Origin of the sequence: Microbulbifer agarilyticus (assembly GCF_019800665.1) — a bacterium.
GTDB classification, from domain to species: Bacteria; Pseudomonadota; Gammaproteobacteria; order Pseudomonadales; family Cellvibrionaceae; genus Microbulbifer; species Microbulbifer agarilyticus_C.
This window is the reverse complement of record NZ_JAHVKO010000002.1, coordinates 230,687-288,357: the sequence shown is the minus strand read 5'-3', so window position 1 is coordinate 288,357 and position 57,671 is coordinate 230,687. Positions and strand designations below refer to the sequence as shown.

Below are 57,671 nucleotides of genomic sequence, written 5' to 3'. Positions count from 1 at the left end.
GGTGTGGAAAAGCAACCGCGACGCATGTATCGGATGGAACTCGATACCAAGACCCGAAGTGTCACGAATGAACAATTCTCTGATGTCTTTTGTGAGTTCTCCCGGGTAGACGAGCGTCGTATGGGTAAGTCATATCGCTATGGGTTTGCCGCATCCAGCAATCGAAGTTGGGGGGATGCGCACGGCTACAACTGTACAGGGCGTTACGACTTCAACACTGGTGAGACGGTTCTGCATGAATACGGCTCCGAGGCGAATGCGGGAGAGCCAGTGTATGTCGCCAACCCCGACTCTGAAAACGAAAGAGATGGGTGGCTGATGTGCTTTGTCTACAACCCCGGAGAGGGGCAGTTCCTCTCTATTCTGCCGGCTGGAGATTTTTCCTCCGGTCCAGTGGCCAAGATTTACATACCTAGTCGAGTCCCCAATGGCTTTCACGCGAACTGGATGCAGGGATTAACGCTGTAGAACCAGGGTCTTTAACCAATCTCCAGAACTGTTGTTACCGGTACCAATAAATCGAGGCAGAAAATGTCCATAGATACTCAAGAAATCACAAAACCCAAGGCATCCACAAAAGGGATGAGTAAGCAGCAGTTCCTGAAGGCCTATCGGACCATGCGCACCATTCGCGATTTTGAAGACAAAATCAGCGAACAGTTTATGAAAGGCAATATCCCCGGGTTTCTTCACCTGTATTCCGGCCAGGAAGCTGTTGCCGCGGGGCTGTGCCTCTTACTTGACGATGATGACTACGTAATCAGTACGCATCGCGGCCATGGTCATTGCATTGCCAAGGGTGGCGACGTGGGCGGAATGATGAAAGAGATTATGGCCAAGCAGGGTGGTTTGTGTGACGGCAAGGGGGGGTCTATGCACATAGCCGACTTTGACAAAGGCATGCTGGGTGCAAATGCGATTGTTGGCGGAGGCCCCCCCATTATTGTCGGCGCGGCGCTGTCCGCCAAGACACTGGGTACCGATAGGGTAGGTGTTGCGTTTGGTGGTGATGGTTCCTCGAACCAGGGAACAACCTTTGAAGCAATGAACCTCGCAGTTGTTTTGAAATTGCCGGCCATTTTTCTGTTTGAAAATAACGGATACGGCGAAGGCACTCATGCGAGCTACGCGGTCGGCTCAAAAGATATCGCCAGTCGCGCTCAGGGCTTTGGTATGCCCGCCTACAAGGTAGATGGGACTGATTTGTTTGCCGTCTATGAGCTTTGCAAGCAGGTCGTGGAGCACTGTCGACAGGGTAAGGGCCCGGTGACCATCGAGGCAAGTGTGCCGCGATTTAAGGGCCACTTCGAGGGGGACCCACAGGCGTATCGGGGCGATGGGGAAATTGAGCGCCTGATGAAAGAGGAAGATTGTCTCGAAATCGCCCGCAAGGCCGCGGTCAAGAAGAAATTGGCCAATGCGAAAGAGCTGGATGCCATTGATGAGGAAATCGCTAGCTACATCAACGAAGTAACGGAGGCAGCCCTCGCGGCTCCAGCGCCGGGCGACGACGAATTGCTCACCAATGTCTACAGCTCGGCGTACTAATGAATCAAAAGGCACTTTGATAAAAGTCCCTTCACAAGAATAAATTTGGAGTTCTCATGCCCGTTAAAACATATAGAGAAGCAATCAACGAAGCATTGCATCAGGCCATGGCCGAAGATTCCAGCGTAATTGTACTGGGTGAGGAAGTTTCAGGCGGCGCGGGGTGTGATGGATCACGGGACGCCTACGGCGGTGTGATGGGGGTAACCAAAGGTTTGCTGCCCACTTATGGTGAGTCACGGGTAATCGATACCCCGATTACCGAGTCCGCAATTATCGGCGCTGCAGCGGGGGCTGCGCAGACTGGCTTGCGCCCCGTCGCTGAATTGATGTTTATGGATTTTTTCGGTGTCTGCTTCGATCAAATTTATAACCAGGCTGCCAAATTCCATTATATGTTTGGCGGCAAGGCCAAGTGCCCAATGGTGATTCGTTGTACCACTGGTGCAGGCTGGCGAGCCGGTGCACAACACTCCCAGAACCTCACCCAGATGGTGACCATGGTGCCCGGGTTGAAGGTTGTGTGCCCTACCAATGCATATGATGCCAAAGGCTTGATGCTTCAGGCGATTCAGGATGATGACTGCGTAATCTTCGTCGAGGACAAAATCCTCTACGACACCAGCTGCGAAGTGCCCGACGAGATGTACACCGTGCCCTTCGGCGAGGCTAAGTACTACCGCGAAGGTAGTGACCTGACCATCGTGGCAATTTCCAATCCAATGCACAAAGTCCTTGCGGTGGCGGATCGGCTCGAGGCGGAAGGTATTACCTGTGATGTGATTGACCCACGTACCACGTCACCGCTGGATGAGGAAGCGATCCTCGAAAGTGTGGAAATGACCGGCCGACTGGTTGTTGTGGACGAGATGACGCCACGTTGCGGGATGGCCTCCGATATTTCCAGCATCGTTGCCGAGAAAGCATTTGGCAGTTTGCGTGCCCCGATCAAGAAAGTCACCGCCGCACATTCTCCGGTTCCGTTTGCGCCCAACCTCGAAGATGCCTGGATTCCACAGGAAGCTGACATTGAGGCGGCCGTTCGGCAAGTGCTGGAGTATGCGTCATGAGCAATTTAAAGGCCCTGACAGTCCCCAAGTGGGGGATGTCTATGGAAGAAGGCGAGATTACCGAGTGGCGTGTTGATGTGGGAGATGAGGTCGCTGTCGGCGATGAAGTTGTCGACATCGAAACATCAAAAATCATCAATACCGCGGAAAGTACCTGTAATGGCACGCTGGTGCGTATCGTTGCGCAACCCGGTGAAATTCACCGCGTGGCAATGCTATTGGGCGTTGTTGCACAGGGGGAAGTTACGGATGCGGAAATCGATGCATTTGTTGCGAACTTTGAGCCGGATGCAGCCGCACTGGTCCCATCGCTAGTTTCTGGCGACGACAGTAAGCCGCAAGTTCCACAAGCTGTGTCTACCGAAAATGCAGCTTCGCCGACAACCACGGTGCCCCCTGTCGTCGAAAAGAGTGAGAAGGCACTGTCTGACGGGCCGGATGACAAAGCCGTGAACGCATCTTCTGTGGCGCGGCGAATTGCCAAGGCACACAACATCAATCTACACAATGTGAATCCTACCGGAAGAAACGGCCGTGTTTCCAAGTGGGATGTGGAGAAGGCTGCAGGGATCAGTGTTACGGCACCCGTCAAAAGGGCTTTCGAGACTTCACAGAAAGTGGTCTCTTCACTGGACGATTCCCGTATTGCAGCGACGCCGGTGGCTCGCAGGCTTGCGAAAAAGCTGGCCCTCAACCTGAATGACATCGTACCGACCGGGCGCAGGAATCGCGTTACCAAGGATGATGTAGAAAACGCTGCGCGTTTACTAAGCGGAGCATCTGACTTCAGCGTGCAGAAAGTCAGCAGGATGCGCAAGGTAATCGCGGCGCGACTGAGTGAGGCGAAGCAAACCATTCCTCACTACCGTGTGAATGTCGAGATTGATATTGACAGCTTACTGGCACAGCGAAAGTACATGAACGGCGAGCTCGGCCATCACATTTCGGTGAATGATTTTGTGATCAAGGCCTGTGCCAGTGCACTCAAGCGGGTGCCTGAAGTTAATGTTCAGTATGCCGGTGACACCGTCCGTGCTTTCGAACGTGCTGATATTTCAGTCGCTGTTGCGTTTGACGGTGGGTTGGTGACGCCTGTGATTCGCAATGCGTGCACCAAGTCCCTGCTCCAAATTTCTGAAGAGTCGCGTGATCTGGCACATCGCGCACATTCTGGAGCGCTGGCTATCGATGAGTTGCAAGGGGGTACATTCAGTGTGTCCAACCTGGGGATGTTTGGTGTCGATCAGTTCGACGCAATCATTAATGCACCTCAGGCGGCAATTCTTGCGGTAGGCGCAGGTAAAGAAAAAGCCGTAGCGCGCGATGGAAAGCTGGCCTCCGCCACGATGATGACGGTCTCGCTCTCGTGCGATCATCGTGTGATCGATGGCGCGTTGGCTGCGAAGTTCCTTCAGTCGGTTAAAGGGTTTTTAGAAAACCCCGCTTCCATGCTGGTTTAAGGGTGCAACTGTGGCAGAGATAAAAATCGATAAGCAATCATTCGATCTGGTTGTGGTGGGGGCCGGGCCGGGTGGGTATGTAGCCGCAATTCGTGCTGCGCAACTAGGCATGCGGGTGGCTCTGGTGGAGAGCCAGCACCTCGGTGGTACCTGCTTGAATTGGGGATGTATTCCTACCAAGAGCCTGCTGAAAAGTGCCGAAGTCTATCAGCAGATGAAAAATGCAGATGACTACGGGTTGACGGTAAAGGAACCCGGCTTTGATATCGAAAAAATTGTGCAGAGAAGTCGCAGTACCGCCGATCGTCTTAGTCAGGGTATTGGCTATCTCATGGATAAGAATGGTGTCCATGTCTTTGAAGGCTTTGCCAGTCTGACGGCGTGTGATGCTATCAGCGTTAGCGCTCATGGCGCTACTGTTGCCACGATTACTGCGCCCCATATTATTCTGGCAACCGGAGCCAGTCCCAAGATGATTCCGGGAGTGGCAACGGATAGCGAGCTAATCTGGACCGCCCGCGAGGCGATGACGCCTGAAGTGGTACCGGAAACCTTGCTAATCATCGGTGCAGGAGCAATCGGCATTGAATTTGCCAGCTTCTATAACACTTTTGGCAGCGACGTCACGCTGCTTGAGGTGGCTGATCGAATCTTGCCTCAGGAAGATGAAGACATTTCCCGCCTAGCGATGCGCTCGTTCAAAAGGCGCGGTGTGCAATTTTCTCTCGGCGCACGCGTTCAGAGTGTTGAGGTTAAAGACGGACGCGCGCACGCAACCTGGCAAGATGGTGCAGGCAACGCGCACAACGCGGTGTTTGACCGGGTAATTATGGCGGCTGGCATTGTCGCAAATACCCGCGGTCTTGGATTGGAAGCGCAAGGCGTGGCCATGCAAAACGGGCAGGTCGTGGTTGATGAGTGGTCGCAAACCACGGTCGAAGGTATTTATGCCATCGGAGATATGACAGCACCGCCGCTTTTGGCGCACAAGGCGAGTCATGAAGCCGTTACCTGTGTGGAGAAGATTGCGCGCACAGACAATCTGGAACCTCTCGATCCTCTATCCGTACCCTCGTGCATATACAGCTCGCCACAGATCGCGAGTGTCGGTTTGACGGAATCTCAGGCACAAGCGCAGGGGATTTCCGTACGCGTCGGAAAATTTGACCTCGGTAATCTTGGAAAGGCCCAGGCCATGGGCGATATGGAAGGTTTTGTTAAAACCGTATTCGACGCCGACACCGGCGAGCTAGTCGGTGCCCATATGATCGGCGCTGATGTTACTGAACTGATACAGGGTTATGTCATAGCCCGAAAAATGGAAACGACGGAAGAAGAACTGATGGAAACGGTATTCGCCCATCCGACCATGTCGGAGGCCATGCATGAAGCCGTCCTCGATGCCTATGACCGTGCGATTCATCACTAGGGAGGCGGTAATGTACAAGAATACTCCAATTGCCGAAGGGCTTTTTACCTGGCCTTCGAAAGAGCCTGCACTGCTGGGCAGTCGTTGCCAGCAATGCAACATCGCTGAGTTTCCACAAAAGCCCAGTTGTCCTGCGTGTGGCAGTATGGATGTCCAAGTCGAAGAGTTACCTCGAAGAGGAACCCTCTGGACCTGGACTATTCAGGGATTTATGCCAAAAAAGCCCTATCTTTCTGACGAAACTCCCGAGACGTTTACACCTTACGGTGTCGGTTACATCGAATTACCTGGCGCGGTCTGCGTAGAGAGCCGGCTTCTCGAAAATAGCCCCGAGAAACTCAAGATCGGGATGGAAATGGAGCTCGTGGTGGAAACGTTCCGACACGATGAGTCGGGAAACCCAGTTATGAGCTTTGCGTTTAAGGCTGTTGAATGACCGCCATTTGGCTGCGAATAGGCCGTTATCAGTCAGGTGAATGTATTTCTGGGTAGCGCTTGAAATGACGTTAGCGACTCAGGAATACCCGGAATAGGGGGAAGTGATGGACGTTGCAATTGTTGGAATCGGGATACACCCGTTTGGTCGGACTGCGGGCTTAAGTGGCCTGCAGCAGGGGGCGTATGCCGCGCGTTTGGCCTTGAAGGATGCTGGTGTCGAATGGAAAGACATGCAGTTTGGTTTTGGTGGCAGCGCCAGCGCCGGCAGCGCCGATGCGTTGGTGAATGAACTTGGTTTAACCGGCTTGCCATTTATCAATGTTGCCAACGGTTGTGCCACCGGCGGCAGCGCGTTGATCTCTGCTTTCAATGCGATCAAATCTGGCGAATATGACATCGGTATGGTGACTGGGTTCGACAAGCATGAGCGCGGTGCCTTCAACGCGGACCCGAAACAAATGGGTATCGGGGAATGGTATGGCGAAGTGGGTTTGATGATGACAACCCAGTTTTTCGCCATGAAAATCCAACGGTATATGGATGCCTATGGGATCAGCAGTAATACCCTGGCAAAGGTTGCACAAAAAGCATTTTCCAATGGTGCAAAGAACCCAAATGCCTGGCGTCGCGAAGAGATCCCGCTGGATGTTATTAGTGACTCACCGATGATTAGCCACCCCCTTACCAAATTTATGTTTTGCGCCCCCGGAGAGGGTGGCGTTGCACTCATTCTGTGCCGGGCTGATATCGCCCGTCGTTACACCGATAAACCCATATATCTCAAATCGGCGGCGGTGCGGTCGCGACGCTATGGCTCATTTGAAGTGTTTGCACCTTCTCAGGCCCTTAAGCAGGTGGATGGGCCGACCGTTGATGCATCGCGGGCTGCGTTCGAAGCTGCCGGGGTGGGTCCGCAAGATATTGATGTGCTACAGCTACAGGATACCGAATCTGGTGCGGAAGTGATGCACATGGCGGAGAACGGCTTCTGTGAACACGGCGAGCAAGAGGCACTGATTCAAGCGGGTGAAACCGGCATCGAAGGAAAGCTCCCCACCAATACCGATGGTGGCTGCCTGGCGAATGGCGAGCCTATCGGTGCAACTGGTTTGCGTCAGGTCTATGAGACTTGTGTACAGCTCCGCGGAGAGGCGGGTGAACGTCAGGTTCCCAATACCCCCAAGGTCGGTTACACACATGTATACGGGGCCCCGGGTATTAGTGCAGTAACGATTTTGCAACGCTAGGTAGCAACAACAAGAAGAAGAGGCATAGCCATGTCAGAACAAGTGGAACTGAGCCCAGAAGATATTATTGCCCGCAGTCCTTCCGAGTCCTTCCAGGACTTACTGAAGCGTGAAACGGTTAATGTGCCGGATGCACTATTGGAAAGTACCGAGACCTACTTGGGATCGGAAGATCTTGCTGTCGAACGCTATACCTCTAAAGACTTCTTTGATCTCGAAGTGGAGAAAGTCTGGCGCAAGACCTGGCAGATCGCATGTCGGGAGAACCGTTTGCGCAAACCTGGGGACTATTTTGTCTACGACATTGTTAATGACTCCATTCTGCTGACACGTACTGAGTCTGGTGCACTAAAAGCGTTCCACAACTCCTGCCTGCATCGCGGTAGGGTGCTGAAGCGTGGCGCTGGAAATAGCGACAATCTTCGTTGCCCCTACCATGGCTGGTCCTGGGATCTCGAAGGTGAGTTTCTTGGGGCACCCTGTCAGTGGGATTTCCCACATGTCACCAAGGAGAATAGCAAGCTCCATGAGGTGAAGGTCGACACCTGGGGTGGATGGGTGTTTATCAATATGGACGAAGATGCTCCATCGCTTAAGGAGTATATGGAAGTCCTTCCTAACCATATGGATCAGTGGAGGCACGAACAGCGTTTTGTTTCACTGCATATCGAAAAGGTGATTGCCTGTAATTGGAAAGTTGCGCTTGAAGCGTTTATCGAATCCTACCATGCGATCGCAACACATCCGCAACTGATGCCATTCCAGGGTATTGATAATTCCCAGTACGACATCTGGGGAGACCATGTCAGCAGAACCATCAGTGCGTATGGTGTAGCCAACCCCAGTCATGCAGAGCAATTCACCGAGCAGCAGTCGCTGGACGCAATGATGGAGCTGATCGGCGTACCCGACCGCCCACAACTCGCACCGGGACAGACTGCGCGCGAGATGTACGCGGCACTCAACCTTCCGGTAGCAAACGAGCAGGCCGGAGAGGACTTTGCTGGTCGCACTACCATGTCAGAGCTGATGGACTCGACGCTCTACCTGCTATTCCCGAACTTTGCGCCATGGGCTGGAAACGGCACCGTTATTACTTATCGCCATCGACCGAATGGTGACGATGTCGACAGCTGTATCATGGAAATTTTCCTGTTGACTCGCTATCCGCAAGGAACCGATTCACCTCCGGATGCGCCGACATTCCGTCTTGGTATCGATCAGCCGTTTAGTGAAGCGGCAGAGGTGATGGGTGCGGGATTTGCCAATGTGTTTAATCAAGATGGTGCGAACCTTCCGCAAGTACAGAAAGGATTGAAGGCATCAAAAAAAGGTGCAGTGACTTTGGGTAATTACCAGGAGGTGCGAATCAGGCACTTCCACCAAACGCTGGACAAGTATCTACAGGCCAAATAGCCGCGCGAGCAATAAGGGGACAAACCTATGAATAAATTACTGGAACCCTTTTCTCTCGAAGGAAAGGTTGCCCTGGTTACCGGCGCGTCGAGTGGCTTTGGCCTGCACTTCGCACAGGTGTTGGCGGATGCTGGTGCGAAAGTCGCCCTAGCGGCTCGTCGAACTGACTTGTTGGAATCTGCGCGTGATGCAATTGTTGACCGCGGTGGCGAGGCGATGGCTGTCACTATGGATGTGACTGATTCGGCGAGTATACGCGCTGCATTTGATCAGGTTGAACAGCAGTTCGGCACGGTCACAGTGGTCATCAACAACGCGGGAATTTCAATAGCGCAGTTGCTGCTCAAAGCTACTGATAGGGATTGGAACGATGTATTGAATACCAATCTCAATGGCGTTGCTTTTGTCTCAAGGGAAGCGGCCACTCGTCTGGTTGCAGCTGACTTGGGCGGTAGCATCGTGAACATCGCGTCAATCACGGCAAATCGTCTGCAAAAAATGCTCAGTAGTTACGCCTCCGCCAAGGCCGCAGTAGTTCAGTTTACCAAGGCGGCCGCGTTGGAGCTAGCTGAGCACAACATTCGTGTAAATGCCATCTGCCCTGGCTACTTCAGCACACCATTGATTAGTGAATGGTTGAAGACGGAAGACGGACAGGCGTTGGTTAAGCGTATTCCGATGCGTCGTACCGGAGAACTTGATGAACTTAACGGGCCATTGCTACTACTAGCATCGGAAGCCGGCTCTCTCATGACAGGTTCATCGATCACCGTGGATGGTGGCCATTTGCTATCGGAGCTTTAGGCAGGGACGCCGTAGTTAAATTTGGAAAGACTAATTCAGCGAGGGACAATAATGATGATTAACCCCCTGACAGAAGCGCGTATTCAGCGCGACGAAAAGTACTGGGCAAATACCTCAATTTCTGATGGTGCCTGGGAGAAAGCTGCCTCCACTCCTGACGATGTAGCGATCTATCTGGAAGACGAAGCGCCGATAACCTATGGCTCCGTCGCATTGCAAGCCAGGCGCCTGATTACCGGCCTTAGAAAGCTCGGTCTGGGGCAGGGCGATGTGATTAGCTTCCAGTTGCCAAATTGGCGCGAGTCAGTCGTGCTCGATATCGCTGCGTCTGCAATGGGGCTAATCGTAAATCCTGTGATCCCAATATATCGGGATCGTGAGCTGCGTTTTATCCTCAAAGACGCCGGGACAAAGCTCATTTTTATCCCGGAGAAGATTCGTAGTCTTGAGTTTCCTTCGATGATAGCTTCATTGCGATCAGAGCTCCCAGACCTCAAGTATGTGGTAACGGCACGTGCGCAGGAAAGTCATAAGGATACGCTTCGGTTCGAAGACCTGTTGGAGAACACCCCTGCAGATATCGATAGCCTGCCCGATATAGACCCGAATTCGATTAAAACGATTTTGTACACATCGGGAACCACCGGTACACCAAAAGCGGTACTGCACAGCCATAATACACTGGCGCGCATTATCCAGAACTCCGTCGATTGCTGGGGCCTCAGAGAAGGTGACATCATGCTGATGCCCTCGCCCGTCACACACATTACCGGCTATGGATCTGGCATGGTCTTGCCGTTTATTTCTCCTGTGAAGTCGGCATTGATGGCCCGCTGGGATGCGGATGCAGCCGTCGAATACATTCAGCGGGTTGGCGCCTCAGCCAGTGTGGGTGCGACGCCGTTCTTGGTGGAGCTCCTGGCGGCGGCAAAACGCCATGGCACGGGTTTACCGACTATGCGGCTATTCGCCTGTGGCGGTGCCGCCGTGCCGCCACAGATCATCCATCGCTGCTACCAAGAACTGGATAATTGCCGTGCATTTCGCGTGTATGGCAGTACCGAAGCTCCGGTCATTACCCAGGGTTTTGTACGGGACGGTGAGCAGAACCTGGCGGCTGAAACAGACGGCATGATTTATGGATATGACGTAAAGATTGTCGATGATAAGGGGCATGAGGTTCCGGTAGGCGTTGATGGTGAGATTACGGCCCGTGGTGCTGGCATGATGCTTGGCTATGCAGACCCGGAACAAAATCGGCAAGCCCATGATGAAGAAGGGTATTTTTACACTGGTGACATCGGCATGCGCACCGCGGACAACGCCATTTTGATTACCGACCGCAAGAAGGACATCATAATCCGCGGCGGCGAGAATCTGAGTGCAAAAGAGATCGAGGATGTACTGCATGATCACCCTCAGATTAGAGAGGCCGCCGTTGTTGCGATGCCACACTACCGCCTGGGTGAAGGCGTCTGCGCCTTCGTGATTCCTGTCTCGCATGACCACAAGCTTAACCTACCAATAATCGCAGAATTTGCAGACAAAGCCGCGTTGGCAAAACAGAAAATTCCCGAGCATGTAGAGTTTGTTGAAGACTTACCGAGAACGGCCAGTGGAAAAGTCAAAAAAGATATTCTGCGTAAAGAGATAGCCGATCTTTTTCTTGGCTGAACAATCATTTTGAAAAGGAAGACAGTAATGGGAACCTTGACCAGTAAAACGGCGGTGGTAATTGGCGCTTCAGGTGCGCAGAATTTTGGATCAGCGATTGCACGCCGTCTCGCCGCCGAGGGCGCGAACGTTGTTGTTGCGGCAAGGCGCAAGGAACCGCTGGAGGCGCTTGCGAAAGAGATCGGCGGTCTGGCAGTGGCTTGCGATATCACTGATGAAGATCAGATTCAGGGCCTGTTTGACAGTGCGTTGAAGGAATACGGAAACGTCGACATCGCGGTAAACTCTGCTGGAATTCACGCCGCTGGCCTGATAGATGATCTGACCGCGGATCAGATTCGGCCAACCCTGGAAATTAGCTTTGTCGGCGCATTACTGTTTTTCAAGTGGGCCGCCAAATCAATGTCCCATAGCGGTTCAGTGGTGACGATTTCGTCGCTCACGGCGAGGATTCCCGGGCCCGAGATGGCTGTGTATGCAGGTGCAAGATCAGGCATCGATTACGCGCTTAAAGTTGCTGCGGTGGAATATGCTGAGAAGAAAGTTCGCTTTAATTCTATCGCCGCCGGTTTGATCGAGACTGATATGACTGCCCCCTTCTTTGGTGTAGGGCCATTGATTGATGCCTTTGTGGCTGATACGCCAGCTGGGCGTATGGGTACTGTCGACGATATTGCCGAGGCAGCGCTATATCTGGCGGACGAAGCGCGTTCCGGTTTTGTAAATGGGCAGTTGTTGGACCTATCGGGCGGTCAGCAAATGGGGCATTTGCCCCGTTTATGATCACAATTGATTTCAAGAGAGATTTATTGTGCCCGTGGTTGAAAATAACTCCAATAATCTATAACGGAGATCCATCATGTCTAACGATATGCAGGGTTATGAAGACGTAACGATATATGGTTTGTCCCAGGAACGAGAGAACGAACTGCTAAACAAGCAGATCGAGTGCAACTTCATCTGGACGAATAAAGAGGGGCATGGTCTTGGTGTGATTATGAATTACATCGCCAAGAATGGCTCCATCTGGGTTACCGCAACCAGCCAGAGACCGCGGGTCAAGGCTCTGCGCAGGGACCCGCGCGCATCCGTTGTGATATCGAGTATGGGCACTGATATGGGACCGGGTAAAACCGTGACTTATAAGGGACGGGTGAAGATTCACGAAGATCAGGCCACCAAGGATTGGTTCTATCCCGCGATGGCGAAGATCATCTCGCCTTATCCCGCACCTACTGAAGAGGCGGCGATTGCGCACCTGGATACCCCATTACGTGTGATTATCGAGTTGATTCCCGAGAAGACGATCAAGTTTGATGGGGATAGTATTGCGAAATCATCACATGAAGGAACCATTCCAGGGGCATCGTCCTGAATATTCGGGAATACCCCTTCACGTTCACCATTTTGGATAAGCAAAAAAAGCAGGCGCGATTAGCGCCTGTTTTTTGTTGCAATACGGTAAATGAATATGAACCCCGCGTAATTCCCTCTGTCTGGGTTACGGCTCGATGATAACTGGAATTTCTTCCAAGCCTCGGAGAAGAAGGTGAGGCATATACTCGAGTTTGTCCGCCGGACAAGCAAGACGGAAATTACTGCTATTTTCCAGGAGTTTTTCCCAAGCGATGATCATTTCAAGCTTGGAGAGATGTTGGCCGATACAGACATGTGAACCGAAACCAAAAGCTATATGACGATTAACGTTCTTTCTGGTCAAGTCGAATTGCTGTGGGTTCGCAAACATTTTCTCGTCATGATTCGACGAGAAGTATTTTAGTAACACCATGCTGCCAGCAGGGATCGTGACATCGCCAAGGGTGTAATCCGCCTTACAGACTCGCCACATATTGGAAGTGGGAGATGCAATCCGCAGCGATTCCTCCACGAGTGCTGGGATGAGTGATGGATCATCACGCACCATCTTTTGCTGTTCGGGATGCATACACAGCTGACGCATGCCTTCTGCGAGGGTCGCCGTGGTCGTTTCATTACCGGCAACCATGAACTGGGTGCAGTGGGATAGCTGCTCTTCGATCGTAAGAGGACGGCCCTCGTAGGTTGCGTGGGCTATGCGTGTCAACAAATCGTCCTGCGGGTTCTTTCTGCGTTCGTCAAGTGCCTCTACGAACCAATCATATTCGTCTTTTAGGCCAGCATGAGCGTTAAGCAGGGTTTCTTTGTCGCCCAACTGAGAGAATACAGTAACGTTATCCACCGTCCATTTGAACGCGAGATCTCGCATTTCGAGAGGCATGCCAAGCACATGCATAATGACGGAAAGCGGCAGTGGACGGGTGAACTTCTCAATGAAGTTAAACGGCTGTCCTGTTGGTAGATCACGGATGAGTTGATCGGTGAATTCACTTATCCATGGTCGGTATTTGGCCAAGTTCTTGGCCAGGAAGAAATCTCTGAGCTCATCGCGGTAGATCTTATGCTGTGGATCGTCAATCGTAAGTAGAGTCCCTTTGCCGAGGTCATATGTATTGGCCATTGCCGCCGCAACATCCTCATCTATTGCTTTGTCCGCACCTTGGGCAAGGGCAAAATCATTGGTAAATACGTCAGGCTTTTTGTGTGCCTCACGTACGAGTTCATAGGTTGAGACGATGTAGATACCGGAAGACGGGTCCTGGTAGACCGGCGCCTTCTCACGCAGGGTTTTGTCAAAGTGATATGGGCACTTGAGTGTCTCGGAGTCAAACAACGGCATCTCAGCCAAAGATTGTGGATCTTCTAGGGTTGCCTCAGTCATGTGCTTTTCCTCGTTATTGTCCAAGCATGATGCGGTACAAGAAAGCGTCTAATTCTGTGTTTCAACGTGTCTCATGATATTAGCAGGGGAATGCAAATAAAAACAAGCGTGACGGTTTGTTTTGGTCTGGTTCTTGATCTGGATCAAGCGTGGTGGGCAAGGGGAGGGGACAAAAAAGGAGGATGCTTCATGTGAGCATCCTCAGGCAGGCCTGCGAGTAGGTACCGCCCGTTAGGCGGGCGGGACAGAGTAATTCGTGATGATTCTATTGTTCTGGTTGTAATGCTTCGCTATTGATCGCATCGGAGGTTTTGTCTCGCATGGAGCCACCATCAAATGAAATGGTTTTCTCGGGAACGACTTCAATAATGATGCGCTCTGGTGTATCCAGAAACTGTACAAACAAATCGGGTGTTGGAGCCGGGTTATTGGTGTGCCGGGCAAAGTCAGGGTAGAACCAGTCCTTCGTCTCCTGGTCAGTATGCAGTATCGCGTGGCCCTTAAAGGTAATGGACTGGCTGACGTCGATGTCTGTACCGGCACTTGAAATGACAACACTGCAACGATTATCTCTGGCCAGGGCTTTCATACGTGCGCGTTGGGCGGTAGCAGTACACCAGATACGGCCATTGCGCCAGATATAGCTCATGGTTACGCCCATGCCATGTCCGGCTTTATTGGTCCAGATAAACGTTAATTCGTTTTGCTTACGTAGGAGTGCCTCTTCTCTATCGTTGGTAAGCCCATACATAGTCACGTCATCATAGTTTTTTACATGGCTATCACTCATGGGATTTTCTCTCCTGCTTATTTGACCAATCTACAGTTATTTCGCCGAAATAGGCTGTTGCTGTTAGAGCTGGGTTAGATCGAAACAGCTCGTCATATTTTCATTGCAAACTGCAATTCGTGACATATGCGACTTTACCGTCATGGGCGATCTGTGCCGGTGTTCTATACAGCGAATCTTTCCTTCTGATTCAAATGCGTTAAAAAACAGTACACATTGACTGTTTATCTGATAAGGTACAGATCAAACATAGGGAATGCAAGCGTGGTACTTACGGTAAGAGCGCACTTTCGCCAGGTCTGATGACGGTATGTTTGCCGGTATGAATATCGAAAGAGATATTTACTTGGCGCATATTTCAACCTTTGTCAGCTTATCGGAAGTATGCAACGAACAAGTAATCACGCCTTTTCAACGGCTTATCGTGATTCGATGCGCAAAATTTTTATATGTGGTACAAACTTTCAGGAAGTCTTAATAATTTAAAATAATACGAGGCTCAGTTACTTCATGGGACGTGTAGATAGTAAAGTAGCGATTATCACGGGTGCTGCATCTGGCTTGGGGCTCGCATCAGCGAAGCGGTTGGCTGAAGAGGGTGCCTCGGTGATTATGGCAGATATCGACGTTGCACGCGGAGAGGTTGAAGCAGCAAAGATCGATGGTGCAGCGTTTGTAAAACTGGACGTCACCAGTGAATCCGCTTGGGAGACCCTGGTCGATGACGTAGTTTCGGACTACGGATCGTTGGATATTCTTCTCAATTGCGCCGGTATTGCCGAGCTGGCCACGATTGAGCAGACGACTGAATCGCTATGGCGCAAAGTCAACGCGGTGGGCACCGACGGTACATTTTTCGGCTGTAAGCACGCCCTTCGCGTGATGAAAACACAAGGGCGTGGGTCAATCATTAATATGTGCTCCACTGCGAGCATCCAGGGCGGGCCAGCAATTTTTGCTTATGCCGCGTCCAAGAGTGCTATTCGAGGCATGACTAAGTCAGTCGCTTGTTTAAGTGCTCAAGCTGGTTATGGCGTTCGCTGTAACTCTATCCATCCGGGCAATATGTCCACACCAATGCTCGATACGATGTACAACATCGTTTTGGAACACGATCCAGTAACTGCTGCGCAGATGAAGAAAAGTTGGGTTGGCGATCCAATGGATGTGGCCAATATGGTGCTTTTCCTCTCCTCAGATGAGTCGGTATCTGTCAATGGAGCAGAAATGGTGGTCGATAATACGGTGACCATTACCGAAGGTATGGTTCCAAAAATCTAACTCGATCACCGCGACTGATTCTCAGGGACTAACCAATGAATGAAACTGATTTTCTCCAGTTAGAGTCTTCGTTTCGTGCCAGTTACTACGCTTACGCCGAAGGTCTTGATCGAAAAAACTGGCAAAAGGTACGGCGATGCTTTGCCGATGAACTGTATCTTGATTATGGCCCCGCTGTCGATCCAACGGTTTCGCCAGATAAGCCCAAGGATGCGGATGAGTGGGTTAGCCGGTTGCGGCACAACATCGGTGGGTTTGATCTAACGCACCACGTAATTACAAATTTTCGGGTCGACGTGTCGGGCGAGTTACCAAGCTGTAAAGCCTATATGGTCGCAGATCATATTATTTTTCCCGATGCATCGATGCCGGTGGCCGGGCCCGAAGATGTTATTACCGTGATTGGTGAGTACACCAATTCCTATCAGCGAATTGGTGGAAAGTGGAAAATTTTGAAATCGCGCCTTGAGGTATTTGGATCAAAGGGTAATTTGGATTTGTTTGCGCGTGCGATGGAACGCGTAGCCAACACAGAGGTATCTGCGGCCCTATAGGGGAAATGTACGCGGAGCGTTGGCGCTACTCGTGGTAAGGCGACCTGAACAAATAAGGATAAGTTAGGAGTTTGGCGATGGCTACACGGCCCGAGATGGATCTTTCACGTTTTCCCTACCTACAGGGGAATTATGCCCCTGTTTTGGAAGAGTCAACGTTTGAAGAGGGGGAAGGCGGGCTGCGAGTTGAGGGTAAACTCCCGGAGAATATTACCGGTGCCTTCATGCGGAATGGTCCAAACGTTGCCTGGCAGCCAGATCACTACGTGTATCCAGTGGATGGCGACGGCATGATCCATGCGGTCTATTTCAAGGATGGCCGTGTACATTATCGCAATCGCTGGGTGAGAACACAGTGGTTTAAAGTCGAAGAACAGTTGAAACGTGCCTGTTGGGGGAGTCACGGGAAGCCATTCCCCGTAGATGAAGAAACCATTGCTGCTGGAGGCTCACCCAGCCCGATGAAAAACCCTGCAAATACCAATGTTCTCCTTCATGGAGGCAAGCTATTTGCGCTGTTTGAGGCGGGGTTTCCTCATATCATGAGTCCGGACCTCTCTTCTGCAGATGAATATAACTATGACGGTTTGTTGACAGCCGGCGAAGGGTTAACCGCGCATCCGAAAATCTGCGGCCGGACCGGTGAGCTTATCTCGAATACACAAACCTTTACGCCTCCGTATTTTACCGTCCAAATATTCGACAAGTCCGGTGCACACAAGCGTTCCATTCCCATTCACGGTATGCATCGCCGCGCAATGGTCCACGATATGCAGATTTGTGGTGACTATATCGTCGGCTTTTTCGCGCCAGCGTTTCCGGATATCGAAGCGGCGATGAAAGGCAAAAACCCGTTTGTCTGGGAAGGTGACCGTGCCACCCGAATATTTGTAGTACATCGAGATGGTGGGGAAGCACAATGGTTCGAGGCGCCGACGTTCTTCAGCTGGCATTTCTGTAATGGTTTCCAGAGTGGGCAAAAGCTCTACATTGACTATGTGTGGATGAAGAGCATGCCGGTATCCAATGATTTGGGTACAGGTGTCGAACAACAAATGCGCAATATGCATAGACTAACGCTGGATCTGAAGACTGGTGCAGTGACGAATGAGAAGGTGGGGGCTACCTACTGCGAGTTTTCTCGATCTGACGACCGTCGATGTGGACAGTCCTATCGTTATGGCTTTGCTGCCGCGGCTACCGAGGAGTGGGGCGAAAGCCCTAATCATGGCTATAACGGCACAATTGCATACGACATGGATACTGGTAAATCTACGCTCTGGGACTATGGCGAAGGAGCGAATGCTGGGGAACCGGTACATATCCCTAATCCAGACAGCGAGAAGGAAGAGGATGGCTATCTGATGACGTATGTTAATCACCCTGAAGACGGACGCTATCTTGCCATACTTGATGCAGGGAATGTGGATAGCGGTCCCATCGCAAAGGTGTATATCCCGTCGCGGGTACCGAATGGATTCCATGCAAATTGGATGAACGGTTTGACTTTAAATGGTTAGCAAATAAACGGGATGAGGCGTTACGTGATATAGCCGTTGGCTTTAGCTCGAAAGAGTATTTTTCCGTTTATAGAGATCCTGGACTAGTCGTACAAGACAACGGAGTAGTTAGTTATGACAAGTATCGTGAAAGGCGGCTGCCTTTGTGGAGAGATTCGTTACGAATTTCCGCGGGAACATGTATTGACGGCGCTGCACTGCCATTGCAAAGACTGTCAAAGAGTGAGTGGTAGCGGCAAAGTGACGATTGTCCTTATCTCCTCAGAAGCTTTGACCAAGCGTGGTAGTCTCAAGAGCTATACCACAGAAGGTACCGACGGCTCCCATGTTTCGCGGGGGTTTTGTCCGACCTGTGGGTCTCAGGTTCTCAGCAATGTCGAGGAGCTGGATACGGTCACTTTCATCAAAGCAGGTTCACTCGACGACAGCAGTTGGGTGCAGGTTGGCACCAGTTGTTGGAGCTCTTCTGCTGCGCACTGGTCTCCGGTGGATAGTGAGCTGCCTGCATTCGAAAAGAACCCGGATCTAAGGTAAGTCTCTGAGTGCTCTCGGCATATTCAAAATAGCGCTTTCAATATGAGTGTTACTGAGAAAGGACTTTTAATTATTTGAAAGTCCATGCGCTCTATTTGCGAGATTCTTTAGAAATGTGATCTTTCAATAGATCGCGCATCACGGATTGACCGGTCATTTTCCGATCTACGAAAGCATAGTTCTATCCCTCCTCATTTCATCTCGACAAAATTTTCTTTTTCTATCATCCAAATCCTGGATTTTTTCCTCTCATATGCGGGAAGAACCGTCTCATTCTGTAGCGTGTGGTGCGCCTCGGCTTTCCGCCCGTTTACGCTCAACGCTCATTAAAATCTTGATAAAAATCAAAAGGATGGCGTACGCATTGGTAATACTTTATTCGCATGCTGTGGTTGCGTTTGTGCGCCTTTGATTCTGCGTCAGACCATTTTTCTTGAAATTAAAGTAAAAAGCCGCTTGCCATGGGCCCAATTCGCTGTATAGCATAAACAGTACGTCCTGATTGTTTTGTGGTAGGGCTGATATTGGTTACGCAGCATAAAAATTAAACCGCTGACCAATGTCGAGTTGTTCATGTGCCACCGGGGTCAAGGGGCTGACCTTCTCAAGGGAAGGACTGCAACCCGGTGGGGAACCACTAAAAGCGATGGGAGAGACAAATGCGCACAACAAGGAAACTAAACAAGATTACCGCTGGGATGGCTTTGGCTGGCTCAGTGTCCACCCTCATGGCGATGCCACTTTTGGGGCATGCACAAGAGGAGAAGGTTGCTCTCGAGGAAGTTACGGTTACCGCACGTAAGCGGACAGAATCTCTGCAGGACGTTGCAGTCTCGGTTACCGCGATCTCGACACAGCTGAAAAATGCGGCAGTCAAAAGCCTGCAAGACATCAATAATTATTCCCCTAATGTGAATTTCGACTTTGGTCCTGCGAGCGCCAATGGTGCTGCAATTTCCATCCGTGGTATTAGCCATCAGGATCCCGACAAGAGCATGGAAGCCCCGGTCGGTGTGATCGTGGACGGCGTATTCATGGGTACCACCGCTGGCCAACTGATGGACAGCTTCGATCTGGAGCGGGTTGAGGTCTTGCGTGGTCCCCAGGGGACCCTGTTTGGTAAGAATACGACTGGCGGCGCAGTGAATGTTATTCGCTCAAAACCGACCAAAGAGTATGGCGCGAAGCTGCAATTGGGCGTCGGCGACTTCGGTCTTCTGGAAACCAAGGCGATAGTAAACACACCACTTACCGAATCTGGTGGCCTCAAGCTTTCTGTAAACAAAAAACAAAGCGATGGTTACTGGAAGAATACCACCACCGGCAAAGATGCTGGGGGGTTGGACTCTCTCAAGTTGGGCGTCGCTGTTGCGTTCGATGTGACAGAGAACTTCGACGTATTGTTCTCCTATGATCGAATTGATGATGATTCCGAGCGTGGCGCTTTCTCGAATTTCAATGCGGATGACAGTATTGCTTGCCTCGTCAGTGTCGGTGGCCTGTTTATTCCCGGTATTGTGGATATTCCCGCGGATCCTACCAACCCCGAGTTTGGTTCCGGATGTATGAGTATGGACCAGGGCAGCGATGAGGATCGTGTGTCCACAAATGGCCCGAACACCGGTGCGATCGAGGATGACTTCGTAACGCTGACTATGAACTGGGGCCTTGGCGATTGGCAGTTGACGTCTGTCACCGGTTATCAGGACCGCCAGGAAGCGTATAACTATGAGTGGGATTCGAGCCCGGTACAGCTCCTGACAGTCGACGGTGGCCATGAATATTCTCAGTTGAGCCAGGAACTGCGCATCAACGGTCAGTTCAACGAAGATGTAAACCTTACCGCTGGTGTCTACTATTTCGAGTCCGATGCGAGGCAGTATCAGGATAGCTTCAATATGTGGTACTACCTGGGCTTTGGCCCCGGTTTTGCTATCCCCGATGGTATGGGCGGCGTGGTGCCTTTCCCGCTCCCCATTGACGATGTGAGTGCAAACCTCGATGGCTCCGTTGCCAGTGAAGCCAGTGCGCTATTCGCTAGCTTGGACTGGGCGCTAACTGACGACCTCTCGTTAAACCTTGGTGGTCGATATACCTGGGAAGAGAAGAGTTTTACCGGTGGAGCCGGTGGTTGGGATTCTCAAATTCTAGGGCAGGGGTTTGTTCCCCCGGGGCCTGTACGCAATCTGACGGATGACTGGAACGAGTTTTCTCCGCGTATCGCTCTGCAATACAACCTGACTGATGATGTAATGACCTTTGCGTCCTATGCCAAGGGATTCAAGAGCGGTGGCTTCTTTGCTCGAACCCAAAATGTCGCCGCGATTGCATCATTTGACCCAGAGTACGTCGATACCTATGAAGCCGGTCTCAAGAGCGAATGGCTTGATAGCCGTGTTCGCTTCAACGCAACCGCATTTATGACCGACTACACGGACAAGCAGGAAGAAATTCTTGTTCCGGAAGAAGGTGGCCAGGTAAATACGATTGTACGTAACGCCGGTGATGTGGAGATTTCAGGGCTAGAGCTCGAGCTGCAGGCGGCACTTACTACCGACCTGAGCATCTACATGATGGCCGGGATTCTGGATGCTGAATACAATGAGTTCTTTGCGGATGTTGATGGTGAGGCGTTCCCTGGTGAGGGCGCGATTCCGACCGATAACACTTACTTGAAACTACGCAACACTCCGGATAGTACTTTCGGTGCAGGTTTCGATTACTATCGTGAAACGCCACTTGGCGAGCTGTCAGTGAACTATAGCTACCGCTGGTCCGATGAATATGAGAGCGAGTTCTTCAATGATCCTCGTGGGCATGTTGATTCGATGGGGCTGCATAGCTTGAGTACAAACCTCACGATCGATGAGTCCTATCAGATCAGTCTCTATGGCCGAAATTTGACGAACGAGCGCTACGCACGTTTGGTAAAAATCGGCGGGCTCTCCCAGATGGGTATGTACAACGCTCCGCGCACATACGGATTGCAGTTTACTGCTGATTTCTAGAGCGCTCTGGTCGATGCGGTGAAGGACTTCCTAATCCCAGGAAGTTCTTCACCCGCGCTTTCTCTTTACCAATTTTCTACACCTTTTTCACATCCTCGAGAAATAGCTATGCTCGAAATGGGGGGAGGGAAGTTGTCGTCATTCAATAAATTAATTCACTAGCTACTACCGAATCTCTTTGCTTCGGCCATCTTTTTTACATCCATATTCTGCCCCACTTTTCGCACAACTCGCTTGTGAAATGCGCTAGCAATTTGTATTGCAACAAAAAGAAATATGGCTATATTATAAACCGTACATCCTGATTGTTTTGTTTGCATGAATGGTATTTTGGTGAAGGTGGTTCAGTGGTAACTAATGAAAGCCGTTTCGTCTGCTCAGTTTGAAAACAGCAGTATCTGAATGCCGGGAGCAAGGTGTTCGGAAGATCGGGCGTTTCGGGATTACGAAATTTCTACGGAGAAATCCATGATAAAGATGAATAAGATTGCAGCTGCCGTGGCCGCAGTGGGTTCTATTTCTGTGGTGTCAAGTTTTCCGAGCTCAGCATTTGCGCAAGAGGAAAAATTAGCGCTTGAGGAAGTCACGGTTACTGCTCGAAAACGCGCTGAATCCATGCAGGATGTGCCGGTTTCGGTTACCGCAATTTCCACTCAATTGGATAACCCCGCAGTCCAAAGCCTGCAGGATGTCCAGGACTATGTTCCCAATGTCTCCATTGACCAAATCCCGGGAAACAATGGCGCCTCTATTTCTATCCGCGGTATTAGCTTTCAGGAAACTGACAAGAGCCTGGATCCCCCGGCAGGGGTGATTCTCGACGGTGTTTACCTTGGGGTTGCCGCCGGACAACTGTTGCACAACTTTGATATCGAACGCGTGGAAGTCTTGCGGGGGCCGCAGGGGACATTGTTTGGCAAGAACACCATTGCCGGTGCCGTAAATGTGATCCGTACCGCACCCACCAAAGAATGGGGCGCGCGCGTGAAAGTGGGTGCCGGTGACTGGGATAAGCGGGAAATCAGTGCCGTATTAAATGCGCCTGTCGGTGAGAGTGGTGGTGTCAAACTCTACTCAAACAAGACCGAACACGATGGCTATGTGGAAAACAATATCATCAACGAAGACCTGGGTGACGTCGACTATCAGCAGCTAGGGGCAACCTTTGCATACGATGTGACTGATACATTCGACGTGGCGTTAACGTTCGAGCGCATTGAGGATGATTCCGAAGTGGGTGCCTGGTCTAACTTCAGTCGCACCACCGACAGTATTGCCTGCTGGTCGACGTTGGGGGGAGCCGTACCTGGCATTCCTGTGGCCGATGTGCCATTCGGTTCCGGGTGTATGGAGTTTGACGACGAAAGTGGCGAGGGAAAAAGTTCGGTAAATGCGCCGAATACATCCACCGTTACAAACGACTACGCGAACCTGACGATGAACTGGATGGTTGGCGACTGGCAGATGACCGCTATCACCGGGCACGTGGACCGCGAAGAAGATTTTCGCGTGGAATACGATGCGAATCGCAACCCGTTCCTGCATGTCGAGGCCGCCCATCGGTACTCTCAAACGAGCCAGGAGTTCCGAATCAACGGTGATCTGAACGATAGCATGAACCTGACAGCCGGTGTGTATTACTGGGAGTCCGACTACTGGCAGACGCAGGAAAGCTACGATATGTGGTACTTCTTCGGCGTCGGTGATAATCCGGGTGACATTTCCCAGGATCTGACCGGTGAAGGAGACAATACTGCCTATTCACTATTTGCCAGCGTCGACTGGCAGCTGACAGACGCGTTGATGCTGAATCTCGGTGGGCGATATACCCAAGAAGAGAAGACATTCCGCGGTAGCAGCGGTGAGCTGACTTATGTGCCCGCCGATATGGTAGTCGTCCCGGCCGGCCCGATTACTGCCATGAAAGACGACTGGAATGAATTCTCTCCGCGCATCGCCCTTCAATATGCACTCAATCCGGACGTTATGTTGTTTGGATCCTATGCAAAAGGCTTTAAGAGCGGTGGTTTCTTTGCGCGAACCCAAGATGTCTACGGAATGCAGTCCTATGACCCAGAATACGTGGATACATTGGAAGCGGGCGTTAAGAGCGAGTGGCTGAACAACCGTGTGCGTCTGAATGCGACCGCATTTGTCAGTGACTATTCCGATAAGCAGGAAGATGTGATTGTTCCTGACTCAACCGGGTCCGTTAGCACTGTGGTGAGAAATGCATCCGACGTGGACATCCAGGGACTTGAAGTTGAACTGACCGCAGTGATTACCGCAAATCTCAGTCTGTTTATGAATGTGGGGCTGCTGGATACGGAATATAACGAATTCTTCGCAGATATTAGTGGCAACGGTATTGCGACCGACAACTCCGGTCTCGTGATCCGCAATGCACCAGAGAAAACTCTGGGTATCGGTGCGGATTACGTTCGGGATCTCAGCTTTGGCGCCTTCACAGCAAATTACAATTATCGCTGGCGCGATGAGTATCAAACGATCTTCGGTAATGATCCGCTCGGATTGGTGGATACAACCGCGTTCCACAATCTGAGTCTTGGGCTCAATATCGACGAGAAGTATGAGATCAGTCTCTATGGGCGAAACCTCACCGATGAGCGCTATGCGCGGGTGATCCTGATTCCGCCCGTCTCTAACTTTGGTCAATACACCCCTCCACGGCACTACGGTGTCGCATTTACCGCAAATTTCTAAGTAATAGGCTCCCGCTTTGGCGGGGGCTTTTGTAGTGCTCCCGCGTTCGTGGGAGCGATCTCCATATGTAGTAGGTAGTAAAGCAGTAAGGGCAGTAGATGCATTTAGATTCAAGCTAGAAACACAACATAATAAAGGATGAGAGAATGATAATTAGAAATACACTACTCCTATTAGCGATAGTGTCGCTATCAATTGCCACAGGCAGTCAGGCGCAGCCTTTACCTGGCTACCAGTCATATAACGGTGTAACCAATGACGTCGGCCCGGATCTGGCTACCGTAATTGAGTACGACGTGACGAAAGCCGCATGTGATCAGTACCAATCTGATCTCGATCAGTACCTTATAGACAATGACGCTATCTTGAGCCAGCTGAGTGATTTAGAAACAAGCATGGCCGTACTCTCCGAGCAGGAGCAGTACATCGTAGATAATTTTGTGGATACCTATGATGAAGCTACCCTGCTCAAATGCGGTAAGTATCAATATTTTTACGAGACCTTTGATACTACTGGTCCACCCAAATCGATGATGCATTTTATGTTGCGCAACTTCGAAGAGTATTTTGGTCCAGGCTTCGAAAACTATGGGATGTATGAAGATCCGAACCCTGTAGCGGCGATTCCGCCATCTCCATATAACCCCGATATTGGTAGCAAGCAAATGCCAGTTGGTATTGCTTCTAGTTCTGGTGATTTCGGGTCATCCGTTCCCGTATATGCCTTTACTTGTGCGGCATGCCACTTCAGTAAGATGGGAGACGGAAACTTTGCCGTCGGCATCGGTAACACGCGTTACGACTATGCGAAGATGATCGCCGCTCAAGGTCAGCTCCCATACGCTTTTCTCTTTCAAGCACCGAATTTGGTAGGCGGGACGGATGAGGTTGCCGAATCTCTATTGAATGCTTATGTAATACCTGAAGTACAGGTTGAACTGTCAGCACCTGTTGCTGCCGCACGCGCAACACCGGGTGCTGTGGACGAGTGGTTTGCCCTGGATGCAGAATTAAATGAGGGTTCTACTGCAGAAGATCGGGCATCAATAGCCTCCACTTTAGATCAACAGAGGCAAGGTTGGGCGACGTGGTCGGGAGTGATGGATTTCCTTGTTCCTCCAATGCAGGACGATGGACAGTTTACAATTACTCGTATTCTCAACTTACCTAATGTCGTTTCGGACGTGAATGTTCAGAAACAACATGGATTTGAATATCAAGCCGGTCTTGGTTGGCATGGCGGTTCGTTTGACTTGATAAATTTTGTACGTTCATTCATTACACTCACTCCGAGCGATATCGAAAATCCCGGTTCACGTGCTGAGTATAATTATTGGGTAAATGAATATCGCTATATGCCGATAGTGCGCTATATCGAATCATTTGATGAGCCTGATCTTCCTTTGGATCGGACCTTCGACCTGGTTAGCGCGAAGAGGGGGGAGTCGATCTTTGATAACCAATGTGCCAGTTGTCATAACGGACCGGGTGGGGAGACCAGTCGTCCATATGATCATGCTGAGATCGAAGTAGAAGACGGTCATGCCAATATTATGGATCTATATTGGGATGATGCTTTGTTTGGCGGTATAGGCGGTTGGGAGACGAATATCGCTCCCATACGTGATCGCTTCCCTGCCGGTGAGACCGGTATTTATACGAGGCAAGTTAAGTCTCCCCGCTTCATTTCAATGTGGGACAATGAGCGACTCCTTCACAATGGTTCTGTTCGCGGCCTTGATGAACTATTCACTTGCGTAGATGGCCGTGTTAGTGATGCGACTCAACCCGATACTCAGTTTTCCAATCAAGGCCATGAATTCGGTTGTTACTTCAATGCCCAGGATAAGGCAGATCTGAAAGCCTTTATCGAAACCTTTGGGACCAGCCGTAATGTCGGTAACCGATATAACGGGCAGTGGGACGGTCCTTGTAACACGCTTAATAACGGAAAATCGCAGATTGTGAATTTGACCTTTACCAAGGGCAAGCGCATGGATTTGCTGGTTAAGTACTACAGCGACGCGAACTGTGAGGTATTTGATACGGATCGGGTTAAGAACCCAGGTCACGGTCTCTCCTGGGAGATGGCTGTCGGTAGTTCGTTCACTAATTCACGAGGATACCTATCGCATAATGTGACTTATACGAAGCCTGACGGCACCATTGCGGAAGATGTCATTGCAATTGAAGGCGATCAGTTGGCGAACGCGGAAGAGGGCGAGCCGGAACCGCGTGGTCTGTTCATACGTCAGCGCACTGACTACGCGGGCCTAAACGGACTTTGGCTGAACGATGAGTGTACGGTTGACAATACGCGGGAATTGGTTGCGATTCGTGATGGTGTTCGGGTCAATAAGACCGTGGCCTACAACGCACCGGGTTGTACTGGCGGCGTGCTTAGTATGGTAAACGACAGTGCTTGGACCTTCGAAGATCCTAAGTGGCTTAATGCTGGCGTGCGTGGGACAACATTCCCTATGCACAATATGCGCCTGAAGATGACCAATGTTAGCGATGGATCCAAGTGGACGCAGTTCATTAATGTCACTGAAACGACCTTGCATGCCATGTTTAATAACTACTTCGCGGCCAGTATTAATGGGAATGGTGAGCACTATACCCGGGTGTATAACATCAATACCGCAGAGTAGTATTCGAGCATGATACTTTGACCTAAGAAGTAGCTTTTGGGGGGCTTAATGCCCCCTGATTTTTTGAGTGAATGTTTTAATTTAATCTGATACCTTTGAAGGAAATAAATATTACTTTCTAGGTTGTTGCGCAGTCACAGCGTTTCGAAATGAGCGTGTGGTAATCGTTGTAAGCTCTGGAGGTCAATTCGAAAGACGCTGCGAATGCAGAGTTAATAGGAATGACGATGAGTGAGCAAAAACCTGTAATAGCCATTATTGGTGGGACTGGAGCACTGGGAACCGGGTTGGCGCGTCGCTGGCTACAAGCCGGTTACAAAGTCATTATCGGGTCTCGCACTGCCGAGAAGGCTGCTACCGCGGTGGATGACCTGCGGGACATCTTGCAGCAGCGGGGTGTGAGTAGCCCATCTGTCGAAGCCATGGACAATTCCGAAGCTGCCTCAAAGGGTGAGGTAGTCGTGCTTACCGTCCCGTTTAGCCATCATTCCAGTACCCTAGAGCCTCTGAAGCATTCGCTACAGGGAAAAATCCTCGTTGATGTTACGGTGCCACTGGTTCCCCCGAAGGTTGCGCGTGTGCAACTCCCTGAGCAAGGCTCTGCCGGCCAGATCGCTCAGACCCTCCTTGGTGACGAAGTTCACGTTGTATCTGCCTTTCAGAACGTGCCAGCGATTCATTTGCAGGAAGGCGACGACCTTGATTGCGATGCGCTCGTTTGTGGCAATAGCAAAGAAGCGCGCGCAAAGGTCATTGAGTTGGCAAATGCGGTAGGAATGCGTGGGCTCCATGCCGGGCCAATTAATAATGCCGCCGCGGTTGAAGCAATGACGTCTGTATTGATTTTTATCAATAAACAGTACAAGTCGCACGCTGGTGTACGTGTTACTGGTGTTGAAGCCTAGTTTTTAGGACGGAGTCTTCACTATGGCGCAGCGAATGGAACTGATTGCTTTGCCTGATTTTCCTCTGGTAGAACCGGGGGATGACTTGGCAGCGCTTGTCCGGCGATCTCTCCGTCTTGCGGATATCTCCCTGGTAGATGGAGATGTTCTAGTCCTAGCACAGAAAGTATTTTCGAAAGCGGAAAACCGCTACGCCTATCTGAATCAGGTACAGATCACACCGGAAGCCCGCAAGTTGGCTGATAAGACCGATAAAGATCCTCGCCTGGTACAACTCATTCTGGACGAATCCGTTGAAGTTCTCAGGCACCGGCCGGGGGCTATCATCGTCGAGCACCGTCTCGGCTATGTGCACGCTAATGCAGGCATAGACCAGTCCAATATTGAGTCCAATCTAGCGGATGAGCGCGTTTTACTACTGCCGGAAGACCCTGATCGCAGCGCAGCCGCCTTGCGAAGCAATCTCCGCGACGCATCTGGTGTAGAAGTTGCGGTCATTATGAACGATAGCGCCGGCAGGGCGTGGCGGAACGGCACTATCGGATTTGCGATTGGCACTGCTGGTCTGCAGCCCGTTATGGATCTAGTGGGTAGGGACGATCTTTTCGGCAGGGCGCTGGAGACGACGACCGTGGCCGTCGCCGACGAGTTGGCAGCGGCCGCCTCGTTTTTGATGGGGCAGGCCGCGGAAGCAGTCCCAGCGGTACTGATTCGCGGGGCTAATTTGCCGCAGGCCGAACTGGGGTCTGGCAGCTTAATTCGAGAGCGTAGCCAAGACTTATTTCGTTAGTCGATATGCAGGAGTATATGCAGTTGCTTCCTAAAAGTAAGAAAATCCTCGCTCTCTCCGGAGGGGTTGGTGGCGCTAAGTTGGCGTTGGGGCTTAGTCATTGCTTATCGGCTGATCAGCTTACAGTGGTAACCAATACGGCCGACGATTTTGAGCACCTGGGTCTCAGTATTTCTCCTGACCTGGATACGGTGATGTACACCCTGGCTGGCATCAATGATCAGGAAAGGGGCTGGGGAATTTCCGGCGAATCCTGGACGAATCTTGCTGCTTTGGAAAGGCTTGGTGTCGACACCTGGTTCCAATTGGGCGACCAGGACCTTGCAACACATCTTATTCGTACGCAATTACGGACTTCGGGAAAAAGTCTTTCAGAAGCGACGGCCTATTTGTGCAGTCAGCTGGGGGTTTCGGCCAGGGTTTTGCCGATGTCTGACGATCCGGTCCGAACCATGGTCGTGACTGAACGCGGCGAAATTGGTTTCCAGCAGTATTTCGTTAAGGAACGCTGTGAACCGAAAGTCAGTGGATTTCGTTTTGCGGGCGTGGATGTCGCTGCGGCGCATCCGGAGTTTCTGTCTCTGCTGCGCGACGAGAGTCTTGCCGGCGTTGTTATTTGTCCTTCCAACCCGTTTGTTAGCGTCGAGCCATTACTGGCTTTGGACGGTGTGCGAGAAGCGCTTTCCAAATGTCACGCGCCGGTTATTGCCGTTTCCCCTATTGTCGGAGGAAGAGCCATTAAAGGTCCGACGGCAAAAATGATGCAAGAACTTTCTATGCCGACCTCTGCCACGGCAGTGGCGAAATACTATGGGGATATTCTTGACTGCTTTGTGCTCGACGATGCTGATGCGAGCGAATCCTATGCGATCCAGGCAATGGGTATCGATACGTTAGTAACTCCGACGGTGATGCAGTCGCTGCAAGATCGGATCGAGCTGGCGGATCAAGTTATTCAATATGCCACGTGCTTCGCGCGACAAGATCTTGTGGTGTAGGGGGTTCCGATATGTGGGCATTACTACCCCTGAAGCGATTTAGTGAGGCCAAGCAACGGTTGTCTGGCGTGCTTGCGCCGGGCGAACGTCGTGGGCTATTTCGGGCCATGGTCAGTGATGTGTTGACCGTCCTACAGTCACACCACGGAATTAAAGGGGTACTCGTAGTTGGGCAGGATTTTGCGGCACGTGACCTAGCCAATCGGTTCGATGCCGACTTCCTGAGCGAGTCGAGTCTGGCCGCTGTGGGGCTCAATGAAGCGGTACATGCCGGTATTCAGGTTCTGGCGCTTCGCGGTATCAAGCAGGTGATGGTGTTGCACGGTGACCTGCCTTTGATTACTCATGCAGAAGTGAGCGAACTACTGGAAACGCACTACCAGGAAGACCAGCCCTCTGTGGTGACGATAGCCCCCGACAAGCCGGCACTCGGCACCAACTGTCTGATCTGCCCAACTGGTGCAGATATGACCTTTTTCTATGGCAGCAATAGTTTTGCTGCGCATTCCAAATCCGCTTTTCGTGCAGGTCTGCAGTTGCAAGCGATCTCCTTACCGGGTGCCTCGCGGGATATCGATACTCCTGAAGATCTGCAAGCGCTACTGCGGATTGCGGGTGACGATCGGGCGGTGAACACGATGCATTATTTATATGCTGCTGGGATTGCTGCGCGGCTGCGTGGCAGCAGGACGGCGGTTGTGCAGGATTTGGACGAGCAGTATTACAGGGTGAGCTGATGGCAGGAGTATCAATGGCGACTTTCAATTCGGGTGCGGCTTTACCCTCAGATGAGCAGGCGCTCGCACTTGCCGAGTACAGTGATACTGCTGCGCTCATGCAGCAAGCGCGGAAGCTGCGTGATAGTCAGTATCGCAATCTGGTGACTTATTCACGCAAAGTATTTATTCCTTTGACGCAATTGTGTCGTGATGTCTGTCACTACTGCACTTTCGCCCAGACACCCAACAAAATTGATTCTCCGTATATGTCGGTTGATGAGGTATTAGCGTCGGTTCGCGATGCGGAGGCAATGGGCTGTCGAGAGGCTTTATTTACGCTCGGAGAGCGCCCGGAAGATCGTTACAGTGTGGCGCAACGGGCTTTGCAGGAAATGGGCTTCAAGTCCACGCTGGAATATGTCGCGCATGTGGCGGGGCAGGTTATCGAACATACCGGAGTATTACCGCATATTAATGCGGGGTGTATGGATCGTGCTGAGATCGAGATGTTGCGCCCGGTGTCTGCTTCCATGGGTATTATGTTGGAGTCGGCATCCTCGCGATTGTGTGAAAAGGGCATGCCGCATTACGGCTCTCCAGACAAGCAACCTGAACGCCGTCTGGAAACGTTACGTCTTGCTGGCGAGGCCAAGGTACCTTTTACCACCGGCATTCTGATTGGGATTGGTGAAACTCGGCGGGAGCGGATCGAGTCGTTACTGGCGATACGCGAAGTGCATGCACGCTACGGCCATATTCAGGAAGTGATTATTCAGAATTTCCGTGCGAAACCGGGCACCAAGATGGCCGAGTCGCCGGAGCCAGATCTCGAGGATCTGGTATGGACCATTGCCGTGGCAAGGATCATATTTGGCGCAGAGATGAGTATCCAGGCTCCGCCAAATTTAAGTCCCGGTGTGTTGCCCAGGTTGATTGATGCAGGAATCAACGATTGGGGTGGTGTTTCTCCTGTTACCCCGGATTTCGTCAATCCCGAGGCACCGTGGCCGCACGTGGAGAAACTGGCACGCGAGTCAGCACTCTGTGGCAAGTTTCTCCAGCAGCGTCTTACCATCTATCCAGAATATGCGCTCGCGGGGCCAGAATGGTTGGACGCGGCACTACAGCAGCCAATTTTGAAGATGCTGGACAGTGACGGTTACCCTCGAATCGACGACTGGGTCTCTGGGCAGAGTACGGGTGCCCCCGCGACGACATTGCGTGCCCTGAGCGATGTGAGCGACGACCGGTGTGTGAGCGATACACTAAAGTCGATTGTGGCCAAGGCGTCTCGTGGTGAGACGCTGTCGGAGCGAGAGGTAGAGCGGTTATTTTTGGCCCGTGGGCCAGAAGTGTCGTTTGTTTGCGCAGCGGCAGACCGTCTGCGACAAGCGGTGAACGGTGACACGGTCCGGTATGTGGTGAATCGAAATATTAATTACACCAATATTTGCTATTTCAAGTGTCAGTTTTGCGCGTTTTCCAAAGGAAAATTGAGCGAGAACTTGCGTGGTCTTCCCTACGATCTATCGCTGGAGGAAATTCAGCGAAGATCTACGGAGGCGTGGGAGCGCGGGGCGACCGAGGTATGTATGCAAGGCGGTATTCACCCGGATTACACCGGTGAGACCTACCTGGCTATATTGAAGGCGATTAAGTCAGTGACCCCGGGCATGCATGTCCATGCATTCTCCCCACTTGAGGTATGGCAAGGAGCGAAGACCGTGGGGGTTCCTGTACGGGAGTTTCTGCAGGCGTTAAAGGATGCGGGTTTAAGTAGTCTGCCTGGCACTGCCGCGGAAGTGTTGGACGATGAAGTACGCCAGGTAATTTGTGCGGACAAACTGAACACCAGCGAATGGCTTGAAGTGATTGAAACAGCCCATGAAGTGGGCCTCCGCACCACCGCCACAATTATGTTTGGTCACGTTGACCGCCCGATTCACTGGGCTCGTCATCTGTTGCGTGTGCGCGATGTTCAGTCGCGTACCGGCGGTTTTACTGAGTTTGTTCCCCTGCCGTTTGTGGCTCAGGAATCGCCGATTTACCTGAAGGGTAAGGCAAGGATGGGGCCGACGTTCAGGGAAACCTTGCTGATGCATGCGGTTGCCCGACTGGCTTTGCACGGCTCCATCGACAATATTCAGACGTCTTGGGTAAAAATGGGTGAGGCGGGGATCGCCGCTTGCCTCAATAGTGGTGCCAATGATTTGGGGGGAACTCTGATGAACGAAACCATTACCCGTTCTGCCGGCGCGGCGCATGGGCAGGAAAAGACACCCACCTGTATGGAAGCGCTGATTCAACGTATGGGGCGAGCACCAGAGCAACGTACCACCACATACGGTGAGGTGCCTACAGAGCGGGTGCGTGCTTCGTTTGTTGCAGTGCCTCTCCGGGACGTTGTTAATACTCCAGTAAGTACCAGAAAACGGAGTTGTGGGCCGAAGCGGACGTTGGTACGTTCCAGTGTGCGTGTGCAGGAAGAACTGATAGCGACCACTTAGTTGCTTAGTTACGCAATGCCACACAAAGAAACAAAAAAAGGGCCCACATGTGTGGGCCCAAACCTGGCCTCCTCGAGGCATTCAGGGGTGCGATAAAGTCCGTAAGGCTACTGGCTGATTTGCGTAAGCACCTTGCATTGGTGCGTTGGCGTTCTCAGCGCCTCAAAAACACCAGGCAAGTCATCGAGACTCACCACATCGGTAATCATTGGCTCGATATCAATGCGTCGTTCTGCGAGCATGGCGATTGATGTCTCAAAGTCGTCCTTGGTGTAGGCGATGGCGAATTGCAGGTTGAGTTCTTTGACCAGGCCCAGGAAGGGCATGATGTTGTCCGGTTGCTCACATACCCCCACCGGTACAATCTTGCCGCCATAAGGGGCCATTTCCATACACTGCTGGAGCAGGCCGGGAGCGCCGACGCATTCAAAAATGATGTCCGGCGCTGAACCAGTAAGATCACTAAATTGCTCGAGCAGCCCCATGGCACCGGCACTGACGTCCGGTTGCACAACGTGATTGGCTCCCATCTTCTTCGCCAGTTCTGCACGGGACTCGGCAAGCTCACTGACAACAACGTCCCGAGCCCCAAAGAATTTGGCCCAAAGCGCGACCGTGAGCCCAATGGGGCCTGCGCCCGTGATCAGTACTCGGTCACCGGCTTTTAGGTTGGCGACACGTACTGCGTGCAGCCCGACAGCCAGCGGCTCAATCAAGGCTGCGGTTTTGAGGTCCAGACTGTCTGGGATGAGAATGGTTTCGCGTGCGCCAGCGGTTACATATTCGGCAAAGCCGCCCTGATCGTTTACGCCAGATATCTTCTTTTCCTCGCACTGGAAGAATTGCCCGGTTGCACAGGCTGCACACTTCCCACAACCGATAAACGGTATTGAGCAAACCCGGTCGCCAACCGCCCAATTACCCTCAGCGTGTTTACCTACCTCGGCAATCTCACCGACAAACTCATGCCCGAGGATTTGTCCGCAGCAGGCTGTGGTCAAGCCTTCGCGGGTGGCGTGGAGATCTGTGCCACAAACGCCGCAGTAAGCGACCTTCATAACCAGTTCGCCGGAGGAGGGCGTTGGATCCTCAACGGTTTCAACGCTCAATGGCTGGCCAACCTCTTTAAACACCGCTGCTTTCATAGTGGTATCCCAATGGTTTACGTGGCTGTTATGTACGGCTGACAGGGAGATGCAAAGCGCCTTTCGATCACTGCCATCACTGGTAGAGCGCCTGAATCTCAATTCTTACAGACAGCCTATCCAAGCAAAAACAAACAGTCAACACTGATTGTTTTTAATTTTCAGGTTTGTTACCCTGCTGTTAGATGGTCGCTAAATAACCAACAACACTGCCCCGGTAAGGACTCCCTATCTAACCGGGCAGCTACCAACACACTAGGAGATTGTTATGGATCTCGGGCTTTCCGGAAAAAAGGCAGTCATTACAGGTGCAACCCGCGGTATCGGGCGTGCGATAGCAGAACAATTGGCCAGCGAAGGTGTTGACCTCGCCATATGCTCCAGAAATCAAGAAGAAGTTGATACGGCGGTAAAGGCACTGAGTGGAAAGGGTGTCAAAGTCATCGGTGCGGTGGTGGATGTTGCTGACAAAGATGCCTATCAATCATGGGTGGCGAGTGCTGGGGATGAGCTCGGCGGTATCGATATCTTCGTACCCAATGTGAGTGCTGGCGGCGGCAACATGGGGGATGAGGGCTGGATCAATAATCTGAATGTCGATGTCCTTGGTACAACCCGTGGCGTAGAAGCGGCGATGCCTTTCCTCGAGCATTCCAAAGCAGCCTCTATTGTGATTATCGCGAGTACCGCTGGTGTCGAGACCTTTATGGGGCCCCAGCCCTATAACGCGCTGAAGGGAGCTCTGGTGATTTACGGTAAGCAATTGAGCCAGGCCGTTGCAGGGCAGGGGGTACGCGTGAATTGTGTGTCTCCAGGTCCTGTATTTGTCCAGGGGGGAGCCTGGGATTTCATCAAAGAAAATATGATGGACCTGTATGAAGGTACTCTGGCGCAAATTCCACAGGGGCGTATGGGCAGTCCTGAGGAAATTGCCAATGCGGTGACTTTCCTGGCAAGCCCGGCAGCGAGTCTCATCACCGGTGTAAATCTGGTGGCTGATGGCGGCTTTACCAAACGGGTACAGCTGTAATCTGAAGCACTGGCTGTGTCACACGGGGCGCAAGGACGATTGCGTCCCGTTACTTTCTTCGCGAATGACCGGAGGGCGCTATGGGTAAAAGTGATCGTATTGATGTCTATCTCGTTGCAGGTGGTAAATACCACAATATTGACCACGCGCGAGTTGAATTGTTGAAGCTGCTTGCAGAGCAACCCAGAGTCAAGGTCAAGGTGGGCGCTGACTACAGTGACATTGATGCAATCTGCGAATCTGATTTCATCATCACCTACACCTGTGATGTGATCCCGACTCTGGAGCAAACGACGCGCTTATGTGAGTACGTCCGCTCTGGGAAAAAATGGTTCGCGTTGCACGGTACCAACTCGATTCTCCGTTTTCTCGTGAACGACGGTGATTTCACTGTCGATTGCCCGGAAGACAATGTTCCTTTTATGCAAATGCTCGGCAGCCAGTTTATGGCGCACCCGCCGATTCACGAATATGAGGTGAAGGCTACGGAGCCTGAACACCCACTGGTGAAGGGCATTCCATCATTCAAGGTCGATGACGAACTCTACCTGAGTAAATTTCACGGCGAATACCAGACCTTACTGCATACCCACTGGAATGACCCGGTTGAAAATTTCACCAGCAACGATTGGGTGAAAGAGGATGATATTCAGCCGGTGCTCTATATCCATCCCTACGGCGAGGGACAGGTTTTGTATCTCACGCTAGGCCATTGCCGTGGCAAATACGATATGCAGCCGGCGATTGAGGAGTATCCGGAACCCGAGGAGGGCGCCTGGCGAACCGAAGAGTTCTATGAACTGCTCCGTAGAGGTATCTGTTGGGCGATGGATCCTATTTCACAGTAGATGTTGCTCGCAGAAAAATCAGAGTGGGCCGTTAGAGAATCAATCATAGGGAACGGTGAGTATGGACCTATCGTTTAGCCAGGAAGAGCTGGCATTTCAGCAGGAAGTGCACGCATTTCTGCAGGAAAATTTGCCAGCACATATTGTCGAAGCGACGCGCAATGGTAGTGGTGTTTTCGTAGACAAGGATATTGCACTGGAGTGGCAGGGGATTCTGGCAGAAAAAGGCTGGGCGGTACCGCAATGGCCGGTAGAGCATGGTGGCACCGGGTGGACAGCGACCCAGAAGTACCTCTTTAGTAAAGAGTGCTACCACGCAGGTGCACCGATGCTGATTCCTCTTGGCCTACTCATGCTCGCGCCTGTCATCATGGCATTTGGCTCGGAGGAGCAAAAGGCGGAATACCTGCCCAAGATGCTGAGCGGCGAACACTACTGGTGCCAGGGATACTCGGAACCGGGTGCTGGGTCCGACCTGGCCAGCCTGAAGCTGAAGGCTGAGGCCGATGGCAACGATTACCTCCTGAACGGCTCCAAGATCTGGACAACACATGCGCATCTTGCGGATCATATTTTTTGTCTGGTTCGTACCGATAGTCAATGCAAGCCTCAGCACGGCATCAGCTTCCTGCTGGTGGATATGCGCACCCCCGGAATTACCGTTGAGCCCATTGTCACCATGGCGGGTGACCATGAGGTGAACCAGGTCTTCTTCGATAATGTACGGGTTCCACAGTCCAACCGTATTGGCGAGGAAAACAAGGGGTGGACTTATGCCAAATATCTTCTTGAGTTTGAGCGGGGCGGTGGTTTCAGTGGTGACCGAATTCGCCACGAGTTGAATCAGCTGAAAGACCTCATTGCTGATGTGCAAAAATCTACCCCGGGGTTCGATCGTTCCGGCTCGATTGCGCGCAAAGTGGCGAGAATTGATATTGATCTGAAGGCGCTGGAAATTATCGAGCTGCGTATTTTGTCGTCACTCAGTAGTGGGGGGGCGCCGGGACCGGAGTCGTCGGTGATGAAGCTCACCTATACCCGTATTGAGCAGGCGGTTAATGAGCTGGCAGTTGAAGTAATTGGATACCAGGGCATTCCAATGGATCCTGTCGAAGATGGCAGCGACGAACGGCCAGACTATATCAGCTCGATTGTCCCGAGATATCTGAACAATCGCGCCGCCTCCATTTTTGGTGGGTCGCAGGAAGTTCAGCGCAACATTGTTTCCAAATTTGTGTTGGGGTTATAGGGCTCGATCAAGAGCCCTTTTTTTATTCAGGTAAAGCACGCCGAGCAATACATCCACTACCTGGCAGTAGTCGTTGCGGTATCAGGCGTGCTCAAGGATTTCCAGAATACTGGAGAAGTCCTTCTTGCCATCACCTGCCAGTTGCTTTTCGCGATAGAGCGCCTCGGCGTGCTGCCCCAGTGGAACTTTGCTGTTGGTGTCCTTGGCGTTGGCAATCGCAAGCCCCAGATCCTTGGTCATAAGGTCCACCATAAAGCCTGGTTGGTATCCTCGTGATGCCGGACTATCCATGACGCCCGGATAGGGGTTGTACAGCTCCAGAGACCAGTTGCGCCCGGAACTCTTCAACATAATCTCGGAGAGAATACTTGGGTCCAGCCCGCTATTTGCCCCCATCTTCAATGCTTCGCTGGTGCCAATCATATGAATGGCGAGCAACATGTTGTTGCACATTTTGGCGACCTGTCCTGCGCCGTGGCTACCAGCATGGAAGATATTTTGACCCATCGCAGACAAAACAGATTTTGCCTGTTCGAACCCGGCCTTCTCGCCGCCGCACATAAATGTCAGTGTGCCGGCCTGAGCCGCCGCTACACCGCCGGAAACGGGGGCATCGAGAAACTGTAGCCCGCGTTCGCCGGCCTTCTGTTGTACCTTTCGGACCGTATCAACATCGATGGTTGAGCAATCCAATACCAGACAATCCGTGCTTATGGTATCGAGCAGTCCCGCTGCACGGTCGTCACCCAGATACAGACCTGCCACATGTTGCCCAGCGGGTAACATGGAGATCACTACCTGGGCATTGTCAGCGGCGTCGAACGGGTTCTTTGCGGCCTTTGCGCCAAGTTTAACTAGGGATTGTATGGCGGTATCTGACAGGTCAAACACACGAACGTCGTGCCCTGCAGCTACAAGGTTGGCTGCCATGGGGCCGCCCATATTACCCAGTCCGATAAATGCGATCGTCGTCATTGCTGTTTCCTCTTGGGGATGCGGTTACAGATCTGAAAGGGGGTTTCTTGCCCAGGGTTGTGCGAAGCAGGTTTCGATCAGTGCCAGTGGAATCTGCTCGATACTGTCGAATTGCCATCGGGGCTTGTTGTCCTTGTCGATGAGTAGCGCCCGTACGCCCTCGGCAAAGTCCGGTTGACGCACCACGTGGGTGGAGAGCAGCAGCTCTGCCCTGAAAACATCGGCGAGGGACATGTCTGCGCAGCGCTGCAGTTGTTCATGAATCAGTCTTGCCGAGAGTGGCGATCCGGCCCTGAGTGCGGCCTTGGCTTTTTGCAGCCATGGAGCATCGTCAGGTAAATCCAAGATGGCGTTGGTTATATTGGTGAGCGTGTCCTCACTACAGGCACTTTCAATTTGTTGGCAATAAGGTTGCAATTGCCCCGTGGGCATTGTGTCGAGTTGGTAGGCAGATAAGATCTCGCTGGCGATTGCATGATTAATCTTCTCTTCTGTACCGGGGAGCCAAACTTGGCTACACAATTGCGCGAGTATCTCCTCGCGCTTCTCTGCGGGCGCCGTGTAGTCCACGAGGCCGACAAACAGCGCGTCGGTGAGGTTCAGCGAGGTTGCCGTAAGCCCCAGAAACAGGCCGATTTGGTGGGGCATGCGGTTGAGAAAGTAGCTGCCGCCAACGTCGGGGTAGAGGCCGATGGTAATTTCCGGCATGGCAATACGTGTGCGCTCAGTGCCTACCTTATGGCTGGCACCGGCCATCAGACCGAGCCCCCCACCCATGACGATGCCATGCCCCCAACAAATGACCGGCTTGCCAAACGTGTGGATCAAATAGTCCAGGCGATACTCTTCGTGAAAGAACGTTTCTGCGTAGGTGTTGGGCCCACCGTTTGCTGCCACCGCTGAGCGGTAGAGCTTTTGTACGTCTCCCCCTGCACACAATGCTTTTTCACCGGCGCCCTGTAGGAATACCGCAGCAATGGAGTCGTCTGTTTGCCACGCGCGCAGTTGTTTGGACAGTGCCCGTACCATGTCCAGTGACAAGCTGTTTAATCTCTGGCTGGCATTCAGAGTGAGGATACCAATAGCGCCGCCCTGAGCTGGCCGGACCTCGGCGGTGATCTCTTCGTTCATAGGCCTTCCATGATCAGTTTATGGTCGTGTTTTGGCTTATTGCCAGACTGGGCTGCGTTTTTCGAGAAACGCGTTGGTGCCTTCGAGCTGGTTTTGTTCGCCGATAAGGTCGACAAAAAGCGTGCGCTCGGATTTCAAACCCGCTGAAATTGCATGTTCACGTGCTTGTATCATCAAGCTTTTACAGCTGCGGATCGCATCCGGACTCTGCTGGGCGACTTGCGTGGCCAGCAGGATCGCCTGTTCCAGGGCCTGCCCCTTCGGGACGATTTCCTGAGCGAGCCCTATTTTTTCTGCTGTGTCTGCACTGATGCGTTCGCCACACAGGATTAAACGCGAGGTCCAGCCTTCGCCTACGAGCCAGCTCAGGCGTTGGGTGCCCCCGGCACAGGGTAGTAGCCCCACCTTGGCTTCGGGCAACGCGACCTGGGCATGTGTTTCGAAGATGCGAATGTCACAGGCGAGGGCACACTCGAGACCACCGCCCATGGCATAGCCGTTCACCGCAGCAATCGCTACCCCTTCAAATTGCGCCAGTGCTTCAAAGGCCTCCCCGAACAGTCGCGCGACTTCCGCCGCCGTCACCTTGTCTCCGGAAGCAAACTGCTTCAGGTCCGCACCGGCTGAGAAGAACTTTTCTCCTTGACCGTGGATTACGAGAGCCGTGATGTCGCGCATGCTATCTAGACGGTGGATGATGGTTTTGAGCCCCGCGAGGCTTTCCCTATCCCAGGTGTTGGCGGGCGGATTGTTGATCGTCAAGACTGCAATGTGATCACGCACCTCGACCAGCAACTTTTCGGTCGGACTGATTGCTTTCATCATGTATTCCCCATGTATTCGTTCGCATTCCTGTGAGCGGTAAAACTTTCGCAGAGGCTATTCAATCAAGGTGCCGCGCCGCTCGGATAACAATTGTCGCGCAATGACCAAGCGCATAATTTCATTGGTGCCTTCTAGAATCCTGTGTACACGAGTATCGCGAAAGTAACGCTCGATCGGGTACTCGCGGATGTAGCCATAGCCACCGTGGAGTTGGATCGCCTCATCACAAATGGAGAAACAGGTATCGGTTGCAAACCGCTTGGCCATCGCACAAAAGCTCGCGCGATCGGGTGAGCCCTGGTCGAGCTTGGCGGCGGCCAGTCGGATCATTTGCCGTGACGCAACCAGCTGGGTGGCCATGTCGGCAAGCTTGAATTGCGTGTTCTGGAAGTCAGCGACAGGGCGATCGAACTGTTTGCGCTCTTGCACGTAGGCGCTGGAGAGTTCCACACAAGCTCTGGCTGCGCCTACGGAACAGGCTGCGATATTAATTCGACCTCCATCGAGGGCTTCCATTGCCAGTTTGAATCCCTGTCCCTCCTCGGCGAGCCGGTTTTCAATCGGCACTTTGACGTTTTCAAACGTGACGGTTCGGGTAGGCTGGCTGTTCCAGCCCATCTTTTCTTCGGCTTTGCCGTAGTGAATCCCGGCAGTGTCGGCGGGAATGGCTACACAAGTGATGCCGCGGGGACCCGGTTCACCGGTGCGTACCATGGTGATCAGCAGGTCGGTATCACCTGCGCCGGAAATAAAGCATTTGCTGCCATTGATAATGTATTGATCCCCATCCCGGTCGGCTCGTGTGGACAGGGATGCGGCATCAGATCCAGAGCCCGGCTCTGTCAGGCAGTAGCTCGCAAGCCGGTGCCCGGAAGCGAGGGCCTCGCACCAATAGGCCTTGAGTGCGGCACTGCCATAGCGGGCGAGCATGTTGAGTGCCATATTATGAATGCTGATATAGGCGGCGGTGGAGGTACATCCCGTTGCCAGCTCTTCAATTACCAGCGTGCTGTCCAGACGGCTCAGGCCGATGCCCCCATCTTCTTCCGGCACATAGAGGGACATGAATCCCAGTGCACCGGCTTCGACAAATAATTCGGTTGGAAAAATATGTTCTGCATCCCACCTGGCCGCGTGTGGTGCCATGGAGGTTTCCGCAAACTTGCGCGCAGTTTCTTGGAACGCAACCTGATCTTCATTGAGTTCGTAGTGCATGGGAGTCTCGTTGCTCACGGCGTTAAGCGCGCGGGAGCCCCTGCGCGTGACGCTAGACGAATGGTTGGTTTACTTGAGTGCGATACTCATATTTGGTGCAGAGACTCGAGTCTCCTTCCATGCGGTGGTTACCGTCTTGGTCTCGCTGTAGAAGCGCACCGCTTGTTTGCCATAGGCATGCAGGTCGCCCATAAACGATTTTTTCCAACCGGTGAATGAGAAGAAGGGCAGGGGTACTGGAATTGGAATATTTACACCCACCTGGCCCACTTCTACCTCATGCTGGTAGCGACGCGCGTTTACCCCGGAGGTAGTAAAGATGGAGGTGCCATTACCATAGGGGCTGTTGTTCACAATCCGTAATGCGTCATCGAGATCATCGGCATTGATACAGCAAACCACAGGGCCGAAAATTTCTTCCCGATAAATATCCATGTCTGTGGTGACGTCGGTAAACAGGGTCGGGCCGACCCAGTTACCGTCGGGATAGCCCTCGACTTTGATATCGCGACCATCGATGACACAGGTTGCTCCCTGGTCGATCCCGGATTGAATCAGCCCCTTTACTCGCTGTGTCGCAGTCTTGCTGACAAGGGGACCAAAGGCCGCTTCGGGGTCATTCCACACGCCCGGACGTATGCGCTTCAGGCGATCTGCCAGCTCCCCAGCCCATTCGATCGTATCGCCGACAAACACAATCACACTGATGGCCATGCAGCGCTGACCGGCGGCACCAACGGTAGAGCCGACAAGGGTATTCATGACGGTTTCTTTATCGGCATCCGGCATGACCACCATATGGTTTTTCGCACCGGCGAAGCATTGGGAGCGCTTCAGGAGGTTGGTGGTGGAGCGATAGACATGTTCGGCAACCGGAACGGAGCCTACGAATGAGGTGGCCACGATATCTGGGTGATTGATCAACTGGTCGACCTGTTCCTTGCCGCCGTGAATCATCTGTACGATACCTGCAGGCGCGCCGGCTTGCTGGAACAGTTCCAGAAGGCGCACTGTGGCCAGGGGTACCTGCTCTGAGGGCTTCAGGATCATTGCGTTGCCGCAGGCCACCGCCATCGGGAACATCCATAGGGGAATCATTGCCGGAAAGTTAAATGGGGTGATACCCAGGGTGACGCCCAGCGGCTGTACCAGGCTATATGTATCGACACCGGAGGCGACGTTCTCGACAGTTTCGCCCATCAGCAGCGTTGGAATATTGCACGCATGCTCCACGACCTCGATGCCGCGCCACACATCACCCATGGCATCTTCAAGGTTCTTGCCGTTGTCTTCAGCGAGAATCTCTGCAATTTCGCGTTGGTGTGCCTTGAGTAGGTGCTGATACTCGAGCATCAGGCGCGCGCGCTTTGGCACGGGCGTGTTGCGCCACTCCTGAAAAGCGGCTTTGGCTCCGGCAACAGCCTGATCGATTTCCTCGGGGGTGGAAAAGGGGACTTGGGCCAGTACCGCTTGTGTGGCCGGGTTTATCACATCTTGCTTGTCTGAGGATTCACTTTCAATGAACTCGCCATTGATCAGCATCGGTACTTGTGTGGTCATGGTTGCTGCCTAGTTGCGTCGGTAGTGTGTTCTCCCATCCGTCGGCTTTGCGCTCCAGGCGTCACGGATTGTTATTGTTTTAACTGCTGTTCTTTCGATTGTGCCTGTGGTTGAGCGGGTAGCCTTGGAAAGGACGATTGCGCTTAACCAGTAAACTTTACTGTGATCAGCCCTCGCTACCATTGACGAAATTGCGGCATGCATGGACGATATTGCTGAAATTGTGCCGGCGGGTTTAGAATGGATACCTATGAGCGAACCATCTTCCTGGCCCCTACCCAGTAGCGGGCTGCGCTATCTCGCCCCCAAATTTATTCTCGATCACTTGAGCGAGAATCTGCTCACGCGTGAGTGCTACCCCACGGCATTGGGTTACTATCCTTCGGCGAAGGGACATTCAATGCGTCGCGCCAGCCACGATGATTATCTGTTGCTGTATTGTGATAGCGGCGCGGGTCAACTGAGTGCAGGTGCATTCGATGGGGGGATTGACCGCGGTGATGTGCTGATATTGCCACCGGGGTTGGCGCATCAATATAGCGCCGACGGGGATGCCCCCTGGACTATTTACTGGTGCCATTTTCGTGGTGCATTAGCCGATGTTTTCTTTCAACACGTTGGCCTGAATAGTGAAACCCCGGTGCTGAAAGGTATTGCGGACCCGGCATTGCAGTCCAGTTTTAAATCACTACTTAGTATTGCGCGCACCGGTTATGGCAAAACCGCTTTTGTGCATGCGGCCAACCAGTTGCGCCAGATTCTTACACTGCTGGCTCGCTTGCGAAAGAGACGGGAACGCGTCCAGAAAAATTTCGATTATGAGGTCGTGCATACCTATATGCTCGACAACATTGATTTGCCACTCACTCTGGAAACGCTGGCTTCAGTGTGCAACCTGTCCAAATACCATTTTGCGCGAAAATATAAAGAGCTGACCGGCTACGCGCCACTTCAGCATTTCACCCACCTGAAGGTCGAGCATGCCTGTTTTCTGTTGGATAGCTCAGAGCTGAGCATTGGTGAGATCTCTTTTCAGCTGGGCTTTGAGGACCCGCTGTATTTCTCGCGGACCTTCAAGAAAGTGACGGGCCTTTCACCAACAACGTACCGGCAGTCGGCTCATCGTTAGTGTCGTAAATAGGATAATTGCGATGGGTTCAGCGTGGGCGGGTAATACGGGAGAGGACACCTCTCCCGTAAAACACGCGTGCGACTATGACCAGTTGAGAATCACTTTGCCGGATTCCCCGGAGCCCATGGTGTCAAAGCCCTGCTGGAACTGATCCACGGAGAACTGGTGGGTAATGATCGGTGACAGGTCGAGTCCCGATTGAATCAGGCTGGCCATCTTGTACCAGGTCTCGAACATTTCCCGGCCATAAATGCCTTTCAACACCAGGCCTTTAAAAATTACCTGGCTCCAGTCGATGGCCATTTCGCCAGGGGGAATACCCAGCATCGCAATCTTGCCGCCGTGGTTCATTGCTGACAGCATATCGCGGAAGGCAACGGCGACGCCGGACATTTCCAGGCCCACGTCGAAACCTTCGGTCATGCCGATGTCTTTCATCACATCCGGCAGGTTTTCCTTGCTGACGTTGACGGTGCGGGTCGCGCCCATCTTTGCCGCCAACTCCAGGCGATATTCATTGATATCGGTCACCACAACATGACGGGCACCCACGTGGCGGGCAACCGCCGCGGCCATGATACCGATCGGGCCGGCGCCGGTGATCAGTACGTCTTCGCCCACCAGGTCAAATGACAGTGCGGTATGTACCGCGTTGCCAAAGGGGTCGAAGATTGACGCCAGCTCGTCGGAAATATTGTCGGGAATCTTGAACGCATTCAGCGCGGGGATTACCAGGTATTCGGCAAACGCACCCTGGCGGTCCACGCCAACACCATAGGTGTTACGGCACAGGTGGCGTCGGCCGGCGCGGCAGTTGCGGCAGTGGCCACAGGTAATGTGGCCTTCGCCGGAAACGCGGTCGCCCACGTTAAAGCCAGCGACTTCCTGCCCCATACCGACCACTTCACCCACATATTCGTGGCCCACTACCATGGGTACCGGAATGGTTTTTTGCGACCATTCGTCCCAGTTGTAGATGTGCATGTCGGTGCCGCAAATTGCGGTCTTGCGGATTTTAATCAGCAGGTCGTTGTGGCCCGGTTCCGGCACGTCGACATCCGTCATCCAGATGCCGGGTTCGGACTTGAGCTTGGATAGTGCTTTCATAATTCGACTCAAAACTCCCAGCTCAAATAATTTCCAGCTCTTTGCCGACTTCGATAAAGGCATCGATGCAGCGGTCCAGTTGCTCGCGGGTATGCGCGGCAGACATCTGGGTGCGGATTCGCGCCTGGCCTTTGGGGACTACTGGGTAGAAGAAGCCCACCACATAGATGCCTTTCTCCAGCATCTTGTCGGCCATTTTCTGGGCCAGTGCGGCGTCGCCGATCATGACTGGAATGATCGCGTGGTCGGCGCCGGCGAGGGTGAAGCCCGCTTCGCTCATGCGCTTGCGGAAGTACTCGGAGTTCGCCTGTACCTTTTCCCGCAGCTCGCCACCTTCTACCAGCATATCCAGCACCTTGAGGGATGCGGTAACGATGGCGGGGGCAACGGAGTTGGAGAACAGGTAAGGACGTGAGCGCTGGCGCAGCAGGTCAATGATCTCTTTGCGGCCAGAAGTGAAGCCACCGGACGCGCCGCCAAGTGCCTTGCCGAGCGTGCCGGTAATGATGTCGACGCGTTCGACAACATCGCAGTATTCATGGGTGCCACGGCCGTGCTGGCCGAGGAAGCCGACGGCGTGGGAGTCGTCCACCATCACCAGGGCGTTGTATTTGTCGGCCAGGTCGCAGATGCCTTTCAGGTCGGCGATTACGCCGTCCATGGAGAAGACACCATCGGTGGCGATGAGCTTGGTTCTGGCGCCGGCAGCGTCGGCCGCTTTCAGCTGCTCTTCCAGATCGTTCAGATCGTTATTGGCGTAGCGGAAGCGCTTGGCTTTACACAGGCGCACGCCGTCGATGATGGAGGCGTGGTTCAGGGCGTCGGAGATGATGGCGTCGTCCGGGCCCAGCAGGGTTTCAAACAGGCCGCCGTTGGCATCGAAGCAGGAGGTATACAGGATGGTGTCTTCGGTCTGCAGGAATTCAGACAGGCGTGACTCCAGCGCCTTGTGGATGTCTTGGGTACCGCAGATAAAGCGCACGGAGGCCATGCCGAAGCCGTACTGGTCGAGCCCTTCTTTGGCTGCCTGGATCAACTGCGGGTCATTGGCCAGCCCCAAATAGTTGTTGGCGCAGAAGTTCAGTACCTGGGAGTCGTTGTTTACCTGAATCTCGGCGCTTTGCTGAGAGGTGATGATGCGCTCGCGCTTGTAGAGGCCGTCGGCCTCGATTTGCTTCAGTTCGTCGCGCAGGTGCTGGAAAAATTGCTCGGGCTTGGACATGACGTTGTTATTGGCTCCTGTTGTGCTTTTGGCAGTAGGGCTATTTTTCGGGGAGGTCTTCCCAATTAACGGCCGCAGCGTCACGCATGTGACATCTCGCGTGTGAACAGACGCGCGTGAATAGCCGTAAGTGTAGGCCGGGGAGTCATTGATGACGATTCTCCCCAGCACTGTATTCAGTCGTGTTTATACCGCCAGTTCACAGGCCTTGTGGGCCGTGACGGGCGTTTCGCTGGCGCGGCAATGGGTAGCGAAGGCCAGCGCCTCTTCCGTTGTGTCGAACAGCAATTGCCACAGCAGTTGTCGATCACTGCGTTTGACCGCCCGGACTGCAGTGCGGCAGCGCTGGGAGGCAATCTGGATTTCGATAACGTCGGTACTGGTAAGCTTGAATTCGGACATGTTCCCTCCAAAAGTTCTGGAGGGCTGACGGCGGAAGCGGCGATTCGTCAGTAAGGAAATCGCATCCCGGTTGGATTGCAGTGCTGAAACCTAAATGTTCCAGCGACAGCCCCATCCCCTACACAGCGCTGCACGAGTGCATTGCTGCGAAGAGAAACCACCTTGCCCCGGTAGGCAGGTTGGCGTTGGCGTCAGCCACTCTCTTGATGTTCGGGGGCAAAGATAGCGACGTGATTGCGACTCGTCAACCACGTCGCCACTGTCTGGGCGCCTGCAGATTTTTATGCGGGCAGCTGTACGGATTTCAGTTCAATAAACTCGTCCAGGCCGGCATTGCCAAATTCGCGGCCATTGCCGGAACGCTTCACACCGCCAAATGGCGCGTCGTAGTTGAACTCGCCGCCGTTGACGAAGCACAGGCCGGCTTCGAGGCGTCGCACCACTGGCATTGCTGCTTCCGCGTCCTTGGCCCACACACCGCTGGAAAGTCCGTACTCGGAATCGTTGGCGATGGCGATGGCTTCATCCATGTCCTTGTACGGGATCATGCAAGTCACCGGGCCGAAGATCTCTTCGCGGGCGATCGCCATGTCGTTGTTCACATCGGCAAAGACGGTGGGCTTCACGTAAAAGCCCTGCGCCAGGCCTTCCGGTGCTTCGCTGCCTCCGGTCACCAGGCGGGCGCCTTCGGCGATACCCTTGTCGATATAGCCGCGCACGATCTCCCGCTGGCGGGAAGAGGACAGCGGGCCCATAAACGCATTCTCGCCGGTGCCGATCGCGACTTCTTCCGCAACCTGCTTGGCAATGGCAACCGCTTCTTCATAGCGCTCCGCGGGTACCAGCATGCGGGTCAATGCGGTACAGGTCTGCCCGGTGTTGATGAATACATCCTCACAGCCCCAGCGCACCGCGGCTTCCAGGTCGGCGTCGGGGGTGATGATGAACGGCGATTTGCCGCCCAGTTCCTGAGTCACACGCTTCACGGTCGGTGCGGCACTTTTCGCCACTTCGATACCGGCGCGGGTGGAGCCGGTAAACGAGACCATGTCGATATCCACGTGGCTGGACAGGGCCGCACCCACGATGGGGCCGGCACCGGGCACCAGGTTGAATACACCCGCCGGCACGCCCGCGGCATCGATGATTTCCGCCATTACGTAATCCTGCAGCGGGGTCATCTCCGACGGCTTCTGGATCATGGTGCAGCCGGCGGCCAGCGCGGGCGCTACCTTGCCCACGAACTGATGCAGGGGGTAGTTCCACGGGGTGATAAATCCGCACACGCCCACGGGGTCTTTCATTACCACCGAGTGCGCGGCCTTTTCGGTTTCCTCCATCAACGCGGCGCGATCCGCGTAATAGCGCATGGAGTAAATGGGGCCATCGACGTGCAGCCATTCGGCGATATGCGCCGGGCAACCCAGTGCCTCGGAAACCGCGGCAACCAGATCCTGTTTGCGCGCTTCCATGCCGTCGGCAATGGCATGCATCAGTGCCTGGCGTTTGGCCGCGCGGCTGTGGCGCCACTCTTTAAACGCAGCTTTGGCTGCCGCTACGGCGTCGTCCACATCGTCCATGGAACCCTGGATAACTTCGCACAGGGTCTCCTCGGTGGCCGGGTTGATCACCGGGTGCAGGCTGCCACCCTTGGAATCGCGCCACTCGCCATTGATGTAGAGTTTTTGAGTCGGTAATGCTTTCAGATCTGTCATGTTGTGTTCGCAGTCCTAGTAAATCCCTGAATTTTTCTGCGTGCCCGCCGTCACGACGGTGCAGTAATCTCAATAAGCGTCGGCCCCTTGCGCGCAAAGGCATCGGCCACCGCTTCGCTCAGTTGTTCCGGGCTATCGATGCGACAGCCTTCCGCGCCAAACGAGCGCGCGAGGCCGACAAAGTCCGGCGCGTGCAGGTTGACGCCTTCCTGTTCAACCGCAGCCTCATCCATAAAATCGCGAATTTCGCCGTAGCCACTGTTGTTCCATACCAGAATCGGCAGTGACAGCTTCTGCTCAACGGCGGCGGCCAGTTCTCCCAGAGTAAACATGATGCCACCATCACCAATCAAGCCGATCACCGGGCGCGGGCTGGCCAGCGCGGCGCCGATTGCGGCGGGCAGGGCAAAGCCCAGGGTGCCGTAGCCAGTGGTGCAGGTGATGTGGCTGCGTGGCTGGAACAGGCGCAGAGCGTGGTTGGTGTTATACGCCAGCTGGGTGGAGTCGGTAACAAAAATACCGTTGTCCGGCAGCGCATCGCGCAGTGCCTGCACCCAGGGGTAGCGGCCTTCGGATCCCGGCCACCACTCGTTGCGGCAGCCGCGCAGTAGTTCTTCTACCTCGGTAGCGGTTTGCTGTTGCGCTTTTGTGTTGTCCTTTGCGGGCAAAGCATCCAGCAATTGCTGCAGGGTAGCCTTTGCGTCTGCGCAGATGGCCAGGTCCGGGTTGGCGTTGCACACCAGCTGGGCGGGGTCCAGATCCACGCGAATCACTTTGCCGTTGAAGGCATAGTTATCCCGCACCAGGTTACGGTCGGTCTCCGCCAGTTCCGTCGCTACTGCCAGTACCACATCCGCATTTTCGATACGCTCGCGCACATTGGAGAAGCTCAGGTTGGCGCCACCACATAACGGGTGGCGTTCATCCACGATGCCTTTGGCGGCGAGGGATTGGAATACCGGTGCTGCCAGTTTCTCTGCCAGCGCGGTGGCTTCTTTACCCCCTTCGTGGGCACCACCGCCAAGCAGAATAACCGGGTTTTTCGCTGCGCCAAGCCATTTGGCTGCTGTCGCTACAGTATCGGCGGCGGCTGCAGGTAATGCCGTCGGCGCTACCGCGCGATAGTCCGCGAGCGGGCACTGCATGGGGGCAGGGAACAGGTCGATGGGGATCTCGATATGCACCGGGCCCGGGCGCGGGGCATGCATGACCTGAAACGCGCGCGCCAGGGTCTCTGGCAACTGTTCCGCGCTTGTCACGGCGTGCTGCCAGACACAGAAGCCGCGGGTTACATCTTGTTGGCGCGGCAACTCGTGCAGGCGGCCGCGGCCGGTGCCGAGATCCTCGCGGCGGTTTACCGCACTGATCACGAGCATCGGGATAGAGTCCGAAAACGCCTGTGCCATGGCTGTGGCGGCGTTGGTTACCCCTGGGCCCGTGATCAGAAAGCAAACACCGGGTTTGCCGCTGGCGCGGGCATAGCCATCGGCCATAAATGCGGCCCCTTGCTCGTGGCGCGGTGTGATGTGAGTCAGTCCGCTACCGGGAAGCCCCCGGTATAGTTCGATGGTGTGTACGCCGGGGATACCGAATACGGTGTCCACTTCGTACTGGCGAAGCAGGTGCATCAGAACCTGGGCACAACTGGGCAGAGGCTGCGCAGCAGACGACGGCGAAGAAGTGGTTGGTGAAGCAGCGGAAGACATTCTTTTTTCCTGTTCTTCTTTCTTGTATTGCGCGAGTTAATTTGGAGCGGCTGACATGTGCAATCGCTCTTGAGTGGAACCGAGCCTAGTCTCGCTCCGGGCCAGTCGCAAGCGTCCGCAGAGTCTGCTCCCTTGTGGCAAAAAACGCAGGAAAATTGAGAAAGGGTCCCTTTGGCGGCAGGATATTTGCCATTTGACGGGCAGCGAGAGTGGGGTGGTGAAGTTGCCAGTTGCGCTCACTAGCCAGGATCCAACGGGATTTAGGGGCGGATGGCCAAAATATGGTTCAATGCGGCCCACGATAACAACAATTTCAGCCGGTTTTATGTTCAGGGGTAACAATGGCCATCATCGGGATTGATTTGGGTACTACGAATAGTGCGTGCGGCGTTTTACAGGAAGATGGCGTTACGCTGGTTCCCAACCGGTTGGGGGAACTATTGACGCCCTCTGTGGTGGGCCTGGATGACGCCGGTGAGCTGATTGTGGGTCGCACCGCGAAGGAACGCCTGATCAATCACAGCGATCGTACCGTGGCGGCCTTCAAGCGGCTGATGGGTACCGATCACAAGGTAAAACTCGGCCGCCAGCTGTTCAGCGCCACAGAGCTTTCCGCATTGGTACTGCGGGCATTGAAAGAAGATGCCGAGGCCTTCCTAGGAGAAGAGATCACCGAGGCGGTGATCAGCGTACCAGCCTACTTTAATGACAACCAGCGTCATGCGACCAAACTCGCCGGTGAACTCGCCGGACTAAAAGTCGAGCGCCTGATCAACGAGCCAACTGCGGCGGCGGTTGCATATGGATTGCACGAAAAGCGCGAAGGTAACTTCCTGATTCTCGACTTGGGTGGTGGCACCTTCGATGTGTCCATTCTTGAATTCTTCGACGGCATTATGGAAGTACATGCCAGTGCCGGGGACAACTTCCTCGGTGGTGAAGATTTTGTTGAAGCCATGATCGACAGTGTGCTGAATGAGCTCAATATCGAGAAATCCTCGCTCTCACCCCGACAGCAGCAAAACCTGTACATGCAAATGGAGAGCGCCAAGCGCCGTATCGGCCAGCCGGGTGCACAGCCCTTGGAATTGGAGCTGGGCAAAGAAAAAGTGCAGTGGGTCGCGTCTTCCGAATGGTTTGAGAAGGTAGCCACGCCGCTTTTGCTGCGCGCCAAGCGTCCGATTGAACGGGCCATGCGCGACGCGGATATGCCCCCTCAAACCATCGATGAGGTCGTTTTGGTTGGCGGTTCCACCCGGATGGGACTGTTTCGCTCTATGGTAGGCCGTATGTTTGGCCGTTTGCCATCGTGCCATCTCGACCCGGACACCGTTGTTGCCATCGGCGCGGCCATTCAGGGTGGGCTCAAATCCCGTAATGCGGCGCTGGATGATATCGTCCTTACCGATGTCTGCCCGTATACCCTCGGGACCGGAATTGTGAATGAAGACAGCCCGGACCAGGGGGATTACTTCCTGCCAATTATCGACCGCAATACGGTCGTTCCTGTGAGTATCGTGCGCCAGGTGTGCACGGCAAGTGACAACCAAACCGAGCTGCGTATCGACGTTTACCAGGGGGAAAACCGCCTGGTGAAAAAGAATGTATACCTGGGGGAATTGAGTGTACCCGTGCCCAAGGGGCCGCGAGGGCAGGAAGCGGTGGATATCCGCTACAGCTACGACATGAATGGATTGCTGGAAGTCGACGTAAAAGTGATCTCCAATGGCAAGACCTACAACAAGCTAATCGAGTTTACCCCCGGCGCCCTCAATGAAAAGGAAAAGACGGCGGCGCTTGAAAAGCTGGCGGCACTAAAGTTCCACCCGCGGGAAGACGAAGTGAATCGCGCTCTGGTTGCGCGCGGCGAGCGTTTGTATGAATCCTGCCTCGGCCCCCAGCGCGATGCGATCTCCCGCGCGTTGGGCGAGTTCGACCGGATACTGAATGGCCAAAACCAGACGGAGATCAAGAAAGCGCAGGCGAGTTTGCAGGAGTTCCTTGACCGTTTTGATGGCGAGGACTGGATCTGATGAACCCCTGGGTAATCCTAGGCATCGAGCCGTGTGACGATCCTCGCGCAGTCAAACGTGCCTATGCCGTCAAGCTAAAGCAAAACCGGCCGGACGATAATCCCGAGGCGTTCCAGCAGTTGCACAGCGCCTATAAGCAAGCGCTAAAGGTGGCCCAGACCCGTGCGCGTAGTCGGCAAACCGGCGAGGCGCCACCTGAGAGTGTGGTGCGGCCTGAGCCAGCTGTCGCAGAAGTTGCACTGGAAACTGTCGAGGCTGCGGACGCGATTGAGGCTGCTGTGATAAGCGAGCCGAGAGCAGCTGTGGCCACAGAAGCTACGTCATTGCAGTCAAACAGTGAGCCTGCGCCGGAGGCTGAAGTCGGCGAGGCTGCAGCCCAAGCACAAAGTGTCGAACTGATAGCTAACACCTGCGAAGAAGATACTGAGGCAGACAAGGAGCAAGCAGCCGAAGACGCGGCCCGGCAGCTGCGTATTGATGAATACCGCCGTGTTCTTGAAGTGGTTGATGAGGTGTTACGAGACCCTCTGACAATTAACCGGGAAGACCGTTGGCATTTTCTCGGCACCTCGCCTTACATGCTGGAAGACGAATACAACTGGAATCTGGGGCTTGCGGTCTTTGAGCGATTTGCGCGTTTTAACCAGAAAGCGGCGAATCGAAAGGGGAAGTACCGTACCCACGTAACTGAAAATGTACTGGCGTATTGTGATCAACTGTTCGGCTGGTCAGGTAATCCGCGCGCGTACTATCAACAGTTTGATGAAGACCTGGCCGATACTTTATTTGATGCGTTACAGCTAGATTCTGAAGAGCGAGATCCGACTTCGGCAATTCGCGGTGGCAGTAAACTGATACGCCAGAAGACGAAAGTCGTCGCTGAACAGCTGAATTACTATTTTTTCGGAAGTGTACTGGGCCGTAGCGTAGCGGTAATCCTCGATATACTGCTGGTGCATCTGACCATCGGTGTATTCGCCACCGCGATTATTATGAAAGTCTCTGGACTGTCGGAATCTGATGCGGGACTTTACGGCGCACTTGTGTCCACTGGACTGTATTTGATCGCGACCTGGTTGGCAGAGTGCTCCGAGTGGCAGACAACCCCTGGCAAATGGTTACTGGGCTACCGTGTCACCGATAAGAATTTCGGGCGGGTGGGGTATTGGCATGGACTTTGGCGGTCCTTCAGTTTCCTACTCACGATCCCAACCTACAAAATCGGCTGGTTTATTAATTGCTTCCTTGGAGGCAATTTGATGCACGACCGCCTGAGCCGGACCCACGTCATTAACTACCGCAAGAGCCGCGAGGAGCACCTGCGTCGTCAAGGATGATGCAGATCAAGACGTTTATTGGTGGGATGAGGCAAATTGGGGATCGCAGTGCAAACTGCGTACACTATCCAAGGCTTTTTGTACCAAGTGATCCAGTAAGACGTTGATCCAGTAAATAGTTGTAAAGGATATGACAGCGATGGAAATCGATCAGTGGCGTAGAGAATATTTGCAGGGCGGGCTGGAGCGGGGCGACCTCGCTGACGGCCCGATGAGCCAGTTTCGCGAATGGCTCGAAGAGGCGGTGAAGGCGGATATCTCCGACCCCAGTGCCATGTGCCTGAGTACCGCTGATGCCAGTGGGCAGCCTTCCCAGCGGATTGTGTTATTGAAAGGGTTCGATGAGTCCGGTTTTGTTTTCTATACCAATCTGAAAAGCCAGAAGGCGTGGGATATTACCGCCAATCCGAAGGTTTCGCTGCTGTTCCCCTGGCATTTTCTGGAGCGCCAGGTAATCGTACGCGGTGAAGCCCGGCAGTTGGCGGATGCGGAGGCTGATGCCTACTTTGCCAGCCGTCCTCGCGACAGTCAGATTGCCGCATGGGCCTCGCACCAAAGCGATGCGATTGTCTCCCGTGAGGTGCTGGAGGAGCAGTTCGCCGCATGTGAGAAAAAGTTCGAAGGCTCTGAAGTGCCGCGGCCGGAGTTCTGGGGCGGTTATCGGGTTGTGCCTCACGCGGTGGAATTCTGGCAGGGCCGTGCGTCTCGCCTGCACGATCGTCTCATTTATCGCGCGATGGAAGACGGTGTGTGGCAAGTGGAGCGGCTAAGCCCCTGAGGGGCAGGGCTGCCATTGACCTGCATCGGGTGCATGCTTTCGCCGATTCTGCCAATGGGATGCGCTTTGTGAAGGCGACTGAGCATTCGCATAGGTAATTTTTACTATTGATGCCGGCGATGGGCGAACTCTGGGAAACGTTACCCAGAGACTCATACCTTTTTAAGGTTGCTACCTGAGCAACACATTGGAGAAATAACGAAACAGTTTTTCGTTCTCAGTATCGCGTGACGATCCGGTCACTTTTTTGTGCTTATTATTGTGACTTTATATTTGCGGTTTTTGCGATAGATAGAATGAATTTCTCGATATGTTAGGGGTTTTGCAATAGCCCAACCTCTTGTAATCTTTTGTTTGTCCGCGCTTGTTTTTCAGGTGTGACCATTTTGAGCACGGTTGCTGACCTCTCGGTGGTTTCTGAAGAGGTCGCTGTGGTTCTGTTGCTGCAAATTACATAAAAATAACTCAGTGCAATGGAGAGAAAACATGGGAAGTCAAACTGACGGTACCGCGTCCAAGTCCTTTCGTTTGAACACTGCCAATGGCAAAAGCAAGAATCTGGTGCTGGCTTCGGCCTGCTCGCTGGCTGCTTTGTCTCTGGCTTGTGGTGTGGGTAGCGTGCATGCTGCCGCAGCGGAAGGTTCTGTCAGTACATTAATGGAAGAAGTCCAGGTTACTGCACGTAAGCGTGCGGAAGCTGAAATGCTGCAGGAAGTACCTGTAGCCGCTACAGCCTATTCTGGCGACCAGTTGGAAGCTTTGCAGACTCGCGACCTGCAAAGCCTCGCTTTCAAAATGCCGAACGTTCAGCTGGATGATATCGGTACCGTTAAGAACACTGCGAATTTCACCGTGCGCGGCCTCGGTGTGAACAGCTCAATCCCCTCCATTGACCCTACTGTCGGCGTGTTTGTCGATGGCATGTATATGGGTATTAATGCCGGGGTTGTGACGGACATGTTTGACCTCGAAGGTATTGAGGTCCTGCGTGGGCCTCAGGGTCTGCTGTTTGGCCGTAACGTGACCGGTGGTGCAGTGGTAATCAAGACTGCGCGCCCAACAGAAGAGTTCTCCAGCAAGTTCAAAGTCTCCACCACCGACAACCTCGATTCGGTCGTGGCTGCCAACGTAAACGGTGCGATCTCCGATACCGTCAACGGCCGTGTAACCGTTTATTACAACGATGATCAGGGCTGGTTTGAGAATGTTGCTACCGGCAACGATAACGCCGGTGCCTCCCAGAGCTGGTTTATTCGCCCGAGCTTCAGCGTTGACTTGGGTGAGTCCTCGGAACTGCTGGTGCGCATGGAGCACGGCAAAATGGATTCCGACGGTGTCGTCGCGCAAAACCGTGGCCAGCCAATCTTTGGCCCTGACGGCTCCCTGGTTGCTCCTGGCGCTCAGCAGCTTGCTGGTCTCTTCGGGATCACCGATTGGGACAATAGCGGTGACTCTTTTGAGGTAGCCCAGGACGAGGAAGGTTTCCAGGACGACGAATGGACCCAGGTCATTGCCGAGTACAACCACGACGTGGCATTTGGCAACGGTACCATCACCAATATCCTGGCCTGGCGTGAGTACAGCGCAATTGGTCTTGGCGATATCGACTCCCTGCCCATTACCGCCTTCCATGCCAATACCAGCGTCGATCAAAGCCAGCTTTCCAATGAGCTGCGCTACGCTGGCCGTTTTGGTTCTACCGCCATTACTACGGGTCTTTACTGGTTTAGCCAGGACCTGGAGTACTTTGAAAACCGCCTGCTGCCATTGAGCGGTCTGGATATTACCGGTGGTGGTCTGCAGGATCATGAAGCCATGGGTATCTTCGCTCAGGCGGATATTGATCTGAACGAAGACTGGATTCTGACACTGGGTGGCCGCTACTCAATGGAAGAAAAGGATGCTCAGGTAGCGACCATCAACCCAGTTGTGGCCGCGACTACTATGTGTCAGCTGGGAGGCTGTGCGGTATACGACTTCAATGACAGTGAAGATTGGAATGCCTTCACCCCGAAAGTCGGTTTGCAGTGGAACTTGGCAGACAATGCCCAGCTCTACAGCTACTGGACCAAAGGTTTCCGCAGCGGTGGTTACAATATGCGTAACACTGGCCTGCTGTATCAGCCTGGCCCCACTGACCAGGAAGAGCAGACCAGCTTCGAGATCGGCGGTAAAGCCGACTGGTTTGACGGACGTGTACGTACCAACTTTGCTCTGTTCCACAACACCATTGACGATATGCAGCGTGAGGAAAACCTGGCAGACCCGGTTTTCTCTGTTGTTCAGTACATTCGCAACACGGCTGATGCAACCATTCAGGGTGCTGAGTTTGAGGCCATGGCTGCGGCCACCGATAACCTGCTGTTCACCATGAACGTTGGTTATGTGGATGGCGAGTATGACTCCGTGCGCGGTGATATCAGCGGTGACGGTGTGGTAGACGCTACCGACCTGGGATTGGATATCCCGCGCCTAGCACCTTGGACTTACGGTGTGGGTGTTGTACACGACTTGCAGTTGGGTAACCTCGGTGTGCTCACCTCACGCATCAACTTCAACCATCGTGATGCATCCCCGTATACTGACAATAACCTCGGTATGTTGTCAGAAGCGGATATGCTGGATCTGAGCTTCGGCTTTGTGCCAGACTCCGGCAGCTATCGCGTATCGATGTTTGGCAAAAACATCCTGGATGAAGTGACCGAAGGCAACAATACCCAGTTGCCTGCCTCCCTCGGTGGAGCGGGTGCCAGCTTTACGCCGCTCAACAAGGGCCGTGTGATTGGGGTGGAACTGACCTACGAGCTGTAATCAGCCTGAAGTCAAAAGCCCGGCATTGCCGGGCTTTTTTTGTTTGAAATGTAAGGAAAGTGCATGCGTTTTATTGATCTGCCGGAACATGGCGGCCCTGAGAAGATGGTGCTCGCGCACGGGGATGCGCCTGCGGCGGGTGAGGGCGAGGTATTGATCCGCGTCGCGGCCGCTGGGGTTAACCGCCCGGATATCGTGCAGCGCGCAGGATTCTATCCACCGCCACCAGGTGCTTCGCCGGTGCTCGGGTTGGAAGTGGCGGGGGAAGTCATTTCCATTGGCGCGGGCGTGCAGCGCTGCAAAGTCGGCGACCGGGTGTGTGCACTCACCAATGGTGGTGGTTATGCAGAATATGCGGTAGCGCCTGAAGGTCAGTGCTTGCCGGTACCCAGTGGGGTGAGCGATGTAGAAGCTGCGGCATTGCCGGAAACGTTTTTTACGGTATGGAGCAACCTGATACATCGTGCCAAGTTGCGAGAAGGTGAAGTTTTGTTGGTGCACGGCGGATCGTCGGGTATTGGAACTACTGCAATCCAAATCGCGGTAAACCTGGGCGTGCGTGTGATTGCCACCGCGGGCAGTGCGGAAAAGTGTGCCGCCTGTGAGCAGCTGGGTGCGGAGC

At 53.3% G+C, this 57,671-nt stretch carries 46 protein-coding genes (2 of these 46 running past the window's edge); 33 read left to right on the top strand and 13 right to left on the bottom strand.

The annotated features are described in order from the left end of the window. The 12 genes from KUV22_RS05605 to KUV22_RS05550 all read left to right on the top strand — a co-directional run. Nucleotides 1-468: the final stretch of a carotenoid oxygenase family protein gene (locus KUV22_RS05605; RefSeq protein ID WP_222229195.1), read on the top strand. The gene continues 939 nt to the left of window position 1, outside the view; only the last 468 of its 1,407 coding nucleotides appear in the window; its start codon lies beyond the left edge, outside the window; it ends in the stop codon at nt 466-468. 114 nt (nt 469-582) lie between these two features. Further along, nucleotides 583-1,548 (top strand): thiamine pyrophosphate-dependent dehydrogenase E1 component subunit alpha, encoded by a 966-nt coding sequence (locus KUV22_RS05600; RefSeq protein ID WP_222229193.1) that lies wholly within the window; start codon nt 583-585, stop codon nt 1,546-1,548. 56 nt (nt 1,549-1,604) lie between these two features. Beyond that, a complete protein-coding gene (locus KUV22_RS05595; protein WP_222229192.1) occupies nt 1,605-2,618 on the top strand; it encodes an alpha-ketoacid dehydrogenase subunit beta in 1,014 nt (337 codons plus the stop codon). Next, a complete protein-coding gene (locus KUV22_RS05590) occupies nt 2,615-4,078 on the top strand; it encodes a dihydrolipoamide acetyltransferase family protein (protein WP_222229191.1) in 1,464 nt (487 codons plus the stop codon). The genes KUV22_RS05595 and KUV22_RS05590 overlap by 4 nt, the downstream gene beginning before the upstream one ends. 10 nt (nt 4,079-4,088) lie before the next feature. Next, on the top strand, nt 4,089-5,507 hold the full coding sequence (gene lpdA / locus KUV22_RS05585) for a dihydrolipoyl dehydrogenase (RefSeq protein ID WP_222229190.1): 1,419 nt from the start codon (nt 4,089-4,091) through the stop codon (nt 5,505-5,507). A 10-nt stretch (nt 5,508-5,517) separates the two neighbouring features. Then, the gene (locus tag KUV22_RS05580; protein WP_222229189.1) at nt 5,518-5,943 is read left to right on the top strand and encodes a Zn-ribbon domain-containing OB-fold protein; all 426 of its coding nucleotides are present in this window, start codon (nt 5,518-5,520) and stop codon (nt 5,941-5,943) included. Nucleotides 5,944-6,049: 106 nt separating this feature from the next. Continuing rightward, nucleotides 6,050-7,192 (top strand): thiolase family protein, encoded by a 1,143-nt coding sequence (locus KUV22_RS05575; protein ID WP_222229188.1) that lies wholly within the window; start codon nt 6,050-6,052, stop codon nt 7,190-7,192. A 30-nt stretch (nt 7,193-7,222) separates the two neighbouring features. After that, nucleotides 7,223-8,608, top strand: a complete 1,386-nt coding sequence (locus tag KUV22_RS05570) for an aromatic ring-hydroxylating oxygenase subunit alpha (RefSeq protein ID WP_222229187.1) — start codon at nt 7,223-7,225, stop codon at nt 8,606-8,608. A 27-nt stretch (nt 8,609-8,635) separates the two neighbouring features. Then, complete coding sequence (locus tag KUV22_RS05565; protein ID WP_222229186.1) at nt 8,636-9,412, top strand: SDR family NAD(P)-dependent oxidoreductase; 777 nt, start codon at nt 8,636-8,638, stop codon at nt 9,410-9,412. Nucleotides 9,413-9,463: 51 nt separating this feature from the next. Next, nucleotides 9,464-11,086 carry an AMP-binding protein gene (locus tag KUV22_RS05560; RefSeq protein WP_222229185.1) on the top strand — a complete coding sequence of 541 codons (1,623 nt, stop codon included), beginning with the start codon at nt 9,464-9,466 and terminating at the stop codon, nt 11,084-11,086. A gap of 27 nt (nt 11,087-11,113) precedes the next feature. Then, nucleotides 11,114-11,869, top strand: coding sequence for an SDR family NAD(P)-dependent oxidoreductase (locus KUV22_RS05555; RefSeq protein WP_222229183.1), 756 nt, complete (start codon nt 11,114-11,116; stop codon nt 11,867-11,869). 76 nt (nt 11,870-11,945) lie between these two features. Then, nucleotides 11,946-12,461, top strand: coding sequence for a pyridoxamine 5'-phosphate oxidase family protein (locus KUV22_RS05550; protein WP_261319192.1), 516 nt, complete (start codon nt 11,946-11,948; stop codon nt 12,459-12,461). A 126-nt stretch (nt 12,462-12,587) separates the two neighbouring features. Here KUV22_RS05550 and KUV22_RS05545 read toward each other — a convergent pair whose 3' ends face one another. Then, entirely contained in the window at nt 12,588-13,844 is a 1,257-nt protein-coding gene (locus tag KUV22_RS05545) for a cytochrome P450 (protein ID WP_222229181.1), read from the bottom strand. A gap of 265 nt (nt 13,845-14,109) precedes the next feature. Then, nucleotides 14,110-14,634, bottom strand: coding sequence for a hypothetical protein (locus tag KUV22_RS05540; protein ID WP_077404812.1), 525 nt, complete (start codon nt 14,632-14,634; stop codon nt 14,110-14,112). 510 nt (nt 14,635-15,144) lie between these two features. On the opposite strand from KUV22_RS05540, the gene KUV22_RS05535 reads away from it, so the two are divergent. The 12 genes from KUV22_RS05535 to cofH all read left to right on the top strand — a co-directional run bounded on the left by KUV22_RS05535 (nt 15,145) and on the right by cofH (nt 32,828). Continuing rightward, nucleotides 15,145-15,915: an SDR family oxidoreductase gene (locus KUV22_RS05535; protein ID WP_222229179.1), complete on the top strand. Its 771-nt coding sequence runs from the start codon at nt 15,145-15,147 to the stop codon at nt 15,913-15,915. Between the two features lie 35 nt (nt 15,916-15,950). Next, entirely contained in the window at nt 15,951-16,469 is a 519-nt protein-coding gene (locus KUV22_RS05530) for a nuclear transport factor 2 family protein (RefSeq protein WP_222229177.1), read from the top strand. A 77-nt stretch (nt 16,470-16,546) separates the two neighbouring features. Further along, nucleotides 16,547-17,989, top strand: a complete 1,443-nt coding sequence (locus KUV22_RS05525) for a carotenoid oxygenase family protein (RefSeq protein ID WP_222229175.1) — start codon at nt 16,547-16,549, stop codon at nt 17,987-17,989. A 114-nt stretch (nt 17,990-18,103) separates the two neighbouring features. Next, nucleotides 18,104-18,523: a GFA family protein gene (locus KUV22_RS05520; protein ID WP_224917092.1), complete on the top strand. Its 420-nt coding sequence runs from the start codon at nt 18,104-18,106 to the stop codon at nt 18,521-18,523. 659 nt (nt 18,524-19,182) lie between these two features. Next, the gene (locus KUV22_RS05515; RefSeq protein WP_222229173.1) at nt 19,183-21,531 is read left to right on the top strand and encodes a TonB-dependent receptor; all 2,349 of its coding nucleotides are present in this window, start codon (nt 19,183-19,185) and stop codon (nt 21,529-21,531) included. A 468-nt stretch (nt 21,532-21,999) separates the two neighbouring features. After that, nucleotides 22,000-24,255: a TonB-dependent receptor gene (locus tag KUV22_RS05510; protein ID WP_222229171.1), complete on the top strand. Its 2,256-nt coding sequence runs from the start codon at nt 22,000-22,002 to the stop codon at nt 24,253-24,255. Nucleotides 24,256-24,401: 146 nt separating this feature from the next. Further along, nucleotides 24,402-26,909 carry a hypothetical protein gene (locus KUV22_RS05505; RefSeq protein WP_222229169.1) on the top strand — a complete coding sequence of 836 codons (2,508 nt, stop codon included), beginning with the start codon at nt 24,402-24,404 and terminating at the stop codon, nt 26,907-26,909. 227 nt (nt 26,910-27,136) lie between these two features. Continuing rightward, on the top strand, nt 27,137-27,814 hold the full coding sequence (gene npdG / locus KUV22_RS05500; protein ID WP_077404792.1) for an NADPH-dependent F420 reductase: 678 nt from the start codon (nt 27,137-27,139) through the stop codon (nt 27,812-27,814). 34 nt (nt 27,815-27,848) lie between these two features. Next, complete coding sequence (cofE, locus tag KUV22_RS05495; RefSeq protein ID WP_261319191.1) at nt 27,849-28,604, top strand: coenzyme F420-0:L-glutamate ligase; 756 nt, start codon at nt 27,849-27,851, stop codon at nt 28,602-28,604. A gap of 17 nt (nt 28,605-28,621) precedes the next feature. Beyond that, a complete protein-coding gene (gene cofD / locus KUV22_RS05490) occupies nt 28,622-29,602 on the top strand; it encodes a 2-phospho-L-lactate transferase (RefSeq protein ID WP_222229164.1) in 981 nt (326 codons plus the stop codon). An 11-nt stretch (nt 29,603-29,613) separates the two neighbouring features. Continuing rightward, nucleotides 29,614-30,339 (top strand): 2-phospho-L-lactate guanylyltransferase, encoded by a 726-nt coding sequence (gene cofC / locus KUV22_RS05485; protein WP_222229162.1) that lies wholly within the window; start codon nt 29,614-29,616, stop codon nt 30,337-30,339. Nucleotides 30,340-30,353: 14 nt separating this feature from the next. Further along, nucleotides 30,354-32,828 (top strand): 5-amino-6-(D-ribitylamino)uracil--L-tyrosine 4-hydroxyphenyl transferase CofH, encoded by a 2,475-nt coding sequence (gene cofH / locus KUV22_RS05480; protein WP_261319190.1) that lies wholly within the window; start codon nt 30,354-30,356, stop codon nt 32,826-32,828. Between the two features lie 107 nt (nt 32,829-32,935). On the opposite strand, the gene KUV22_RS05475 is transcribed toward cofH, so the two are convergent. Beyond that, nucleotides 32,936-33,973: a zinc-binding dehydrogenase gene (locus KUV22_RS05475; protein WP_222229158.1), complete on the bottom strand. Its 1,038-nt coding sequence runs from the start codon at nt 33,971-33,973 to the stop codon at nt 32,936-32,938. A gap of 268 nt (nt 33,974-34,241) precedes the next feature. Between KUV22_RS05475 and KUV22_RS05470 the strand changes: the two genes are divergently transcribed. From KUV22_RS05470 to KUV22_RS05460, 3 genes are all read left to right on the top strand, one after another. Next, the gene (locus KUV22_RS05470; protein WP_222229156.1) at nt 34,242-35,003 is read left to right on the top strand and encodes an SDR family NAD(P)-dependent oxidoreductase; all 762 of its coding nucleotides are present in this window, start codon (nt 34,242-34,244) and stop codon (nt 35,001-35,003) included. 80 nt (nt 35,004-35,083) lie between these two features. After that, nucleotides 35,084-35,851 (top strand): ThuA domain-containing protein, encoded by a 768-nt coding sequence (locus KUV22_RS05465; protein ID WP_222229154.1) that lies wholly within the window; start codon nt 35,084-35,086, stop codon nt 35,849-35,851. Between the two features lie 61 nt (nt 35,852-35,912). After that, on the top strand, nt 35,913-37,100 hold the full coding sequence (locus KUV22_RS05460) for an acyl-CoA dehydrogenase family protein (RefSeq protein ID WP_222229152.1): 1,188 nt from the start codon (nt 35,913-35,915) through the stop codon (nt 37,098-37,100). An 81-nt stretch (nt 37,101-37,181) separates the two neighbouring features. On the opposite strand, the gene mmsB is transcribed toward KUV22_RS05460, so the two are convergent. The 5 genes from mmsB to KUV22_RS05435 all read right to left on the bottom strand — a co-directional run bounded on the left by mmsB (nt 37,182) and on the right by KUV22_RS05435 (nt 42,806). After that, nucleotides 37,182-38,075 carry a 3-hydroxyisobutyrate dehydrogenase gene (gene mmsB / locus KUV22_RS05455; RefSeq protein ID WP_222229150.1) on the bottom strand — a complete coding sequence of 298 codons (894 nt, stop codon included), beginning with the start codon at nt 38,073-38,075 and terminating at the stop codon, nt 37,182-37,184. Between the two features lie 24 nt (nt 38,076-38,099). Then, the gene (locus KUV22_RS05450) at nt 38,100-39,206 is read right to left on the bottom strand and encodes an enoyl-CoA hydratase/isomerase family protein (protein WP_222229148.1); all 1,107 of its coding nucleotides are present in this window, start codon (nt 39,204-39,206) and stop codon (nt 38,100-38,102) included. A gap of 36 nt (nt 39,207-39,242) precedes the next feature. After that, nucleotides 39,243-40,031 carry an enoyl-CoA hydratase gene (locus KUV22_RS05445; protein WP_222229147.1) on the bottom strand — a complete coding sequence of 263 codons (789 nt, stop codon included), beginning with the start codon at nt 40,029-40,031 and terminating at the stop codon, nt 39,243-39,245. A 54-nt stretch (nt 40,032-40,085) separates the two neighbouring features. Continuing rightward, nucleotides 40,086-41,246 carry an acyl-CoA dehydrogenase family protein gene (locus KUV22_RS05440; protein WP_222229146.1) on the bottom strand — a complete coding sequence of 387 codons (1,161 nt, stop codon included), beginning with the start codon at nt 41,244-41,246 and terminating at the stop codon, nt 40,086-40,088. Nucleotides 41,247-41,315: 69 nt separating this feature from the next. Further along, entirely contained in the window at nt 41,316-42,806 is a 1,491-nt protein-coding gene (locus KUV22_RS05435) for a CoA-acylating methylmalonate-semialdehyde dehydrogenase (protein WP_222229145.1), read from the bottom strand. Between the two features lie 202 nt (nt 42,807-43,008). On the opposite strand from KUV22_RS05435, the gene KUV22_RS05430 reads away from it, so the two are divergent. Continuing rightward, a complete protein-coding gene (locus KUV22_RS05430; RefSeq protein WP_222229144.1) occupies nt 43,009-43,935 on the top strand; it encodes an AraC family transcriptional regulator in 927 nt (308 codons plus the stop codon). A gap of 84 nt (nt 43,936-44,019) precedes the next feature. Here KUV22_RS05430 and tdh read toward each other — a convergent pair whose 3' ends face one another. From tdh to KUV22_RS05405, 5 genes are all read right to left on the bottom strand, one after another. Beyond that, on the bottom strand, nt 44,020-45,045 hold the full coding sequence (gene tdh / locus KUV22_RS05425) for an L-threonine 3-dehydrogenase (RefSeq protein ID WP_222229143.1): 1,026 nt from the start codon (nt 45,043-45,045) through the stop codon (nt 44,020-44,022). Between the two features lie 22 nt (nt 45,046-45,067). Next, nucleotides 45,068-46,267, bottom strand: a complete 1,200-nt coding sequence (locus tag KUV22_RS05420; protein ID WP_222229142.1) for a glycine C-acetyltransferase — start codon at nt 46,265-46,267, stop codon at nt 45,068-45,070. A gap of 186 nt (nt 46,268-46,453) precedes the next feature. After that, nucleotides 46,454-46,669: a hypothetical protein gene (locus KUV22_RS05415; protein ID WP_077404741.1), complete on the bottom strand. Its 216-nt coding sequence runs from the start codon at nt 46,667-46,669 to the stop codon at nt 46,454-46,456. A 281-nt stretch (nt 46,670-46,950) separates the two neighbouring features. Further along, complete coding sequence (locus tag KUV22_RS05410) at nt 46,951-48,384, bottom strand: aldehyde dehydrogenase family protein (RefSeq protein ID WP_222229141.1); 1,434 nt, start codon at nt 48,382-48,384, stop codon at nt 46,951-46,953. Between the two features lie 50 nt (nt 48,385-48,434). After that, nucleotides 48,435-50,090, bottom strand: a complete 1,656-nt coding sequence (locus KUV22_RS05405) for a 5-guanidino-2-oxopentanoate decarboxylase (RefSeq protein WP_222229140.1) — start codon at nt 50,088-50,090, stop codon at nt 48,435-48,437. Between the two features lie 341 nt (nt 50,091-50,431). On the opposite strand from KUV22_RS05405, the gene KUV22_RS05400 reads away from it, so the two are divergent. The 5 genes from KUV22_RS05400 to KUV22_RS05380 form a co-directional block, all read left to right on the top strand. Continuing rightward, entirely contained in the window at nt 50,432-52,123 is a 1,692-nt protein-coding gene (locus KUV22_RS05400) for an Hsp70 family protein (protein ID WP_222229139.1), read from the top strand. Then, on the top strand, nt 52,123-53,460 hold the full coding sequence (locus KUV22_RS05395; RefSeq protein ID WP_222229138.1) for an RDD family protein: 1,338 nt from the start codon (nt 52,123-52,125) through the stop codon (nt 53,458-53,460). The genes KUV22_RS05400 and KUV22_RS05395 overlap by 1 nt, the downstream gene beginning before the upstream one ends. Nucleotides 53,461-53,599: 139 nt before the next feature. Continuing rightward, complete coding sequence (gene pdxH / locus KUV22_RS05390; protein WP_222229137.1) at nt 53,600-54,238, top strand: pyridoxamine 5'-phosphate oxidase; 639 nt, start codon at nt 53,600-53,602, stop codon at nt 54,236-54,238. 486 nt (nt 54,239-54,724) lie between these two features. After that, nucleotides 54,725-57,049, top strand: a complete 2,325-nt coding sequence (locus tag KUV22_RS05385; RefSeq protein WP_222229135.1) for a TonB-dependent receptor — start codon at nt 54,725-54,727, stop codon at nt 57,047-57,049. A gap of 63 nt (nt 57,050-57,112) precedes the next feature. Beyond that, nucleotides 57,113-57,671 carry the 5' portion of an NAD(P)H-quinone oxidoreductase gene (locus tag KUV22_RS05380; protein WP_222229132.1) on the top strand. 419 nt of this gene lie beyond the right edge of the window, so the window shows 559 of its 978 coding nt (coding positions 1-559); its start codon is at nt 57,113-57,115; its stop codon lies off the right edge, out of view.

Coding starts and splice junctions, on each gene's coding strand:
- KUV22_RS05470 (WP_222229156.1), top strand. CDS start 34,242: ATGGATCTCGGGCTTTCCGGAAAAAAGGCAGTCATTACAGGTGCAACC.
- KUV22_RS05435 (WP_222229145.1), bottom strand. CDS start 42,806: ATGACCACACAAGTACCGATGCTGATCAATGGCGAGTTCATTGAAAGT.
- KUV22_RS05560 (WP_222229185.1), top strand. CDS start 9,464: ATGATGATTAACCCCCTGACAGAAGCGCGTATTCAGCGCGACGAAAAG.
- KUV22_RS05530 (WP_222229177.1), top strand. CDS start 15,951: ATGAATGAAACTGATTTTCTCCAGTTAGAGTCTTCGTTTCGTGCCAGT.
- KUV22_RS05450 (WP_222229148.1), bottom strand. CDS start 39,206: ATGAACGAAGAGATCACCGCCGAGGTCCGGCCAGCTCAGGGCGGCGCT.
- KUV22_RS05430 (WP_222229144.1), top strand. CDS start 43,009: ATGGACGATATTGCTGAAATTGTGCCGGCGGGTTTAGAATGGATACCT.
- KUV22_RS05510 (WP_222229171.1), top strand. CDS start 22,000: ATGATAAAGATGAATAAGATTGCAGCTGCCGTGGCCGCAGTGGGTTCT.
- KUV22_RS05600 (WP_222229193.1), top strand. CDS start 583: ATGAGTAAGCAGCAGTTCCTGAAGGCCTATCGGACCATGCGCACCATT.
- KUV22_RS05400 (WP_222229139.1), top strand. CDS start 50,432: ATGGCCATCATCGGGATTGATTTGGGTACTACGAATAGTGCGTGCGGC.
- cofC (WP_222229162.1), top strand. CDS start 29,614: ATGTGGGCATTACTACCCCTGAAGCGATTTAGTGAGGCCAAGCAACGG.
- KUV22_RS05395 (WP_222229138.1), top strand. CDS start 52,123: ATGAACCCCTGGGTAATCCTAGGCATCGAGCCGTGTGACGATCCTCGC.
- KUV22_RS05420 (WP_222229142.1), bottom strand. CDS start 46,267: ATGTCCAAGCCCGAGCAATTTTTCCAGCACCTGCGCGACGAACTGAAG.
- KUV22_RS05440 (WP_222229146.1), bottom strand. CDS start 41,246: ATGCACTACGAACTCAATGAAGATCAGGTTGCGTTCCAAGAAACTGCG.
- KUV22_RS05565 (WP_222229186.1), top strand. CDS start 8,636: ATGAATAAATTACTGGAACCCTTTTCTCTCGAAGGAAAGGTTGCCCTG.
- KUV22_RS05405 (WP_222229140.1), bottom strand. CDS start 50,090: ATGTCTTCCGCTGCTTCACCAACCACTTCTTCGCCGTCGTCTGCTGCG.
- KUV22_RS05570 (WP_222229187.1), top strand. CDS start 7,223: ATGTCAGAACAAGTGGAACTGAGCCCAGAAGATATTATTGCCCGCAGT.
- KUV22_RS05385 (WP_222229135.1), top strand. CDS start 54,725: ATGGGAAGTCAAACTGACGGTACCGCGTCCAAGTCCTTTCGTTTGAAC.
- KUV22_RS05415 (WP_077404741.1), bottom strand. CDS start 46,669: ATGTCCGAATTCAAGCTTACCAGTACCGACGTTATCGAAATCCAGATT.
- KUV22_RS05460 (WP_222229152.1), top strand. CDS start 35,913: ATGGACCTATCGTTTAGCCAGGAAGAGCTGGCATTTCAGCAGGAAGTG.
- KUV22_RS05445 (WP_222229147.1), bottom strand. CDS start 40,031: ATGATGAAAGCAATCAGTCCGACCGAAAAGTTGCTGGTCGAGGTGCGT.
- tdh (WP_222229143.1), bottom strand. CDS start 45,045: ATGAAAGCACTATCCAAGCTCAAGTCCGAACCCGGCATCTGGATGACG.
- cofE (WP_261319191.1), top strand. CDS start 27,849: ATGGAACTGATTGCTTTGCCTGATTTTCCTCTGGTAGAACCGGGGGAT.
- KUV22_RS05465 (WP_222229154.1), top strand. CDS start 35,084: ATGGGTAAAAGTGATCGTATTGATGTCTATCTCGTTGCAGGTGGTAAA.
- KUV22_RS05475 (WP_222229158.1), bottom strand. CDS start 33,973: ATGAAAGCAGCGGTGTTTAAAGAGGTTGGCCAGCCATTGAGCGTTGAA.
- KUV22_RS05515 (WP_222229173.1), top strand. CDS start 19,183: ATGCGCACAACAAGGAAACTAAACAAGATTACCGCTGGGATGGCTTTG.
- KUV22_RS05505 (WP_222229169.1), top strand. CDS start 24,402: ATGATAATTAGAAATACACTACTCCTATTAGCGATAGTGTCGCTATCA.
- KUV22_RS05555 (WP_222229183.1), top strand. CDS start 11,114: ATGGGAACCTTGACCAGTAAAACGGCGGTGGTAATTGGCGCTTCAGGT.
- KUV22_RS05410 (WP_222229141.1), bottom strand. CDS start 48,384: ATGACAGATCTGAAAGCATTACCGACTCAAAAACTCTACATCAATGGC.
- KUV22_RS05535 (WP_222229179.1), top strand. CDS start 15,145: ATGGGACGTGTAGATAGTAAAGTAGCGATTATCACGGGTGCTGCATCT.
- cofD (WP_222229164.1), top strand. CDS start 28,622: ATGCAGTTGCTTCCTAAAAGTAAGAAAATCCTCGCTCTCTCCGGAGGG.
- KUV22_RS05590 (WP_222229191.1), top strand. CDS start 2,615: ATGAGCAATTTAAAGGCCCTGACAGTCCCCAAGTGGGGGATGTCTATG.
- KUV22_RS05550 (WP_261319192.1), top strand. CDS start 11,946: ATGTCTAACGATATGCAGGGTTATGAAGACGTAACGATATATGGTTTG.
- KUV22_RS05540 (WP_077404812.1), bottom strand. CDS start 14,634: ATGAGTGATAGCCATGTAAAAAACTATGATGACGTGACTATGTATGGG.
- KUV22_RS05595 (WP_222229192.1), top strand. CDS start 1,605: ATGCCCGTTAAAACATATAGAGAAGCAATCAACGAAGCATTGCATCAG.
- KUV22_RS05525 (WP_222229175.1), top strand. CDS start 16,547: ATGGCTACACGGCCCGAGATGGATCTTTCACGTTTTCCCTACCTACAG.
- KUV22_RS05575 (WP_222229188.1), top strand. CDS start 6,050: ATGGACGTTGCAATTGTTGGAATCGGGATACACCCGTTTGGTCGGACT.
- KUV22_RS05520 (WP_224917092.1), top strand. CDS start 18,104: ATGACAAGTATCGTGAAAGGCGGCTGCCTTTGTGGAGAGATTCGTTAC.
- KUV22_RS05545 (WP_222229181.1), bottom strand. CDS start 13,844: ATGACTGAGGCAACCCTAGAAGATCCACAATCTTTGGCTGAGATGCCG.
- npdG (WP_077404792.1), top strand. CDS start 27,137: ATGAGTGAGCAAAAACCTGTAATAGCCATTATTGGTGGGACTGGAGCA.
- KUV22_RS05580 (WP_222229189.1), top strand. CDS start 5,518: ATGTACAAGAATACTCCAATTGCCGAAGGGCTTTTTACCTGGCCTTCG.
- cofH (WP_261319190.1), top strand. CDS start 30,354: ATGGCGACTTTCAATTCGGGTGCGGCTTTACCCTCAGATGAGCAGGCG.
- pdxH (WP_222229137.1), top strand. CDS start 53,600: ATGGAAATCGATCAGTGGCGTAGAGAATATTTGCAGGGCGGGCTGGAG.
- mmsB (WP_222229150.1), bottom strand. CDS start 38,075: ATGACGACGATCGCATTTATCGGACTGGGTAATATGGGCGGCCCCATG.